Source organism: Bacillus sp. AMCV2, from assembly GCF_056033925.1.
This window is the reverse complement of the sequence record NZ_JBVYIB010000002.1, coordinates 3,472,760-3,530,430: the sequence shown is the minus strand read 5'-3', so window position 1 is coordinate 3,530,430 and position 57,671 is coordinate 3,472,760. Positions and strand designations below refer to the sequence as shown.

The 57,671-nt window shown below is 39.1% G+C and carries 54 protein-coding genes (2 of these 54 running past the window's edge); 45 read left to right on the top strand and 9 right to left on the bottom strand.

Annotation, left to right across the window (positions count from 1 at the left end; translation table 11 throughout):
• The 5 genes from AC0OMA_RS18240 to AC0OMA_RS18220 all read right to left on the bottom strand — a co-directional run.
• Window positions 1–1,147 carry the 5' portion of a CDP-glycerol glycerophosphotransferase family protein gene (locus AC0OMA_RS18240; RefSeq protein ID WP_181220216.1) on the bottom strand. Its footprint begins 23 nt before the window's first position, so the window shows 1,147 of its 1,170 coding nt (coding positions 1–1,147); the start codon lies at window positions 1,145–1,147; its stop codon lies beyond the left edge, outside the window.
• Window positions 1,148–1,150: 3 nt separating this feature from the next.
• Window positions 1,151–2,176 (bottom strand): ribitol-5-phosphate dehydrogenase, encoded by a 1,026-nt coding sequence (locus AC0OMA_RS18235; protein WP_003235523.1) that lies wholly within the window; start codon window positions 2,174–2,176, stop codon window positions 1,151–1,153.
• Entirely contained in the window at window positions 2,173–2,886 is a 714-nt protein-coding gene (locus tag AC0OMA_RS18230; protein WP_003235520.1) for an IspD/TarI family cytidylyltransferase, read from the bottom strand. Before AC0OMA_RS18230 ends, AC0OMA_RS18235 begins: the two co-directional genes overlap by 4 nt.
• 88 nt (window positions 2,887–2,974) lie before the next feature.
• Complete coding sequence (locus AC0OMA_RS18225; protein ID WP_047183289.1) at window positions 2,975–4,126, bottom strand: CDP-glycerol--glycerophosphate glycerophosphotransferase; 1,152 nt, start codon at window positions 4,124–4,126, stop codon at window positions 2,975–2,977.
• Between the two features lie 95 nt (window positions 4,127–4,221).
• Window positions 4,222–4,995 carry a WecB/TagA/CpsF family glycosyltransferase gene (locus tag AC0OMA_RS18220; RefSeq protein ID WP_063334764.1) on the bottom strand — a complete coding sequence of 258 codons (774 nt, stop codon included), beginning with the start codon at window positions 4,993–4,995 and terminating at the stop codon, window positions 4,222–4,224.
• Between the two features lie 507 nt (window positions 4,996–5,502).
• On the opposite strand from AC0OMA_RS18220, the gene tagD reads away from it, so the two are divergent.
• The 9 genes from tagD to tagH all read left to right on the top strand — a co-directional run bounded on the left by tagD (window position 5,503) and on the right by tagH (window position 16,526).
• Window positions 5,503–5,892 (top strand): glycerol-3-phosphate cytidylyltransferase, encoded by a 390-nt coding sequence (gene tagD / locus AC0OMA_RS18215; RefSeq protein WP_029318766.1) that lies wholly within the window; start codon window positions 5,503–5,505, stop codon window positions 5,890–5,892.
• A gap of 100 nt (window positions 5,893–5,992) precedes the next feature.
• Window positions 5,993–7,177: a CDP-glycerol glycerophosphotransferase family protein gene (locus tag AC0OMA_RS18210; protein WP_015384808.1), complete on the top strand. Its 1,185-nt coding sequence runs from the start codon at window positions 5,993–5,995 to the stop codon at window positions 7,175–7,177.
• Window positions 7,161–8,561: a glycosyltransferase family 2 protein gene (locus AC0OMA_RS18205; RefSeq protein ID WP_015384807.1), complete on the top strand. Its 1,401-nt coding sequence runs from the start codon at window positions 7,161–7,163 to the stop codon at window positions 8,559–8,561. Before AC0OMA_RS18210 ends, AC0OMA_RS18205 begins: the two co-directional genes overlap by 17 nt.
• A 1-nt stretch (window position 8,562) precedes the next feature.
• Window positions 8,563–8,910 carry a hypothetical protein gene (locus tag AC0OMA_RS18200; protein ID WP_474222322.1) on the top strand — a complete coding sequence of 116 codons (348 nt, stop codon included), beginning with the start codon at window positions 8,563–8,565 and terminating at the stop codon, window positions 8,908–8,910.
• Window positions 8,849–10,639 (top strand): DUF6270 domain-containing protein, encoded by a 1,791-nt coding sequence (locus AC0OMA_RS18195; RefSeq protein ID WP_474222451.1) that lies wholly within the window; start codon window positions 8,849–8,851, stop codon window positions 10,637–10,639. Before AC0OMA_RS18200 ends, AC0OMA_RS18195 begins: the two co-directional genes overlap by 62 nt.
• Before the next feature lie 31 nt (window positions 10,640–10,670).
• Window positions 10,671–11,834: a glycosyltransferase family 2 protein gene (locus tag AC0OMA_RS18190; RefSeq protein ID WP_181220212.1), complete on the top strand. Its 1,164-nt coding sequence runs from the start codon at window positions 10,671–10,673 to the stop codon at window positions 11,832–11,834.
• A complete protein-coding gene (locus AC0OMA_RS18185) occupies window positions 11,827–13,923 on the top strand; it encodes a CDP-glycerol glycerophosphotransferase family protein (RefSeq protein WP_181220211.1) in 2,097 nt (698 codons plus the stop codon). The genes AC0OMA_RS18190 and AC0OMA_RS18185 overlap by 8 nt, the downstream gene beginning before the upstream one ends.
• Window positions 13,924–14,095: 172 nt before the next feature.
• Window positions 14,096–14,923, top strand: coding sequence for a teichoic acids export ABC transporter permease subunit TagG (tagG, locus tag AC0OMA_RS18180; protein ID WP_029318771.1), 828 nt, complete (start codon window positions 14,096–14,098; stop codon window positions 14,921–14,923).
• 19 nt (window positions 14,924–14,942) lie between these two features.
• Window positions 14,943–16,526, top strand: coding sequence for a teichoic acids export ABC transporter ATP-binding subunit TagH (tagH, locus tag AC0OMA_RS18175; protein ID WP_474222321.1), 1,584 nt, complete (start codon window positions 14,943–14,945; stop codon window positions 16,524–16,526).
• A 38-nt stretch (window positions 16,527–16,564) separates the two neighbouring features.
• On the opposite strand, the gene galU is transcribed toward tagH, so the two are convergent.
• Window positions 16,565–17,443, bottom strand: coding sequence for a UTP--glucose-1-phosphate uridylyltransferase GalU (gene galU / locus AC0OMA_RS18170; protein WP_003227944.1), 879 nt, complete (start codon window positions 17,441–17,443; stop codon window positions 16,565–16,567).
• A 340-nt stretch (window positions 17,444–17,783) separates the two neighbouring features.
• Here galU and AC0OMA_RS18165 point away from each other — a divergent pair, with 340 nt between their 5' ends.
• The 5 genes from AC0OMA_RS18165 (at window position 17,784) to wecB (ending at window position 23,858) form a co-directional block, all read left to right on the top strand.
• Window positions 17,784–19,151 carry a hypothetical protein gene (locus tag AC0OMA_RS18165; protein WP_474222320.1) on the top strand — a complete coding sequence of 456 codons (1,368 nt, stop codon included), beginning with the start codon at window positions 17,784–17,786 and terminating at the stop codon, window positions 19,149–19,151.
• A 34-nt stretch (window positions 19,152–19,185) separates the two neighbouring features.
• Entirely contained in the window at window positions 19,186–20,706 is a 1,521-nt protein-coding gene (locus AC0OMA_RS18160; RefSeq protein ID WP_340034796.1) for a glycosyltransferase, read from the top strand.
• 75 nt (window positions 20,707–20,781) lie between these two features.
• On the top strand, window positions 20,782–21,042 hold the full coding sequence (locus tag AC0OMA_RS18155; RefSeq protein ID WP_474222319.1) for a glycosyltransferase family 2 protein: 261 nt from the start codon (window positions 20,782–20,784) through the stop codon (window positions 21,040–21,042).
• Complete coding sequence (locus tag AC0OMA_RS18150) at window positions 20,987–22,693, top strand: glycosyltransferase (RefSeq protein WP_474222450.1); 1,707 nt, start codon at window positions 20,987–20,989, stop codon at window positions 22,691–22,693. The genes AC0OMA_RS18155 and AC0OMA_RS18150 overlap by 56 nt, the downstream gene beginning before the upstream one ends.
• A 22-nt stretch (window positions 22,694–22,715) precedes the next feature.
• The gene (gene wecB / locus AC0OMA_RS18145) at window positions 22,716–23,858 is read left to right on the top strand and encodes a non-hydrolyzing UDP-N-acetylglucosamine 2-epimerase (protein ID WP_047183282.1); all 1,143 of its coding nucleotides are present in this window, start codon (window positions 22,716–22,718) and stop codon (window positions 23,856–23,858) included.
• A 39-nt stretch (window positions 23,859–23,897) separates the two neighbouring features.
• On the opposite strand, the gene tagU is transcribed toward wecB, so the two are convergent.
• The gene (gene tagU, locus AC0OMA_RS18140; protein ID WP_015251104.1) at window positions 23,898–24,818 is read right to left on the bottom strand and encodes a polyisoprenyl-teichoic acid--peptidoglycan teichoic acid transferase TagU; all 921 of its coding nucleotides are present in this window, start codon (window positions 24,816–24,818) and stop codon (window positions 23,898–23,900) included.
• A 212-nt stretch (window positions 24,819–25,030) separates the two neighbouring features.
• Between tagU and AC0OMA_RS18135 the strand changes: the two genes are divergently transcribed.
• The 13 genes from AC0OMA_RS18135 to AC0OMA_RS18075 all read left to right on the top strand — a co-directional run bounded on the left by AC0OMA_RS18135 (window position 25,031) and on the right by AC0OMA_RS18075 (window position 41,733).
• Window positions 25,031–25,354 (top strand): hypothetical protein, encoded by a 324-nt coding sequence (locus tag AC0OMA_RS18135; protein ID WP_015384797.1) that lies wholly within the window; start codon window positions 25,031–25,033, stop codon window positions 25,352–25,354.
• 27 nt (window positions 25,355–25,381) lie between these two features.
• Window positions 25,382–27,535, top strand: coding sequence for a SpoIID/LytB domain-containing protein (locus AC0OMA_RS18130; protein ID WP_015483774.1), 2,154 nt, complete (start codon window positions 25,382–25,384; stop codon window positions 27,533–27,535).
• 87 nt (window positions 27,536–27,622) lie between these two features.
• Window positions 27,623–29,110 carry an N-acetylmuramoyl-L-alanine amidase gene (locus tag AC0OMA_RS18125; protein WP_474222318.1) on the top strand — a complete coding sequence of 496 codons (1,488 nt, stop codon included), beginning with the start codon at window positions 27,623–27,625 and terminating at the stop codon, window positions 29,108–29,110.
• Between the two features lie 219 nt (window positions 29,111–29,329).
• Window positions 29,330–31,234, top strand: coding sequence for a (poly)ribitol-phosphate teichoic acid beta-D-glucosyltransferase TarQ (tarQ, locus tag AC0OMA_RS18120; RefSeq protein ID WP_015483772.1), 1,905 nt, complete (start codon window positions 29,330–29,332; stop codon window positions 31,232–31,234).
• A gap of 234 nt (window positions 31,235–31,468) precedes the next feature.
• Window positions 31,469–32,128 carry a sugar transferase gene (locus tag AC0OMA_RS18115; protein ID WP_003242561.1) on the top strand — a complete coding sequence of 220 codons (660 nt, stop codon included), beginning with the start codon at window positions 31,469–31,471 and terminating at the stop codon, window positions 32,126–32,128.
• A gap of 55 nt (window positions 32,129–32,183) precedes the next feature.
• The gene (gene tuaB, locus AC0OMA_RS18110; protein ID WP_474222449.1) at window positions 32,184–33,635 is read left to right on the top strand and encodes a teichuronic acid biosynthesis protein TuaB; all 1,452 of its coding nucleotides are present in this window, start codon (window positions 32,184–32,186) and stop codon (window positions 33,633–33,635) included.
• Window positions 33,632–34,801, top strand: a complete 1,170-nt coding sequence (gene tuaC, locus AC0OMA_RS18105) for a teichuronic acid biosynthesis protein TuaC (RefSeq protein WP_015483770.1) — start codon at window positions 33,632–33,634, stop codon at window positions 34,799–34,801. Before tuaB ends, tuaC begins: the two co-directional genes overlap by 4 nt.
• Window positions 34,802–34,862: 61 nt before the next feature.
• Complete coding sequence (gene tuaD, locus AC0OMA_RS18100; protein ID WP_014478137.1) at window positions 34,863–36,248, top strand: UDP-glucose 6-dehydrogenase TuaD; 1,386 nt, start codon at window positions 34,863–34,865, stop codon at window positions 36,246–36,248.
• 84 nt (window positions 36,249–36,332) lie between these two features.
• Window positions 36,333–37,799 (top strand): teichuronic acid biosynthesis protein TuaE, encoded by a 1,467-nt coding sequence (tuaE, locus tag AC0OMA_RS18095; protein ID WP_474222316.1) that lies wholly within the window; start codon window positions 36,333–36,335, stop codon window positions 37,797–37,799.
• A 28-nt stretch (window positions 37,800–37,827) separates the two neighbouring features.
• Entirely contained in the window at window positions 37,828–38,508 is a 681-nt protein-coding gene (tuaF, locus tag AC0OMA_RS18090; protein WP_181220203.1) for a teichuronic acid biosynthesis protein TuaF, read from the top strand.
• Between the two features lie 23 nt (window positions 38,509–38,531).
• Window positions 38,532–39,290 carry a teichuronic acid biosynthesis protein TuaG gene (tuaG, locus tag AC0OMA_RS18085; RefSeq protein ID WP_003242619.1) on the top strand — a complete coding sequence of 253 codons (759 nt, stop codon included), beginning with the start codon at window positions 38,532–38,534 and terminating at the stop codon, window positions 39,288–39,290.
• Between the two features lie 28 nt (window positions 39,291–39,318).
• Window positions 39,319–40,512 carry a teichuronic acid biosynthesis protein TuaH gene (gene tuaH / locus AC0OMA_RS18080; RefSeq protein WP_474222448.1) on the top strand — a complete coding sequence of 398 codons (1,194 nt, stop codon included), beginning with the start codon at window positions 39,319–39,321 and terminating at the stop codon, window positions 40,510–40,512.
• 144 nt (window positions 40,513–40,656) lie between these two features.
• On the top strand, window positions 40,657–41,733 hold the full coding sequence (locus AC0OMA_RS18075; protein WP_003227975.1) for an MraY family glycosyltransferase: 1,077 nt from the start codon (window positions 40,657–40,659) through the stop codon (window positions 41,731–41,733).
• A gap of 72 nt (window positions 41,734–41,805) precedes the next feature.
• On the opposite strand, the gene tagV is transcribed toward AC0OMA_RS18075, so the two are convergent.
• Together tagV and AC0OMA_RS18065 are read right to left on the bottom strand one after the other, a co-directional pair.
• The gene (gene tagV, locus AC0OMA_RS18070; protein WP_474222315.1) at window positions 41,806–42,981 is read right to left on the bottom strand and encodes a polyisoprenyl-teichoic acid--peptidoglycan teichoic acid transferase TagV; all 1,176 of its coding nucleotides are present in this window, start codon (window positions 42,979–42,981) and stop codon (window positions 41,806–41,808) included.
• Entirely contained in the window at window positions 42,981–43,634 is a 654-nt protein-coding gene (locus AC0OMA_RS18065) for a YigZ family protein (protein ID WP_003227979.1), read from the bottom strand. Before AC0OMA_RS18065 ends, tagV begins: the two co-directional genes overlap by 1 nt.
• 216 nt (window positions 43,635–43,850) lie before the next feature.
• Between AC0OMA_RS18065 and degS the strand changes: the two genes are divergently transcribed.
• The 18 genes from degS to fliS form a co-directional block, all read left to right on the top strand.
• Window positions 43,851–45,008, top strand: coding sequence for a two-component sensor histidine kinase DegS (degS, locus tag AC0OMA_RS18060; protein ID WP_003227983.1), 1,158 nt, complete (start codon window positions 43,851–43,853; stop codon window positions 45,006–45,008).
• 82 nt (window positions 45,009–45,090) lie between these two features.
• On the top strand, window positions 45,091–45,780 hold the full coding sequence (degU, locus tag AC0OMA_RS18055) for a two-component system response regulator DegU (RefSeq protein ID WP_003219701.1): 690 nt from the start codon (window positions 45,091–45,093) through the stop codon (window positions 45,778–45,780).
• 97 nt (window positions 45,781–45,877) lie between these two features.
• A complete protein-coding gene (locus tag AC0OMA_RS18050) occupies window positions 45,878–46,723 on the top strand; it encodes a DegV family protein (protein WP_003227986.1) in 846 nt (281 codons plus the stop codon).
• 105 nt (window positions 46,724–46,828) lie between these two features.
• Window positions 46,829–48,220, top strand: a complete 1,392-nt coding sequence (comFA, locus tag AC0OMA_RS18045; RefSeq protein WP_474222313.1) for an ATP-dependent helicase ComFA — start codon at window positions 46,829–46,831, stop codon at window positions 48,218–48,220.
• Window positions 48,221–48,279: 59 nt separating this feature from the next.
• Window positions 48,280–48,576 (top strand): late competence protein ComFB, encoded by a 297-nt coding sequence (comFB, locus tag AC0OMA_RS18040; RefSeq protein ID WP_015483764.1) that lies wholly within the window; start codon window positions 48,280–48,282, stop codon window positions 48,574–48,576.
• On the top strand, window positions 48,540–49,262 hold the full coding sequence (comFC, locus tag AC0OMA_RS18035) for a comF operon protein ComFC (protein ID WP_327830321.1): 723 nt from the start codon (window positions 48,540–48,542) through the stop codon (window positions 49,260–49,262). Before comFB ends, comFC begins: the two co-directional genes overlap by 37 nt.
• A gap of 73 nt (window positions 49,263–49,335) precedes the next feature.
• The gene (locus AC0OMA_RS18030; protein WP_268553282.1) at window positions 49,336–49,755 is read left to right on the top strand and encodes a TIGR03826 family flagellar region protein; all 420 of its coding nucleotides are present in this window, start codon (window positions 49,336–49,338) and stop codon (window positions 49,753–49,755) included.
• 80 nt (window positions 49,756–49,835) lie between these two features.
• A complete protein-coding gene (flgM, locus tag AC0OMA_RS18025) occupies window positions 49,836–50,102 on the top strand; it encodes a flagellar biosynthesis anti-sigma factor FlgM (protein WP_015384783.1) in 267 nt (88 codons plus the stop codon).
• A gap of 15 nt (window positions 50,103–50,117) precedes the next feature.
• The gene (flgN, locus tag AC0OMA_RS18020) at window positions 50,118–50,600 is read left to right on the top strand and encodes a flagellar protein FlgN (RefSeq protein WP_014481048.1); all 483 of its coding nucleotides are present in this window, start codon (window positions 50,118–50,120) and stop codon (window positions 50,598–50,600) included.
• 18 nt (window positions 50,601–50,618) lie between these two features.
• Window positions 50,619–52,142 (top strand): flagellar hook-associated protein FlgK, encoded by a 1,524-nt coding sequence (flgK, locus tag AC0OMA_RS18015; RefSeq protein WP_015384782.1) that lies wholly within the window; start codon window positions 50,619–50,621, stop codon window positions 52,140–52,142.
• 10 nt (window positions 52,143–52,152) lie between these two features.
• The gene (gene flgL / locus AC0OMA_RS18010; RefSeq protein ID WP_014478126.1) at window positions 52,153–53,049 is read left to right on the top strand and encodes a flagellar hook-associated protein FlgL; all 897 of its coding nucleotides are present in this window, start codon (window positions 52,153–52,155) and stop codon (window positions 53,047–53,049) included.
• A gap of 46 nt (window positions 53,050–53,095) precedes the next feature.
• The gene (locus AC0OMA_RS18005) at window positions 53,096–53,671 is read left to right on the top strand and encodes a DUF6470 family protein (RefSeq protein WP_015384781.1); all 576 of its coding nucleotides are present in this window, start codon (window positions 53,096–53,098) and stop codon (window positions 53,669–53,671) included.
• A 20-nt stretch (window positions 53,672–53,691) separates the two neighbouring features.
• A complete protein-coding gene (gene fliW / locus AC0OMA_RS18000) occupies window positions 53,692–54,123 on the top strand; it encodes a flagellar assembly protein FliW (RefSeq protein ID WP_003228007.1) in 432 nt (143 codons plus the stop codon).
• The gene (gene csrA, locus AC0OMA_RS17995) at window positions 54,117–54,341 is read left to right on the top strand and encodes a carbon storage regulator CsrA (RefSeq protein ID WP_003219727.1); all 225 of its coding nucleotides are present in this window, start codon (window positions 54,117–54,119) and stop codon (window positions 54,339–54,341) included. Before fliW ends, csrA begins: the two co-directional genes overlap by 7 nt.
• A gap of 144 nt (window positions 54,342–54,485) precedes the next feature.
• Window positions 54,486–55,307, top strand: coding sequence for a flagellin Hag (hag, locus tag AC0OMA_RS17990; protein WP_029725988.1), 822 nt, complete (start codon window positions 54,486–54,488; stop codon window positions 55,305–55,307).
• 238 nt (window positions 55,308–55,545) lie between these two features.
• A complete protein-coding gene (gene flaG / locus AC0OMA_RS17985) occupies window positions 55,546–55,875 on the top strand; it encodes a flagellar protein FlaG (RefSeq protein WP_009968250.1) in 330 nt (109 codons plus the stop codon).
• A gap of 17 nt (window positions 55,876–55,892) precedes the next feature.
• Entirely contained in the window at window positions 55,893–57,389 is a 1,497-nt protein-coding gene (locus AC0OMA_RS17980) for a flagellar hook-associated protein 2 (protein ID WP_015384779.1), read from the top strand.
• Between the two features lie 21 nt (window positions 57,390–57,410).
• Window positions 57,411–57,671 carry the 5' portion of a flagellar export chaperone FliS gene (fliS, locus tag AC0OMA_RS17975; protein ID WP_014481041.1) on the top strand. The gene runs 141 nt beyond the window's last position, so the window shows 261 of its 402 coding nt (coding positions 1–261); the start codon lies at window positions 57,411–57,413; its stop codon lies off the right edge, out of view.

Sequence of the window (57,671 nt, the reverse complement as noted above, 5' to 3'; positions counted from 1 at the left end):
ATGATGAAATAAAATCGGCCACCCGCTCTGAAGATTTGCCGTCCTGATGGGTGATAAATGCCTGTGAAAAATCTTCAATACGTTTCGTATCAGCCTCGTGATCACTCTCGATATCGTATACAAGTGATGCAACGTCTTTAGAAATCGGCCCGGGTACAAACGATTCAAACGGGTAGTAGAAATCACGTTCTTCCAAGTAGTCTTCTAAATCCGGGCAGTAAAAATACATCGGACGATTCAGCAGGCTGTACTCGAAAATAACTGAAGAATAATCGGTTATCAGCCCATCAGAGATTGCCATCAAATCGTACAAAGAGTACGAATCAGTTAAATCCAGCACAAAATCATCCTCTTCCGTGTGCGCATGTTTGCGCATATACGGATGAAGATGGAGGATCACGACATAATCTTTATGGTTTAGCGCCGATTTTAATTGTAGCAGATCAAGCGGTATAGCGTCACCCTCTTGATGATGTCCGCTGCCTCGAAAAGTAGGAGCATACAAAAGCTTTTTTTTATGCTTCAGTTCAGGATAAACCCGATGAAACTCATCCAGTACAGTGCGAATATGTTCCTTATGATAAAAATAATCCGTTCTTGGAATGCCGAGCGGCAAAATCTGCTTTTGCTCCATTTGAAAGGCTTCGGCGAAATGCGGAACGGCAGCGGGTGCACTGACAATGGCATAATCATAGTTTGAATGCACGGGAACAATCTTCAAATAATCAGAAGAAGGGCCGAACGGCTTGTTCACAATGCTGTAGCCAAATTTTTTAAACGCGCCGCAAGCATGCCAAAGCTGGATGGCAACAGTTTCCTTTCGTTTTGGCACAACATACAAAGGAAAATAATAATCATCCAACAAAAGCACGCGGCATGTTGCAAGGTGATATAACGAGCTGAAAAGATGAAGCAAATATGCAGCTCGTCCGATCAGCCCTTTATCCATCTTGCGGAACAGCAGGGTGATGCGAAGAGACGGATCTTGCTTCAGCTTTTCATAGACACCTTTAAAATTATCACTTAAATGATCCTCACGATAGGAAGCTATGACAATTTTGTTGTGCTGTACTGGTAATAAAGCGCTCAATAGTTTATAAGCAGTGCCGAATACTCCTTTTACAATTCGTGTAAGGAATGTTTTCACTGTTTAAATTTCCCATTCAATAACAGTTTTTCCCCAAGATGAAGTCAAATCTGCTTCAAACGCGTTTGTAATTTCCTCAATACTGCGTACCGGGAAGCGTCCGCCAACTAATGTTTCTAAATAATCAACGACTTCAGGGTATTGAGCTAAAAAGTCTACAGTACGGGCAAAATCCTCGCGTCCGCTGCGGCTGCTGCCGATCAGCGTAATCCCTTTTTCAAGCACCATTCTTGTTTCAATTTCAACAGGGTATTCAGACACGCCTAAGAGCGCTACACACGCTTCAGGATGGACATGGGCAATGATTTGCTCAATTGCGCTTTCACTGCCGCGTCCGCCCACGCATTCAAAGGCATGATCAATTCTGACATCTTCAGGAATGTCGTTAATTTGATAAGCTGCATCAACAAAAGAAAAATGATCAAGCTTGTAAGGTGTTTTTCCGAAAATAAACACCTTGCTGTCTGGATATTTTTTCTTCAGTAGAAGCGTCATGATAAATCCGAGATTTCCGTCCCCCCAGACACCGAATGTGTCACGCTTCTTATGCGCCATGCGCTCAAAGCGGGAAAGCGCGTGAACTGCAATTGTAATAAGCTCAGTGAAGGCTGCGACATGCGGATTAATGCTGTCTGGAAGCTCAACAAGCCGATCAGGCGCCATGAACATATAATCCTGCATAAATCCATCATAACCGCTTGAACGGAATCTGCTGGACCGCAGGTAATTCTCCGCGATGACTTCATGCTCTTCAACCGGTGTATTTGGCACCATAACAACCCGGGTTCCGACTTTAAATGTGCCTGTTGGATCAAACATGACTTTTCCGATCCCTTCATGGATCAGAGCCATCGGCAGTTTTTTGTCCATCGCTTCTTTGCCGCGTGAGCCAGTATAATAACGCTGGTCTGCAGCACAGATGGATAAATGGGTAGGACGGACGACGACCTTATCTGAATGGACAACTTTATCTTTATATGTCACTTCAAATTGTCGGGCAGAAACTAAACGATATGTTTGATTAATCATTGTGAAATTCGCTCCTGTAAAATGGCATTAGCCACTTTTAAGTCATATGGTGTCGTTACTTTAATGTTAAAGACTTCACCGCGGACCAGCTTCACTTTTTCACCCGCTAACGAGCAGATCTTGCAAGCGTCAGTAAGGACAGCTTTTTGCTCATCGGACAGTTTATTATAAAGCTCGACCAATTTGCTGATCCGGAAGCTTTGCGGTGTTTGCCCCTGATACATGTTATCGCGGACAGGGATATCAGAAATAAATTCCTGGTCTTCTGAAGCAATAATTGTATCAATGGCTGAGATAACAGTATCAACCGCGCCGTATTGAAGAACAGCATCAATGTTTTCATCGATAATGCGATGAGTGAGAAACGGACGCACAGAATCGTGAGTGATGATCACGTCATCATCCTGAATACCGAATTCTTTTTCAATATAGCGGATGCCGCTCATAATAGATTCATTACGGTCGCTGCCGCCTTCAACGACAATCAGGCGATCATCCTGCCCGATAAATTTCTTTAAAATGTCTTTTGTATGGTTAATCCACTCTTTAGGGGAGACGATTAAAATCTTATCGAAACGGTCATTTAATAAAAACTTTTCAACCGTATGAATGATAATTGGGCGTTTATTTAACGGCAAAAACTGTTTTGGCATATTGACGTTCCCCATGCGGGAACCTTTTCCACCGGCTAGAATCTCAGCATAAATCATAAAATGACTCCTTCCTTACTACAACTCATAATGTTTTATAAAAGGTTTTCATATTATTTGCAATACCGATCTCTATTATATATAAAGATCAGTTTGATTTCTCATTTACATAGCTTAAAAGCAGCTTGCTGGCATTCCCTCTCGAGTACAGATTCCATTCACGTGAAAAGCGCTCCACTTCAGTTTGAAGCCTGTTCATATCTTTCAGCTGGTCCAAGAGCATTCCTGAATCACGGCAAGGAACCCCGGGGATTACCTCTGTATAATGGCGGATTAAACCGCGGGTTCTGTTGTAAGCCTCCATATCATACGTATAAAACAAAATGGGTTTGTCCAGCAAAGCAAATTCAAAAGGGACAGAAGAATAATCTGATATTAACAGATCACTCATTTTTAAAAGGTCTGCAAGCGGGAGATCTGATACGTCTTTTATCCACGCACTATCCCCAGGTAATTCAGCAGATTGCTTCATAACAGGATGAAGTTTTACTGCAAGTAAATATTCTCCTTTTAAATCATGCTGCAGCTGTTTTTCTGAAAACGGCAGCGAAAAGCTTTCAAACTGATGATCCCTAAAGGTTGGCGCATACAGGATGATTTTTTTCTCTGCCGGCAGGTGATATTTGCTTTTAAGGTCATTGCTGTTTTCCTTCACCTCATAGTAAGCATCGGTTAAAGGCACGCCAAACCGAAGAAATTTATCACCTTTTATATCGAAAAATTCCTTGAATATGTCAGCCATATGTTCAGAACCGACGACAATCCGGTCAAATGAAGCATACACTTTGCGAAAGCGTCTCACGTCAGCCCGCGAACGATTCTGTGTGTTGATATCCTTTAACCCAAATCGTTTAAACGCTCCATTTGCATGCCAAACTTGGATACACTCGATATCAGGTCTGCAGGTCAAAACGGTTGTCAAAACAAAATAGTTATCAACAATCACAGCTTTACTGCTCAGCATAGAAAAGACCGCTTTATATATATGAAGCGGGTGTTTTTCGTTAATAACTGAAACAGTAAGCTCAGGAAATTCTGTTTCCAGCGATTTGGCATGCTGGGTCAGAAGAACATGAATGGGAAATGAGTAGTGTCCCATCTGATATTCCTTTAATATTGCCCGGGCATTATCAGGAAAGGAAACAAGAAGGGTCACTTGACTTCCCGGTTTGACCCAAAACAGCAATGCGCCGATGACTTTGATGAACAAATAGTAAAAAAACGCAAACCAGGATTTCAATCTGTCATCAGCTCAAAACGGCTGCCGCGGATTGTCGGCAGGCACAGCGAAAGGTTCATGCATTTCATTACATACCATAGCTCCTTTAAGGCCCATTACAGATGGCGTGATTGATCTTTGACCTGTCCTGTATATTGCGGCTTTGCTGAAGTTCGTTCATGTTTCAGCACGGCTGTAACATACTTAGGAATGCTAAGCATTCTTCTCCAGCGCGCAGGGTTTGTGATCAGCCTGTACATCCATTCAAGGTGAAAACGGATAAAAAATGAGGGCGCTCTTTTGACATTGCCGCTGAACACATCGAAGCTTCCGCCCAGCCCTACAGAAACAGCCTGAGGGAATAGATGTCGGTATTTATGGATAAAGAACTCCTGATTAGGATAACCTAAAGCAACAAATACCATGTCAGGATTTGAGGCTGCAATCTTGTCTGCCACCTCACGTTGATTCTTCACATAACCGTCAGAATATCCGGCAATTTCAATCCCAGGATAATCACGTTTGACTCGCTCGATTGTCTGAGCAATCACATGCTTAGCTGCACCGTAAAAGAAAACCCGTTTTTTCTTTTGATCAGCCTTCTCAAGCAAAGACGTAAACAAATCATAACCGGCGATTCTGGATTGAAGCGGCTTACCAATTAGCTTGGAAACCAACACTACACCAATGCCATCCGGCAAAATAAAATCAGCAGATGAAAGAACCGCTTCATAACGCGGATTTTGCATCGCTTCAAATCCGATTTCAGGATTCGCTGTTACGATGAACGCACCTTTATTCTGGTCCAAAAATGACGTTTCTAAATGTGATACAAATGAAGTCAGTTCACCGTCTACAAAATCTAATTGATTAATGGGTTTCGTTTGCATCGTTTCAACCCTCCTTTTCATCTATATGTCTATAAAAAACACGTGTCATTCGTATAGTTTGATTAAAGACTCTTTGTCTGAAAACATTTTACTCTATCTTACCACAAAAATCTTTAGGAACTTTTAACATTCACATTACAATTCCTTCACGTTTTGACGATGAATTAATATGAGGAGGGCGTACAAAATAAATGACGCAGCAGAAAGAAAATCGTTTCACTTAAAAACGCGACAAAAGATTCGATTTTTTCGAAAAAGAAAACTTGTTATAATGGGTATGGATGAGACATTAGACCTGTAAAAATTATACATCAATACAACGATGATACCAAAAAATGCTGGTGATTGACATTTTTAAAGAGCCTTAACTTTTATAGGAACTTATGCTATTATTGTTCAATATTAATGGTACGTAAAAAATGTGTCGAAATTATAAACAATCTGTTAAGGTTTTTGGTTTTTTTCTGGTACTCTCAGTTGAAAACGGTTGGAAGGTGATGTTATCTGATGAAGAAAGTGATAACGTACGGAACATTTGATTTATTTCATTATGGACACATGAAGCTGCTGCAAAGAGCAAAAAATCTGGGTGATTACTTAATCGTAGGATTATCTACAGATGAATTTAATCTTCAAAAACAAAAAAAATCGCATCATTCCTATGAACATCGAAAATTCATTTTAGAAACAATTGATTTTGTGGATGAAGTGATTCCCGAAAAAAACTGGGAACAAAAAATTTCAGATATTCAAAAGTACGATATAGATACATTTGTCATCGGTGATGATTGGAAAGGGAAATTTGACTTCTTAAAGGAATATTGTGAGGTCATTTACCTTCCGAGAACAGAAGGCATTTCAACTACCCAAATCAAAAAAGACATGGCTAGTTTATAGAAGCACTAACTTAAAGAGGCTTGAAGTAATTCAGTTGCTTCTTTTTTTTCTTGTTTGCTGAGATAAGTATTTAATTGTTCGAACATTTAAGGAGTCTAAAATGAAATCAAAGATTTTAATGAAATATAGAAGTCTATTGGTCAGAGTATACTCAATTGCTTTTAGAACAATTGGGCTTTTGCCCAGGAATGAAAAATTAATCATCTTCGAAAGCTATTCCGGCAAACAATTCAGCTGTAATCCACGAGCAATTTTTGAGTATCTTGAGGAAAATAAAGATAAATATGATTACCGATTAATCTGGAGTATAGATAAAAGAAACAAAGATTTATTTGATAATTTAGATGTGAAATATTTAAAAAGATTCTCTCTCAAATGGCTATGGTATATGGCTACAGCGAAATATTGGATAACAAACAGCCGCTTGCCGTTATGGATCCCAAAACCGAGAAAAACCACATATGTGCAGACTTGGCACGGAACTCCCCTAAAAAAACTTGCAAATGACATGGACGAAGTACATATGCCCGGCACGACGACTGAACAATATAAAAAAAACTTCCTGAAAGAAGCTAGTAAATGGGATTATCTCATTTCACCTAACGCTTACTCTACGGAGATTTTTAGAAGTGCTTTTCAGTTTAAAAAAGAAATTATTGAATCTGGTTATCCGAGAAACGATTTATTATATGCAGAAAATAGAGACGATATTAGTAAAAGGATTAAAAGAAAACTAAATATTGACGATAATAAAAAAATCATTTTGTATGCACCTACATGGAGAGACAATGAATTTTATGGTGTGGGAAAGTATAAATTTGACTTACAACTTGACTTAGAAGAATTACAAAAAGAATTTGAAGATTCTGCTGTTTTTTTATTAAGGATGCATTATTTAGTGCGAGAAAACTTTAATTTGCAAAAATATCATCATTTCATTAAAGATGTTTCTTTGTATCAGGATATCAGAGATTTGTACTTGATAAGTGACATATTAATTACTGATTATTCATCAGTTTTCTTTGATTTTGGCAATCTAAAAAAACCTATCATTTTTTATACCTATGATTTAGAACTGTATAGAGATAAATTAAGAGGCTTTTATTTCGATTTTGAGCAAAATGCCCCAGGTGAAATTGTAGTAAATAAAAAAGAACTTTATTTGAAATTGAAAAATATTATTCAAATGGGCTCTATACCAAATAAATACAATCAATTTTATAATGAATTTTGCTCTATTGAAGATGGTTTTGCTGCTAAAAGAGTAATTGAAAGGATTTTTTAGAGTCAGGAAGGAGGTTAGTATTATATTCTCATTAATTATTCCAGTTTATAATGCGGAAAAGTACTTATTAGAGACGATAAATAGTGTCATTAACCAAACGCTTGATTTTGAAAAATATGTTCAAGTCATTTTAATTGATGATGGTAGCACAGATGATAGTAAAAAAATTTGCGAAGAACTGCAAAAAAAGTACCCAAACAATATAAATTATAAAAGGATAAATAATACTGGCCCATCTGCAGCGAGAAATATGGGACTGAAACTAGTCAATGAAACATCTGAATATATTGGATTTCTTGACTCTGATGACAAAATATCTCTTGAGGCCCTCTATCAAGTAAAATCTTTTTTTGAGGCAATGGGAAGTAAGGTAAACATTGCAGTCTTACCGATACATTATTTTGGTTGTAGAGAAGGCGAACATAAATTGAATTATCGCTTTCTTAAAGGAAATAGGGTAGTTAACATTTTGAATGAATATGACGCTCCTCAATACTTTATAGGGGGAAGTTTTTTTAAAAAATCTCTTCTGCAAAAATATGGTTCAAAATTCAATGAAGATTTGGACTTTTGGGAAGACGCCCTTTTTATGAATAAATTGATATTAAACGAGTCTTGTTACGGGGTTGTAGCAAACGGAAAGTATTTTTACAGAAAAAGGTTCGAAAGCAATTCGTTAGTTGATACTTCTTGGTCATCAAAAAAACGTTATACAGATTTTTTGAAAAATTCTTATTCAGTTTTATTTGAATGGTCTAAAGAAATTTATGGTGAGATACTTCCTTATGTACAATATTTAACTGCTTATCATATTAAACTATATTTATACCCTAAAAATAGAGATCAACCTATAGATATTTTGAATACTAAGGAATTTAATCAATTTATTCTTGAGTTTAAATATATTTTAAGTGAAATAGAATCTAAATATATTCTGTGTCAAAACATGAATAGTTACTATAAAGAGCTAATGTTAGAGTTTAAGAATGAGAAATATTTATATGCTCACGGTGTTGAAAAGCTAAAAAAGAAAAATATCACTATAAATGATGTTAAATATAAAGGATACTTTTTAGTTTTAAAAGGCCATTTTATTAATGAACTTTATGAGATGAAAAAAGATGACAGAATTTATCTAAAATATTTTAATAAAAAAATATATGCCAAACAAATACAACTAGATGAAAAAATAATTATATGGGGCCATAAAGTTAGAGATTATAAATATGCAGGTTTTAGTTTAAAACTTCCCATTTGGATTTTAAAATTTTCAATCGGATTAGAGGGAGAAAATTTTTCAGTAGTACTCAATGAAGTTAATTTATTAAAAACTCTTCATAAAAAACTATTATGTATGAATAGTTTAATTGGAAAGGCGAAATGACATGAGTATATTAGATGTAAAATATGATGAGATAAAGGGAAGTTTGAAGATACTTTGCGAATTTAGTAAAGATGAAAATTTCCATGCTTTTTACTTAGAAAAAAAAGTAAATCATCGAGATACAGAGCTTCTTGAAAGAATAAGAATTGAATATGAAGAAATCAATAGTACCTCACTATGGTTAAACGTTGATCTTAACATAATTTTCACTTCCTGTAATATAAGCGAAAGTTTCTGGTCAGTATATATGATGACATCATCGGGGAAGAAATTATTAAAATTTGATCATGGCGAAAAAACTACTTTTTCCCTATTTTATACCTCATCAATATTCTATATACAAAGTTAGACCTTATATTGCAAAAGATTGTTCTTTAGCATTCTTTATAAGGCCCATTGATTTTATACCGGTTTTAAATGAATTTAAACAAAACGTAAATAATCAATTTCAATTAAATATTGAATGTGTGGGAGCTGACTACAAAAGCCTTTTGAATAGTCAATTTTCGTTATCTCTTTTAAGACGGGATCAACCTGATTTATATTTTTACTCAGATGAGATAAATATAGCAAAAGATGATAATTCATCGGAAAATTTATATTTCTGTATACCAAAAGATTTATTAATAAATAATGATTTGTATGATGTATTTTTAAAAGCAGAAGTGCCCTTAAATAATGATAATGAATTATTATCCAATCAAAAAGAAGTATATTTAAAAGTTAATATAGAGAAAACTATAATAGGAGTACTCCAAGAAAATAATTATCCTATAAATGAGTTTTACTCTTTAAAGGCAAGTGAAAATGCTTTAAATCAACTTTCTTTTCAAACAGTCAAAAAACTTTCTGCAAATATTAGTAAAGTTGATAACGATGAGGACGAGCAGAAATTTACATTGGAAATAAAAGGAGTAAAACTGTTTGTAGACACTCATTCCCAGCTGTTTTTTGTGCTGAAAAGAAGAAGAAAACTTGGAAAAGAAGTTGAATATTATGACGAGATTGCACTTCCATTAGAATTTAATGAGAGTCATTTTACAGCAAAAATATTAAAATCAACTACTTTTTCTGAGTCTATTCTTAAAGGAAATGAAGTCTGGGATGCTTTTATTCGCATAAATAAAGAAAATTACTTTATAGAAAGCGAAGTTAGCGTAAATAAAGAAACAACTTATTCATTTAATTACTTTAAAACAAACTCAAAGCATTTAATAAATTCAGATGCTAAATTTTTTATAAACGGAAAATCTAATCTATCTCTTTTTATTTCAGACCGACAAACAGTAGGAACTAAACCGATCAGAATTGCTGTAATGGGCACTTGCTTCAGTAGAAACCCTTTTAACTCCAGAGATTATTTCAATCCTGGATATAAGAAGATTTATGAGTGTGTTTATACTCAATTCCACTCTTCAATAGTGAGCTTGGTTTCTGAGCCAACCCCTTTTACTCGTGATGATTTTAAAGATATAAAAGAGCAAGATATCAACTTTGTTGAAACAGATTTCAAAAAAGATTTTTTTGAAAAACTTAAAAATTCACAGCCGGATTATCTCATTATTGACCTATACTCGGACGCTGCAAAATCACTTATTCAGTTTAGCGAACAACAATTTGTCAGTGCAAGTTTTATTATAGAACAAAGCCAGTTTTTTAAGAATTTAAGAAATGTAACTATTATTAACCATACTAATAACAAAAAATATTTTGAAATATACAAAAAATCCCTTGATAACTTTATCAACAAATTGACAGAGGTCATACCCGCATCAAAAATCATTTTAAACAAAGGTCGTTTTACGAGTAAATATAAAGATAGTAATGGGGAAATTAAACCTTTTGGAGATCAGGATTTAATTAATAGGAATAATTATTTTTGGGACAAAGTTGATAATTATTTTGAATATAAGCTACCTAGCGTTAAAATTATTGACTTGACAAATACACCATTTATTGGTGATGAGAGATATCCTTTCGGAAAATCATTCTCTCATTACGAATCAGCATATTATAAAAAATTTATGGATCGTTTAAATTCGATAGTACTTGAAGATATACAAACAGAACTAAGGTGATTATAAATCATTTTAATAAGGAGAAATTAAGTTGAAACATCCATTAATCAGTGTAGTCTTACCTGTTTATAATGTGGAAGCCTATGTAGAAGAATGTCTTCAATCTATAATTGGCCAAACATTGGGTTTTGAGAAAATTGAAGTTATTTTAGTCAATGATTGTTCAACGGATGGCACAGCGGCTATTCTAGATCGATATGCCGAGCAGTTTACAAATATAAGAGTAATACATTTGGAACAAAACTGCGGAGCACCTGGAAAACCAAGAAATATTGGAATTAATAAAGCTAAAGGTGAATATATTATATTTTTAGATCCTGATGATTACATTCCAAAAGATGCTTATGAAAAATTATATAAGGTCATGGAAAAAAACAAATCAGATTTCGTTATGGGCAAAATGCTAAGCTTTAATGATGAAACTGGAAATACACATGAACATATAACATTTAAAAATTATTTTATGCATAAGCATTATAATAATGTAAATATTGAAACTGTTCCATTTTTCCTTCAAGTAAAAACAGCTGTCTACTTAAAATTAGTAAAAACAAGTTTTTTAAAAAAGCATAGTATTTTATTTCCAGAGGGTATGAGAAATGGGGAAGATAAAATTTATGATATGGCTCTCTTCACAAAAGCCGAAAAGTTCAGTTATATACCTGAGTATATTTATTATTATAGGACAAGAAATGATGCAAACAATCTATCGTTGACACAGCAAAATATTAAAAATACCTTAAAAAATGATGTAACTGCTGCATTAAAAATAAAAGAATTTTTAAATGAAGAAGAATACTTTTATTTTCAAATAAATGCTTTTAGGTCTCTATTGTGGAAAATTTGTGATCCTGATTTCAACAATATGTCTGTAACTGAGAGGCTTGAGATATTTGAAATGATTAGACCTGTTGTACAAGGATTTAACCCTGATATTACCGGAAAATATTTTTCTATTGAGAAACCTTTACTTAGTTTGATTGAAAAAAATTTCTTACTAGAAGCTTTAGAATACAATTCTATGATCGTCTCAAGAAGATGGTGGTACAATACAGGAATAGAATTGCAAAAAATGTTTAAGCGGCAGCAAGCCATCAAAAACTCACTATCTTGGAGAATAACTAAAATCTTCAGAAGCAAAATAAAAGCAACTAAGTTGAAATATAAAATTAAGGAGAAATTGGTTAGTGATTGAAACTACATTATTGATTCCTGTTGGCACCCAAGATAACAACTTAATGCAAACATACATTGATTTTGTTAAAGGTCAAAGTATGAATTGGAATAGATTGGAGATATTTTTTGTTGTAGACGACAATGATATAGCTGATCAAAATCTAGATGAGAATGTACATTTAATTAGTAGTAAAAATTTTAATATTTCATTGAGTAAAGGAAAGTATGTATTCCTTTCAAATATTGAATATCGCTACGATTCAAATTTATTGAAAAGACTTTCTGAAAAGATGAATATAAATGGGGTATCTGTAATAAAAGCATATAGATTGTTAAATAACAATTTATATGAAAATATAATTGCTTCGAGGATAATGCCAAAACAATATTTGGTTGAGACCGGTTTCTTCTCAGAAAATACTTTTAATCGTGATAATTTAGTTCAATTCTTTTTTGAGCAAGATACAAAGAATATTGAAATGGATTATTTGGGAGAGTGTTTTGTAGATAATGAATTTATTGAATATAGTTATCAATGTCATATCCAATCTTTTAAAAAAATCGTCAGCTTAAATAATGAGCAATTTCTTACGGAATTTGGAGAACTGATATTGGAAACATTAATGTCTTATGTAGATACGAATGTTTTTTTGAATAATTTACTTGATAAAGATCATAGGGATGCGTACGATACAATAAAAAAGATAAGTGAAATTGTTAAGGTAGAGGAGATTTATAACTTTAATGAAGTAGGTTATGGAACCTTTGTTAAATTGATCCAGAAAAATTGTTATTATGAAGCAACAGAGTTTATGAAATTGTTAAAGAGTAAAAGACATTGGTTCAACCAATCAAGAACTTATAAATCTTATTTTGCGAGAGTTCCGTTGTTTGAAAAATCGTTATCTTGGAAATTAACGAAGCCTTTGAGAGACTTAAAGTATCAATTCGGCCATATCAAGCAGATGCTATATAAATATCTTCTTATTTCTTTTACATATATAGTGAAGCTGTTATATAGAAAAGATGTATGGTTAGTCGGAGAGAGATTTGATCAAGCTGAAGACAATGGATACGCCTTCTTTGAGTATTGTAGAACAAATCATCCAGATAAAAAAATCTTTTATATTATTGAAAAAGGTTCCCCGCATGCTGAAAAGGTAAAACGCTTAGGAAATATACTTTATCACTCCAGTTTTAAACATAAATTATATATGTTTTTAGCTAATGCATATATAAGTGCATGGACATTTCAAGAAGGTTTGTATCCATGGCCTTTAAAGGTGTATAACAAGTATTATAAAAAAGTTTTAAGCAACAAATATAATATCTGTCTGCAACATGGTTTAATTATGTATAACATTTCACCTTATTTGCATAAAGAGAAGTATAATCAAGATCTCGTTATTAGCAGTTCAGAAAAAGAAAAAGAGATTATACTTAATACCCTAGGTTACAATAGTGATGAAGTTGTCGTAACTGGTCTTTCGAGGTTCGATAGGCTGTCAAAAAATAAATCAAATAAAGACCAGATTTTAGTTATGCCGACCTGGAGAAGAAGTTTAGTTCAAATGAATAAGCATAACTTTTTAAAATCTAAGTACTTCCTCTCTTACCAGAATTTGCTTAAAAATGAGAAGTTCCTTAATATGATAGAGGATAAGGGAATTGAAGTCAAATTTTATATACATTATCAAATGCAGAAGTATATAAAAAATTTCAATGTTGATCATCCACAGATTGAAATTTTAACCAAAAGTAATGCAATAGTATCTGATTTGATTGGAGAAAGTTCTTTATTGGTTACAGATTATTCATCTGTTTCTGCTGATTTTTTGTTTATGAATAAACCAGTTGTTTTTTATCAATTTGATCCTTATGATAATCATTCCATCAGAGTAAAGGAGATTAAATCTGAAGACATTGGAATAGTTGCATCAGAAGAAGAAACTGTTGTAAATAACATAATTGAGATATGTCATAGAAACTTTGAAATAGATAAGCAATTTAAAGAGAATTCTAAGAAGATCTTTAAATTTAAAGATGATAAAAATAATGAACGTATCTATAATACGATCTTAAACACTGTAAAAAGAGCAAATAGATAAGAACATTGTAGAAAAAACCGATGGATTAAATCTGTCGGCTTTTTCTATACATTAAATTTAGACAGCTACAATGTGAAAAAAAACTTAATATCTGTTACAATATTCACCGGTGCTTTCAAATTTCTTTAACCGAAAGATCCAAAAAATCATTTAAGTCTAAGGAAGATAAACAATGAATGCATTAGTAAGAATCGTAAAAGAGCAAGTGACATCGTTTCCTTTAATTTTGCGCTTAGCTTCGTATGAGACAAAGTCTCAGTATCAGATGAATTATCTTGGCGTATTATGGCAGTTTCTCAATCCTCTCATTCAAATGCTGGCGTATTGGTTTGTATTTGGTATGGGGATTCGTAACAGCAAGCCAGTCATAACAGGTATTGGAGAAGTGCCTTTTATTGTTTGGATGCTGGCTGGTTTGATTCCGTGGTTTTTTATTAGCCCGACGATTCTGGATGGATCAAACAGTGTATTTAAACGGATCAATATGGTGGCGAAAATGAATTTTCCGATCAGTTCACTGCCTTCTGTTGTGATTGCTTCAAATTTATTTAGTTATTTTGTAATGATGGGTGTTTATGTCATTGTCCTTTTAGCAAGCGGTATTTATCCTAGCTTGCATTGGATACAATATATTTACTATTTAATCTGCATGATTGTGTTTATGTTTTCATTTAGCTTGTTTAACTCTACAATCAGTGTGCTTGTCAGAGATTATCAATTTCTGCTGCAGGCCGTAACCAGATTATTGTTTTTTTTACTTCCGATTTTTTGGAATATCTCAGAGCAGCTCGGGAAAAACCACCCGAATCTTCTGCCTGTGCTTAAGCTGAATCCAATTTATTATTTGATAGATGGATTTAGGAACAGCTTCTTAGACGGAAAATGGTTTTTCCAAGACATGAAGTACACGCTGTATTTCTGGCTGTTCACATTCCTTTTATTGTTAGTGGGTTCTATTCTGCATATGAAATTCAGAGACAAGTTTGTTGACTTTCTTTAATACGTAAGGAGATTGTACGATGAAACTAAAAGTTTCGTTTCGAAATGTTTCAAAGCAATATCATTTGTATAAAAAACAATCGGACAAGATAAAAGGATTGTTTTTTCCGGCTAAGGATAATGGTTTTTTTGCTGTGCGGAATGTCTCCTTTGACGTGTATGAGGGAGAGACAATCGGCTTTGTAGGGATAAATGGATCAGGGAAATCAACCATGTCTAACCTGCTGGCTAAAATTATTCCGCCGACCAGTGGTGAAATTGAAATGAACGGCCAGCCGTCGCTGATTGCGATTGCTGCCGGTTTAAATAACCAATTAACGGGCCGGGACAATGTCCGGCTCAAGTGTTTGATGATGGGGTTAACCAATAAAGAAATTGATGATATGTATGACAGCATCGTTGAATTTGCCGAGATTGGCGATTTTATTAATCAGCCGGTTAAAAACTATTCCAGCGGGATGAAATCGCGTCTCGGTTTTGCGATTTCCGTGCATATTGACCCTGACATTTTAATTATTGACGAAGCGCTTTCTGTAGGGGACCAAACGTTTTATCAGAAGTGTGTAGACAGAATAAATGAGTTTAAAAAGCAAGGAAAAACGATTTTCTTTGTCAGCCACTCAATCGGTCAGATTGAAAAGATGTGTGACCGTGTTGCTTGGATGCACTATGGCGAGCTTCGTATGTTTGATGAAACAAAAACGGTTGTCAAAGAGTATAAAGCGTTTATTGACTGGTTTAATAAGCTGTCTAAAAAAGAAAAAGAGACATATAAAAAAGAGCAGACGGAAGAGAGGAAGAAAGAAGATCCTGAAGCGTTTGCCCGTTTCCGCCAAAAGAAGAAAAAGCCGAAATCATTGGCTAATGCGGTTCAAATTGCTATTTTGTCTATCCTGACTGTATTCATGGCAGGAACGATGTTCTTTAATGCTCCGCTTCGTACAATTGCTTCGTTTGGTGCTATCCCGCAAAATGAAGTGAAGAATCATCATGGTAATGCAAAGGGCAAGTCAGAGGAACGCTTAACCGCAGTCAATAAGCAAGGGTTTATAGCAAATGAAAAAGCGGCTGCTTATAAGGATCAGGGTTTGAAACAGAAGGCTGACGTTACACTGCCATTCGGTACAGAGGTGTCGGTAGCTGCAAAAGGCAAACAGGCATCGAAAATAAAGTTTAACGGACAGTCTTATTTTGTGAAAAAGAGCGCTGTTGCAGTTAACATGAAACATGCTGAATTGCATGCCGCTGCATTTACGTCTTATGTATCGCAAACCGCAGCATCTTCCTATGAATACTTTCTGAAATTCCTGGGAGACAGCAGAACCAGCATTCAATCCAAATTGAATGGATACACTGAAGGGGATACGGCTGACGGCAGAAAAACGTTAGATTTTGATTATGAAAAAATCAGCTATGTGCTGGAGAATGATAAAGCAACAGAGCTTATTTTTCATAACATTTCTCCTATCAACCCGGCGTCACTATCCTTAAGTGATAGCGATGTATTGTATGACAGCAGCAAGAAGCGTTTTCTTGTGAATACAGATGATCAGGTTTTTGCAGTTGATAATGAAGAGCATACACTGACTTTGATGTTGAAATAAAAAAAGGCTATTGGATGAATGTCCAATAGCCTTTTTGTTTAGATTTCTTCTTTGTTTAGTAATCCTTCCATAAATGGAACGAGCTGATCGCGAAGCTCTTTATCCTGCATCGCAAATTCTAGAGTTGTTGTGATAAAGCCGAGCTTTTCACCAACATCATAACGCTTGCCTTCAAAGTCGTAAGCAAACACTCTTTGAATTTCATTCAGTTTTTGAATGGCGTCTGTGAGCTGAATTTCTCCGCCGGCGCCAACCTGCTGCTCTTCTAAATACATGAAGATCTCAGGCGTGAATACGTAACGGCCTAAGATGGCAAGATTAGAAGGTGCTGTGCCTTTAGGCGGTTTTTCAACGAAGTTTTTCACCTGATAACGGCGGCCTTCACTTGTCAGCGGGTCAATAATGCCGTAGCGGTGTGTTTCTTCTTCAGGCACCTGCTGAACACCGATAATAGAAGAAAGCGTTTTTTCATATTCATCCATTAATTGGCGCAACCCTGGTGTTTCAGCCTGAACAATATCGTCTCCAAGCAGTACCGCAAACGGCTCATCGCCGATAAAGTTGCGCGCGCACCAGACAGCATGTCCGAGACCTTTAGGTTCTTTTTGGCGGATATAGTGAATGTCAGCCAGGTTAGAAGCCTTTTTCACTTTTTCAAGCAGCTCAGTTTTTCCTTTTTCTTCTAAGTTTCTTTCAAGCTCAGGAGAGTAATCAAAATGATCCTCAATCGCACGCTTGCTTTTTCCTGTTACGATAATAATATCTTCAATACCGGCTTCAACAGCTTCTTCAATTATGTATTGAATGGTAGGTTTATCAACGATAGGAAGCATTTCTTTCGGCATTGCTTTCGTAGCCGGCAAGAATCTCGTTCCGAGACCTGCGGCAGGGATTATGGCTTTACGTACTTTTTTCAATTTCAAAGCACCTTCCTTAAGAACAGATTTAGGGTCACTCTTTTGAATGCAGAGTATTTAAAATGTTTGAGTTTCTTTTCTCATCAATACCCTATTTTCATTCTGTTAAACACATTTAATCATATAAGAAAAACCAATATTAAACAAGAGTCAATTCAGTGACTTTGGGGTTGAGGAAATACAAAAAAATATCATTAATTGATAGATAAAACAGTTTCACCTGATCCGGTATTTCAAGAAATATAACAGCTTCTTCATCTCTAGAGCCTGCTCAGCAAAAGTGATATAATGTAGTTCTGAAAATGTGACTGTACGAATTTATTCGAAAGGTAATAAATAGATGATGACGATTAAGGTTTCTACTCCAAAATTAGCATTTGTTTGTCAAGAGCTGAATGCTGCAAAAAAGTTTAGTATCAATACGATCGATTGGAATTATCCAATGGAAATTGTCACTTTACATCATGAGCCCAATGGGCCTTCTTCTTTTAAAGATACTGCTGTTATTAATATGTACAGCTACTTTAAAGGTTCTGAACCTCAGAAAGATAAAATCAAGCATCCGATTGAACAAGACGGTTTAACATATATTCAAGAACCAAATAAGCCAATTTATCGTTATTACAATAATGGACGTTATATCAAATATCAAAGGTTTACAGCATCAGGAGAACTTGCTGTCATTGATTACTTTAATGAAAGCAGGCAAAGATTTAAAAGGGAAGAATATGATTTGTCTGGATATGTACACAGCTTAATGTACATGGATCTGGACACTAACAAACCGAAGCAGCATCTTTATTTAAGGGCAGATGGCACTTGTTATATGACAAAATGGTATAAGAATGATGGAACAACTGAAAAAATTGTCATTTTTGACGAAAAAGAGAATATAGTCAGTGTATTGTATTCAGAAAATGAACTTTCCCGTTATTTTCTGAGCCGCTTGATAAAGGAAGCGGATTATTTATTTATGACTTCTGAAATTGAGTTATATACTACATTAAAAACTCTTTCAGTTGAATATTCCTCCATGTATCTAGGTTTTATAGAGACGAATGAGATGTTGGAAAACCCTGAAAAGGAAATAGGCCACCTTGATGCTTTCGTGGTTCCTTCCTTGAAGAGATATCATGACATAATTAAAAATACGGGGCCTCGCACAAATATTTATTACGTTTCTGAAGAGCCGTTTACCCGCAAGCGTTTTGTGGACAAACTAATAGATCAGGTGCCATTTAATAATCAATTGAAGGATATGAATGTTGAGCTGTTAATGGCAGATTGGCAATCAAAATCCGATTTATATTTGTCATCCAAGGTTGAATTTAAAGGCTGCATTCCTCCCCATTCTGTGGGCCGCCATAAAATGTATTGGAAGTTAAAAAATAAAAAGAGCGGCACTGAAAGCACGTTTAACGCAAAAGTAAACAGCGAGGAAGAACTAATATTTACCGTAAGCGGTACACTTCGTATTCACTCTGTATTAGATCAGTTGTCCACCATTGAATTGTATCTCTGTTCCGAGTGGGATAATAGCTTCTTTGCATCAGGTGTGCGAATAACCGATTCAAAGGAAATTCCATTATCAGAACAAAGTATTTCAGGCTGGCAAGTTACTTTAGAAAAAGAAAATAATTATTTGAGTGTTCAGACTGCCGAGGGATTTCGGAGAAAATTAATGAAACGGCTGTTTGTGAAAAAATAGCAGACAAGGTTTTACCAGAAGAAGGAGCTTGAAGATGAGAAGGATCTTTTCACTAATATATGAAATAGACATTGAAAAAGGCGGCATTACAAGCTCTATGATGTCAAGATCTTTTACATTTGCGGAGCGCGGCCATAAAATCGATTTGGTTACACTTGATTATAAAGACAATTATGATCAGATTGAGCAAGTGCTGAAGAGCGCTGGAAGGCTGCATGCTGATGTGAATATCCTCAATATTTATGATGACTATAAAAATCAGCATAAGCATATGAAAGTTGGGGAAGTGCAACAAAGTTACTATGATCAAAATCGTAATCGCTTTGAAGAACCATACGCTGCGTATCATAATAAGGAAAAATTAGAAACGGAATACTTCAAGAATGGCTTATATATAAAAAAGAAAAAATGGGATGAGTCGGATAATCTTTTATATGTAGATCATTTCAATGAAAATATGCAAATGACAAAGCGAGAATTCTTTCATGGCGGTTATGTAAATAAAACTGTGATTTTCGATACAAGAAGCGGAAAAATCAATCAAATTCACTACACAGCACCCGACGGTTTCTGTTATTTAACAGAATGGTACCATTTTAAAACAGGAGCCAGTCAAGGAGTTATGCTGTTTGGCCGTGGTGAAAAGGAAGCTGTATTTTTCAAAAACAAGCACCAGTTTCATACACATTGGCTTGAAACGTTATGTGAGAAAGAAAAGGACCCTATTATCATCTGTGATGGAGTCGGAAGTGCTTCAAAAGTAAATGAAATGCGTGCAGGATTGGCAAAACGATTTTACTGTGTTCACTCAAATCATTTAGATTATCCTTATACGTTAGGCAGCAAAGTTCGAAACAATCATCAATATGCGATGGAGCATATTAAGGATTATGACGGGCTGATCGTATTAACGAATGAACAAAAAGAAGATATCATGAAGGATTTTGAGTCGAACAATAATATTTTTGTTATTCCTCATGCACCAAGAAGGCTTGAAAAATTACAAACGTATGAAAAAAAGAAAAACGAGTTTGTCATGGTGGCCAGATATCATGAGGAAAAAGGGATCGATAAGGTCATAAAAGCAATGGGAATCGTAAAAAAATCCCGGCCGGATATTGTCCTGAATATATATGGCAGCGGTCCCGGCTATGAGGAATACCAGCAATTGATCGATGATCTTAAGTTAGATAATGTACATTTAAAAGGGTATGTCGCAAATCCCGCTCCATTTTATCAGCAGGCGCTTGCCACATTATTAACATCAAAATTTGAGGGGTTTAGTCTCGCGATTTGTGAATCGTTTTCGTGCGCAACCCCTGTTATCAGTTTTGATGTGAAATACAGCCCGAGGGAGCTCATAAAAGAACACGAAACGGGAATGCTTGTAGAACCTGATCATATTGACCTGCTTGCTGAAAGTATCATTTATTTGTACGACAACCCTGAGAGAGCCATTCAATACGGAAAAAATGCAAAGAACTTAATGGATACTGAATATAGTGAAGCCCGATTATTTGAAAGATGGGAAGAAGTATTTGAAATAACGAAATAGTACGTTTTTGCACCATTTTTGTTCATTATATGAGCTTTATGTGAAGAAATAGAAGCGGATAAGGATAGAGGTGTCATGGTGAAAATCACTGCAGCAGTACCCACATACAACTCAGAACATTTTATCTCCCGCTGCCTGGATAGTCTGGTTCAACAAACCATGCCGAATAATGAGTACGAAATTATTTGTGTAGATGATTGTTCACAGGATGGCACGGTTTCAATATTAAAAAAGTACAGTGAACAGTATTCTAATATAACGGTTATAGAACGAGAAAAAAATTCGGGAGGGCCGGGGAGAGCCGCGAAACCAAGCGATACGTGCTGCGAACGGTGAATACATTTTTTTTATTGATTCCGATGATTATGTAGGAATCGAAGCGTTCGAGAGAATGTATCAATTTGCAAAACAGCATGATTCAGATATTGTGCTTGGGAAAATGGTCGGTGTAAACGGCAGATCGGTCCCGCAAGCTATTTTTAAGGAAACGAAACCTGAGGCGGATCTTGTAAAATCTCCGCTTGTTTACTCAATAGGACCGACAAAACTTTTTAAAGTTTCACTGCTTAGAATGCATGACATATATTTCCCCTCTAATATACAGGCTACAGAGGATCAGGTATTTGTCATGCAAGCTTATTTAGAAGCGGACAAAATTTCTGTCCTGGCCGATTATGATTATTACTATGCTGTACAGCATGACGGCGAGCATATGACGTTTGCATACGTTGCGCCTCAAAGCTACTATGGCGCAATGAAGGTAATCATAGATATGATTCGTAATAGCCGTCTTTCACATAATCGCAAAATGAAGTTTATGGCGAAGTTTTTGAATCGTCATTTTGATTTTTCCAGAACAACGGACTTTACCGTAACAATCGAGGACGAACGGGAGCAGCAAAAATGGATGACAGAGCTACATCATTTTGTTGAACAAAATATACCACGGGAAATTGATAAACTTGTTCATTCTCATACGCGGTTAAAATTACACTTTGTACGCCATAATGACCTAAAGGGCTTAAAGCAGTTTGAAGCTGATAAAGAAAATATGGCACAATATACGTCAGTTAAAAATGGTCATATCATAGCAAACTATCCCAGCCTTATCTCATATCATTTGGCAGAGAATGAACGGATTGTTGATGACAGAAACAAAATCAGTCATTACGTGAGCGAATTTCAAATGAAGGACAACACTTTCACATTAAGAGGGTCGGTTACCCACACGGCTTTACAACCAGAGCATCAAGCTATGCAAACTTTATACGGCATTTGGGTGCACCGTGATAGAAAAACTGAAAAAATCATTTCCCCAGTGTATTCTAAGGACGGAGAATTTGAATTTCTCACGAAGTTTACTGATTTGGCTATTCATGAAGAAGATATTGGTGTTTGGGATTTCTTTATTGAATCGGGGATAGACGGCTATAAAAAACGCGTCCGAATTGGCAGCAGCAGAGAACCGTATCCTTATTCAAAACATGCTAAATATATTGGGAATAACGGGGAATATGCTTTCAGCGCACGGCCGTACTTTACTAAAACCTATGATAATTTGTCGGTGGATATCAGAAAGCAGGAAGTTCTGAAAGTCGAATTCAGAGATAATGATTCGGACCAGCATTTAACGTTCGTATTTCCTGGAAGCCAATTGTTTTTTCCGAAGCAATCTTTATTATTGCTCGAATGCAATAACCAAGAGTTTTTAATACCAATAAAAAATCAAATCAGTTCAGCTGATGGGACAGTGATACAGGTTGATCGGAATCTCGTTCAGCAAAAGTTTGCTCCGGCTTATTTACAAAACACCAATATTGTTTTATCCATTAATTCTTATAAAACCACATTGGTTCCGAAAAAGGATGTCAGTGTGTACTTTTGCAGTAAAAATATTGAAAAAAAGCTATGGTGCTTTAAAATAAAGAAGAAAGTAGATCTATTTATACAATCGGACCAATCGAAATTCTATCTAACAGCCCGTTAAACAAAGAAACCAGGTGACAAATATGAAAAAACTAAAAGTTATGACCGTTTTCGGGACCAGGCCTGAAGCGATCAAGATGGCACCGCTTGTGCTTGAATTGAAAAAATATCCTGAAATAGATTCCTATGTAACGGTCACTGCACAGCACAGACAGATGCTCGATCAGGTGTTAGACGCGTTTCACATCAAGCCTGACTTCGATTTGAACATTATGAAGGAGCGCCAGACACTGGCAGAGATTACGTCCAACGCACTTGTGAAATTGGATGAGCTGTTTAAAGATATCAAACCTGATATTGTGCTTGTCCATGGTGATACGACGACGACGTTTGCCGGAAGCCTAGCCGCTTTTTACCATCAAATTGCTGTCGGTCATGTGGAGGCGGGGCTCCGTACAGGGAATAAGTATTCCCCGTTTCCGGAAGAGCTCAATCGACAGATGACAGGGGCGATTGCTGATTTGCATTTTGCTCCGACAGGCCAGGCGAAAGACAATTTATTAAAAGAAAACAAAAAGGCCGCCTCTATTTTTGTAACGGGCAATACAGCGATTGACGCACTCAACACAACGGTTAGGGATGGTTACTCACATCCTGTTCTCGATCAGGTGGGTAAGGATAAAATGATTCTCTTGACCGCTCACCGCCGGGAAAATTTGGGTGAGCCAATGGAAAATATGTTCAAGGCCATCCGCAGAATTGTAGGGGAATTTGAAGATGTACAAGTCGTTTACCCTGTGCACCTGAATCCTGTTGTCCGGGAAGCGGCTCAGAAGCATTTTGGTGATTCTGACAGAGTGCATCTGATTGAACCTTTAGAGGTGATTGATTTCCATAACTTTGCAGCGAAATCGCATTTTATATTGACAGATTCGGGCGGCGTGCAGGAGGAAGCCCCATCTCTCGGGAAACCGGTGCTTGTTCTGCGTGATACGACGGAACGGCCTGAAGGAGTGGAAGCGGGAACGCTGAAACTTGCAGGGACGGATGAGGAAAACATTTATCAGCTGGCAAAACAGCTGTTAACTGATCATGATGAGTACAAGAAAATGTCCCAGGCTTCTAATCCGTATGGAGATGGAGAGGCTTCCCGCCGGATTGTGGAAGAATTGCTGTTTCATTACGGGTATCGGAAAGAACAACCGGATTCATTTACAGGCAAATAAAAAAGAAGCTTTGCACATTGTGCGAAGCTTCTTTTTGTTTTACTTTTCGAGGCTTTCCTTCAGCTCTTTTGTAATATCGGAAAGGGCGCTTTCATCAGCTTGGTAGTAGTAAATTCCATTGATTTTCGTGCCTGTACCTTTTAGTTCGTGCTGTTTAATATGTTTCCGGGCACCTTTGTAATCGGACTGGATATCCCACATGTTATCGAAGGTCAAGTTCGTTTTCACATTATCTTCAACAACTTTAAACATATCTCCGAATTTCGTGATAGAAGAAATATTAGCGCCTTTATTAATAATACCTTGGATGACTTGGCGCTGGCGGTCCTGGCGTCCGAAGTCGCCTCTCGGATCTTCTTTTCTCATCCGGGTATAAGCGAGTGCTTCTTTTCCATTCAGCGTGATTTCTCCTTTGCCGAACGAATAACCGTCATAACTAAACGCGAATGTGCTGTTAACTGTAATGCCGCCAAGTGTATCAACAACGTCTCTAAAGCTTTCCATGTTCACTTTTACAAAATAATCAACCGGGACATCGAGGAAGTTCTCAACAGTGTCTACCGTCATCTGCGTGCCGCCGAAAGCGTATGAATGGTTGATTTTATCCATTGTGCCTTTTCCGATAATTTTTGTATACGTGTCACGCGGAATGCTGACCATGTCGGTTGTATTCGTTTTTGGGTTAACGGTCATATAAATGAGCGTATCGGCACGGCCCTTATCGCCGTCGCGTTCATCCACACCCATGATTAAGACGGAAAAAGGATCTTTTTTATTGATACTGACTTCTTTATCCCTCTTTTTCGATTTATCAATGCTTTCATGAATACTTGCCACGGTTGAAGCTGCTTTATGCCATAAGTAGTATGCATAGCCGCCTGTTCCGAGTACAAATACGGCCACAATGGCTAAAATGACAAGTAACGCCTTTCTTTTTTTCTTTCTTTTTTCAGCTCTCATAATAAAGTCCTCGCTTTTTTGTAATCTAGTACGATTATAAGTTTCTTAATATTTGAAAACAACTAAAATTTGTCTGATTCTTTACAATAGACGGCTCCTTGTAACAAATGTTTCGGTATTTTAAGAAAATCCGCAAAAATTTTTCGTTGTTTTGAAAGAAATCTTAAAATAAGCTTAAAATTGTCGATAAAAAGTGGAGAGGTGATATAGGAATGAAAAAAATTGCTATTTTAATGTTCTCAATGCTGCTTCTTTTGTCTGCGTGCGGCACAGCTCAGAACTCATCAGGAGCAGAAACAAATTCAGACAGCCAGGATGCGGCTGCAGAAGAGACAGTAACGAAGGAAGGCACTTTTGCCGGTTTGGCGGACAGCCATACAATTGCAGTCACTATTGATGATAAAGAGACGTCGATTCAGGTTGGTTCAGACCTTCAGGACAAAATGAACAGCATTTCAGAAGGGCAAAAAGTTGTTGTCAAATATACAAAAGATTCAAATGGCGCTTTAATGCTTAAGGATCTTGAGACAAAGTAATAAAAAACTCTTAGGGGGTTCCATGTTTTGAAAAAAATGAAGCTCTTGCTTCTATCGTCAGTCACTGCGGCGGCTGTAGCATGTCCGGCGTTTATGCAGACTGCGAAAGCCGCTGATAAAACCATTTCGGTTAAGCTGAGTAATTATGTAGGCAGCAAATCAAGTTTGGATGTCGATATCATAGGCGGATATGAAATTCCCGGCTCAAGAATTGCGGATACGGAGCGATATGGAGGAGCAACCCGTTTTGATGTTGCCAATAATGTCGCCTCTGCCGGATGGACAAATCCAACGACTGTGGTCATTGTGAATCGGGACGCTTTTGCCGATGCGCTCTCAGCAACCCCGCTTGCCAAAAAGTACGATGCACCGATTTTATTAACAGATGCAGATTCGCTAACACCAAAAACAGAAAGCGAAATTGCAAAATTAAATCCTGACAATATTCTCATCATTGGCGGGACAATCAGTGTTTCTAAAAATGTAGAAAATACATTAAAAAAATATGGTTCTATCGATCGGATTGGAGGAGCAACCCGTTACGAGGTTTCTAAAAACATAGCCGATCGGATGGGGAATTACAGCCAGGCAGTAGTGGCCACAGGCATGGTCTTTACGGATGCCCTGTCAATCGCGCCATATGCTGCAATGAACGGTTATCCGATTTTACTTGCGGGAGACAATAACATCCGCAGTGATTACAAAATTCCAAGCAAGGTTACAATTGTCGGCGGTCCGTTGAGTGTCAGCACTGGTGTGGAAGCTGCATTAAAAAAGAAGGCAACTGTGAAACGGATTGGCGGCGTTTCCCGATATGAGGTATCTGCCAATATCGTTAAAGAATTAAATATGAAAGCAACAAAGGTATTTATGTCAAACGGCCAAACATTCGCGGATGCATTAACGGGATCTGTGCTTGCAGCAAAGCAGGGAAGCCCTTTACTGCTGGTTGAATCAGGCAGCCTGCCGTCACCAGTCGCTGATGTAGTAGCGTCAAAAGGAACTCAGTCATTTGCGCTGCTTGGAGGAAGCATTTCCATCAGTGATACGCTAAAGAACAAACTGGCAGATACTTTTGCAGGAACTGGATATACAGTCAAGTTAACCGGCGGAAACCTAGTGCTTTATAAAAACAGTACTGCAATCAAGACGCTTGGAACGTCTTTTACAGCACAGCCTAAAAAATATGCAACTGCAAATTCTATCAGTCTGAACGGAACGCCATATCTCGGAAACATGAAATTTACAATAGAGTCAGGCAAATATGTTCGGCCAATCAATGTGAATATCCCCTTTGAAGATTATTTAAAGGGTGTTGTTCCTCATGAAATGCCGGCCAGCTGGCAGAAAGAAGCGCTTAAAGCCCAAGCTGTCGCAGCGAGAACTTATTCCATCAGTTCGGCCGGAAAAGAAGTACAAGACACCACCGCTTTTCAGGTATATGGCGGATATGACTGGAATTCAAAAACTTCAGAAGTGGTCGAAGCTACAAAAGGAAAAGTTTTGAAATACAATGGGAATTTGATTTCAGCTACGTATTCCTCAAGCAACGGCGGCTACACAGAAGCGAGCGGTGAGGTGTGGAGCAGCCAGCTTCCTTATTTAATCGCCAAAAAAGATACGTACGACCCGCAAATCAGCTGGTCTCTGTCTTTAAATAAAACCCAGCTTGATAAGAGCAGTCTGAATCTGAAAAGCCCGGGTTCTTGGTGGAGCTCTAAAAATGAAACAAACTCATCATATTTGAGCGGTTTGAAAAGCTGGTTTATTAAAAATAAATACAGCAATGCCGAGTCTATCAAAATCACGAAAATATCCAGTGTGAAATTCAGCACGGAGAAAACTGCCGGTCAGCGGCCGGAAACAGCAAGCGTCACATTCTCATATTTCGTGAAAGAAAAATCAAATGGCTATATTCTGTCAAATGGAAGCCTCAGTGAAAAAACAGCAACAATTACTGTACCTGCAGCAGAGCTGAGAACGATGCTTGGCGCTTCCAATATGAAGAGTACATATGCTTCTGTCTCAAGCAATACAAACGCCTTTCTCATTAGCGGTAAAGGATACGGACACGGCATAGGCATGAGTCAGTACGGAGCCAATGCCAGAGCAGCTGCCGGACAATCTTATACAACAATTTTAAGTTTTTACTATCCGGGAACAACTCTATCAAGCTATTAAAAGATTGTTAGAGTCAAAGGAGGCGAGATGCCTCCTTTGTTCGTTATTTGATTTATGAATCATTATGAATCTTTGGAGGGACTATCTTTGCGGATCTTTCTTAAAAGCATACCTATGCTGATACTAGGAGTCGTGTTATTTGTACCAAATGCGTTTGCGGCCAACTCTGTTACAAGGCTGGATGGAGCAAGCAGATATGAGGTTGCAGTAAATGTATCAAAACAAGGCTGGAGCAGTGCAGGCACGGTTGTTATAGCAAACGGAACAGCATATGCCGATGTATTAACTGCTGCACCTTTGGCTTACAAATACAATGCCCCGATTCTATTGACGGAATCATCTAAACTGACTGCACCGACGAAAGACAGAATCAGCCAGCTTAAACCGAGCAAGGTCATCGTCATTGGCGGAACGATCAGTGTTTCTAACAACGTTGTAAGCGACATTAAAAAATTGGGTATTTCCAATGTGGAACGGATCGGCGGAAGAAGCCGCTATGAAGTTGCTCAAAATATTTCTAAAAAATTGTCTTCAAATTCAAATACAGTAATCGCAAATGGAACGGCATATGCTGACAGTCTGGCAATCGGTTCTTATGCTGCCCGTAATGGTATTCCAATTCTTCTGACGACTGAAAGCTCTATTCCCGAACCAACGAAAAATGCGATGAACAGCAAAGGAACAACATCGACTATTGTGGTCGGGGGAGAAATCAGTGTCTCAAAAAGCGTTTACAGCCAGTTGCCATCACCAACAAGGATCGGCGGGAACAGCCGTTTTGAAGTGGCTGCCAACATAGCGAAAAAGTATTATTCTTCATCAAAAGCTGCATTTGTCAGCAATGGCTATCAATATGCAGATGCTTTAGCGGGTTCTGTGCTGGCGGCGAAGCAAAATCGCCCAATGCTATTTACTGACGCCGGTTCATTGCCGACTGCGACAAGAACAGTCATCGGATCAAATAGCAAGAACACTTTCACAGTTCTTGGGGGAACCATTTCAGTTACCACAAATGTTGTGAATCAGCTGAAAAATGTGATTGTTGGCAAAAAGGTATTTGTGGATGCAGGACATGGTGGTTATGACAGCGGCGCGGTAGGTAATGGTTTAAAGGAGAAAGATGTTAACCTTGCCGTTGCTAAGCTTGTAAACAGCAAACTTTCCAATGGTGGAGCCATTCCGATTATGGCCAGATCTACAGATGTTTTCTTGGAGCTTTCAGAGCGGGTTGCAAAAGCAAAAAGCAATAATGCAAACCTGTTTGTGAGTATTCACGCCAATTCAGCGAGCCCAGCAGCAACCGGTACTGAAACCTACTATTATACAAAATATGAGTCAGAAAACAGCAAACGGCTTGCGACAGAAATACAAAACAGACTCTATAAAGCACTCAATACTCAAAACCGCGGCGTGAAAATCGGGAATTTCCATGTCATCAGAGAATCAACGATGCCGAGTAGTTTAGTGGAGCTGGCGTTCATTTCAAATGCGAACGACGCAAGTAAGTTAAAGAGTGCTTTGTATCAAGAAAAAGCAGCTCAAGCAATATATGAAGGAATCATTGGATATTATTAGGGGATTAAATTAGTAGACATCAATAGCGGCTTGCCGGCAGAACCTATCAGGAATTGCCGGCAAGCTTTTTTATACGATAAAATGAGAAAAATTTTAAACCACATATGCTATGTAAAAGTTTAACAAAATTTAAGGTTAGGCCTATTCTTATTGACAGATGTTTTTGATATAATTATCAGGCAAAAATATAACCGATCCATTAGGGTAGTGAGGTAATCGATGAAAATAAGCATTGTTATCCCTGTATATAATTCAGAAGATCTTATTTCCGAATGTCTTGATAGCTTAGTTAACCAAACGATGCCAAAAGAGGATTATGAGATTATATGTGTCGATGATAAATCTACGGATTCATCTTTAGACATTTTGAATCGATATAAAAAGAAATATGACAATATTGTTGTTGTTGAAAGAACCGTAAATTCAGGCGGTCCAGGTGCGCCGCGGAATGATGCAATAAAAATTGCCAAAGGTGAATACATCCTGTTTGTTGATTCCGATGACTATCTAGGCAATGAAGCATTGTTAAGATGGTACAATTTCTCAAAAGAGAATGATTCAGATATTACTTTAGGTAAGTTAAAAGGGATAAACGGCCGAGGTGTTCCCAAATCAATGTTTAAGGAAACAAACCCAGATGTTGATTTGGTTGATTCCAAAATTGTTTTCACATTGGGACCCCAAAAACTGTTTAAAGCCTCACTTTTAAAAGAAAATCAAATCATCTTCCCTACTCACATAAAAGCAGCGGAAGATCAAGTCTTCACAATGAACGCTTATTTAAAGGCAAAGAAGATTTCTGTTTCAGCTGACTATGATTATTACTATCTGGTCAAAAGAGACGGTGAACATATGAGTGTTGCTTATGTTCCCCCAGAGAACTTTTATGGAGCAATGGAAGATATTATTTCTGCTATCAAGGCTAGTGACCTGGAAGAAGGAAGAAAAATTAAACTGATGGCAGTATTTTTAAACAGGCATTTCGATTTTTCGCGGACAAAAAATGTCACAATAAAAATGAAGACCGATGAAGAAAGAGCTGAATGGTTTAAATATTTGTCTTCATTTATTCATGCAGTACCTGAAGAGGCTGATCAATTTGTGCTTCCGCATATCAAATTGCGTCTGCTGTTTATTCGGAATAATGATTTGCAGGGGTTAACCCAGTATGAGCGTGAGGAACAAGACATTAAAAAGTTCTGTGTTGTATATAACGGGGATTTAATTGCACGTTATCCGAGCTTAGAGCGATATCCAATTTCTGAAGAACTATTAAAAGTGAATTATAAAAATAAGCTTGAGCATTATCTGCAAAATATTGAATTTAACGATCGCAGCCTCAGCATTCAAGGAACCATTAAACACAAATTGGTTGATGATGAAATGAATCAAAATCAATCTCTGACAGGAGTATTTGTTCATCGCGATACAAAGGCGGAAAAATACATTTCGCCGGCTAAGTATGAAAATTCAACATTTACATTTGAGTGCAAGTTTGATGAACTGGCATCTGCAGAAGAAGATTTAGGCGTTTGGGATTTCTTTATTGAATCGTCGATAGACGGCTACAAATTAAGGGCGAGAATCGGAAACAAGCGTGCTGCGTATAAGTATTCTACAAAAACGATGTATTTAGGGCATAATGCTTTGTTTGTCTTCAGTGCAAGACCATATTTCACAATGAACTACGATAATCTTTCGATTGATATAAAGAAACATGCCTATACAGAAGCAGAACTTTCATATGAAACAGAATCAAAAGATTTATCATTTATTTTTAAAGATAAGCAAATCTGTTTGCCAAATCATTCAAAAATCATTGTGAATACCGGACAGTCTGAAATCTCATTACCGGTAAAACGTATAGAGTTAGAGCCTAATTGTACAAAATTGACGGTAAACGTGCAGAGTTTGCTTGAACAGCTAGTTCATGTAAAGAAAGAGCGATTAATTGAATTTGCGATAAATACTTCCCAAAATAAAATCAGTGCAAAAGTGGATAACCAAACAATTGTCCTGGACACACGGAACGTGGAACGAAAATCCATGTTATTCTTTAGTAAAATGGTTGAGGTTCAATACAAGCTGTTAACCTCTAAATCAAAGTTTTATTTTCAATATTAAATGCTTCTCAACGAAAAGAGACAAATCAGTAAAATGATTTGTCTCTTTTTTTAAACAATATGCTTAATTTTTAAAAAAAGTGTCTAAAACAATAAAAAGTTTACGGATAAATGTCAGAAAAAATAACAAATTCACACTTCTTAACATACCATTTACATCCAATTAACATCCGTCTGCTAAACTGACTGGCATAGGTCATCATAACATCCCAAACAAATCGTGAGGTGTGTGTCAGTGAGTGCAGAGAAAAGCATGAATGTGAGTCGTGAATTCTCAGTTCAGCAAATACATTCTTTTACATTATCTGAAAAGACGGCTCGTTATTTGGCAATAAAGCGCGTAATGGATATTTGGTTTGCGCTCATTGGGTTGGCGATTGCGCTGCCAATGATTGCGGTATTTTCAATATTGATTTGTTTGGAGACGCCGGGGCCTGCCATTTATACGCAGGAACGCGTAGGGAAAGGCGGGAAACCATTTAAGCTTTATAAGCTTCGTTCCATGAAAATAGATGCCGAGAAGTCTGGGGCGGTTTGGGCACAGAAGCAAGATCCGCGGGTGACAAGGATCGGAGCTTTTATCAGAAGAACGAGAATTGACGAACTTCCTCAGCTGTTTAATGTGCTGAAAGGCGATATGAGTATGATTGGCCCTCGTCCGGAACGGCCTGTATTTACGGAAAAATTCCAGAATGAGATTCCAGGCTTTACACAGCGTCTGGCTGTTAAACCGGGATTGAGCGGCTGGGCTCAAGTGAACGGCGGTTACGATATGACGCCGAAGGAAAAGCTGATATTTGATTTATATTACATTCGCAATCTGACTTTCACTTTAGAATTAAAAATTATGTTAAAAACTTGTAAAGTAGTTTGGACGGGTGATGGTGCAAGATAAAACAGAATGCCATTATTCACCATCAATCTGAGCTTAAAAAGAAGTAGGGAATATGATGCCAAGTATTACAAAACAAATCATGAGCGGTGCAAAGTGGACAAGTATTTCAACTATGTGTATTACAATCATACAAATTGTTCAGTTTGCCCTGCTTGGAAATATGATGACCTTAACAGAATTTGGGCTTGTCGGCATGATCACAACGGTTACAGTTTTCGCCCAGATTGTGCTCGATATGGGTTTTGGCGCAGCATTAATTCAGAGAGACGACGCGACGGAGCGCCAGCTGTCAACATTGTATTGGCTTAACATTATGACGGGCGTTTTGCTGTTTGTTCTTTTATATGTGAGCAGTCCTGTCATTGCGGGATTTTATCAAAGAGAAGAGCTGGTGTTTCTGGTTCGGATTCTGGCGATTATGTTTTTGATCGCGCCAATTGGACAGCAATATCAGTATATGCTGCAAAAGCAGCTGCATTTTAATACGTTAAGCAAAATAGAGATTTTTTCAAATGTATTGTCATTCGGATATTTAGCGATAGCGGTTTTTATGATGGATGCGATTTTGGCGTACGTGATTTCTCAAGTCCTGCTGCAGTCCAGTAAAGGGATTTTATATTGGGCTGTATACCGAAAAAAGTGGCATCCTGCTTTTGTTTTTGATTTGAGAGGCATGAAGGATTTCTTTTCTTTTGGAGCCTTTCAGCTTTCATCCCGTCTTGTGAACAGACTGGGAGCAAATATCGACATGATTTTGATCGGCCGGTTTATTGGTGCTGAAGCATTGGGGATTTATAACCTCGCTTATCAGATTGTCACCATTCCGGTTTTGAAGATCAATCCGATTGTCACACGGGTGGCATTCCCTGTTTTCGCAAAAAACAAATATGAAAACAGCGTGATCAGAGAAGGCTTTCTGAATATGACAAAAATGCTGGCGCTTGTTTCGTTTCCGCTGTTAATCGGGCTCGTGTCTGTGTCAGACGCCTTTATCACAGCGGTTTTCGGAGAAAAGTGGCTTGCTGCTGTTCCGATCCTGAATGTTCTGGCCATTGTCGGGATACTAAGAGTGCTCATGAATCCAAATGGATCTGTACTGCTGGCAAAAGGAAGAGCTGACTTAGCGTTTTATTGGGATTCCGGCGTACTGCTGCTGTACGTATTATCACTGTTTGCAGCTGTACAGACGGGAAGTCTGCTGACAGTCGCATGGGTGTATGCCATTATCAGCGTTGTTAATTTCCTGATCGGGCGCTGGCTCCTGGCATATGTCATCAAGCTTAACCTTTCAGCTTATTTCCAGTCGATTATGAAGCCATTTCTGATTACTGCGGCGATGGGCATCATCGCGTTTGGTGTAAGCCTCAGTACCGAACACTTCAGTATGCAGGCAGAAATGCGGCTGGCCATTTCAGTTGCGGCCGGGGCGCTGTGCTATCTCTTTCTTTTGGTAAAAGCGTACCCTCAAACGAAAAACAAACTACTAAGAAAAGGGCGTTTGTCATGAAGATTTTGTGGATCACAAGCGTATATCCGAGCAGTATGAAACCCGGAGAGGGTGTGTTTCATGAGACACAGGTGCAAGAGCTGCAAAAACTCGGGCTTGATATCACTGTGATATGCCCACGGCCTTTTCATTCAGCACCTGTCCGCATGCTGAAAAAGACATATCGAAAAAAGGATGCCAGACCGGAGTATGAGATTAGAAAAGGGATACCGGTTTACCGGCCTTTCTATCGGGCAGTTCCCGGCCAGCTGAAGTGGGCGCAGCCTCATCGGAGAATCGCATCAGCCGTTTTAAAAACAATGAAACAGCGCGACCTATATCCGGATCTGATCCATGCTCATTTTGCCATGCCATCGGGCGGGGCTGCGGCAGTCGTGTCAGAGTCAGCGCAAATTCCTTATATCCTGACCTTGCATGGCAGTGATGTGAATGTCTATCCGCATTATAGCAAAGGAGCGTTTAAAGCCTTCAAGCGTGCCGTAGGTTCTGCGTCAGTTGTTTTAGCAGTCAGCCACAAGCTTCAGGAAGAAGCCAAAAAGCTTTCGGGCTTTGACAGCTCGGTTTTGCCAATTGGCATACAGCTCAGCCGTTTTCAGGAGAATGAGGAGACGAAAGAGGAAATCAGAGAAAGACTCGGACTCCCGCTTGATCAGCGTCTGGCTGTCTATGTCGGCCGGCTGGTCAGAGAGAAAGGCATTTTTGAACTGTCTGAAGCGATCGAATCGCTGCAGGACCCACCTCAGGCAGTCTTTGTCGGGGATGGTCCCGCAAAATCGACGCTGACGCAGAAGGGGCATATCGTCACAGGCCAAGTGCCGAATCATCATGTAAGAGACTATTTACTTGCGGCAGATCTATTCGTGCTTCCTTCTTACAGTGAGGGGATGCCGACTGTTGTGATTGAGGCGCTGGCGCTAAGGGTTCCTGTTATCTGTACGGATGTTGGCGGAGTGTCGTCTTTATTCGGAAAGCACCAACATCTGCTGATTAAACCGAAATCCGCTCAAGCCTTGGCGGAAGCGATCACTCGGTACGAACATGAGCAAATATGGAAGCCGGAAGTAGCAGATGACTTGTATGAAACCGTGCAGGCTCAATTTGACGCAGGAAAAAACGCCAAGGCTTTGCATCATCAGTATCAGACGGTCACGAAAACGTCCGTTTAATCGTAAGAAACTGCGACCAATATAAATAGGAAGATCATTTTACAGGAGAGGGATGAGCGCTGTGAAAAAAATAGCTGTCATTGGAACAGGTTATGTAGGACTCGTATCAGGCACTTGCTTTGCGGAGATCGGCAATAAAGTTGTTTGCTGTGATATCGATGAATCAAAAATCAGAAGTCTGAAAAATGGGGTAATCCCAATCTATGAACCAGGGCTTGCAGACTTAGTTGAAAAAAATGTGCTGGATCAGCGCTTGACCTTTACGAACGATATCCCGTCTGCCATTCGGGCCTCAGATATTATTTATATTGCAGTCGGAACGCCTATGTCCAAAACAGGTGAAGCTGATTTAACGTACGTCAAAGCGGCGGCGAAAACAATCGGTGAGCATCTTAACGGCTACAAAGTGATCGTAAATAAAAGCACAGTCCCGGTTGGAACAGGGAAACTGGTGCAATCTATCGTTCAAAAAGCCTCAAAGGGGAGATACTCATTTGATGTTGTATCTAACCCTGAATTCCTTCGGGAAGGGTCAGCGATTCATGACACGATGAATATGGAGCGTGCCGTAATTGGTTCAACAAGTCATAAAGCCGCTGCCATCATTGAGGAACTTCATCAGCCATTCCATGCTCCTGTCATTAAAACAAACCTAGAAAGTGCAGAAATGATTAAATACGCCGCGAATGCATTTCTGGCGACAAAGATTTCCTTTATCAACGATATCGCAAACATTTGTGAGCGAGTCGGCGCAGACGTTTCAAAAGTTGCTGATGGTGTTGGTCTTGACAGCCGTATCGGCAGAAAGTTCCTTAAAGCGGGTATAGGATTCGGCGGTTCATGTTTTCCAAAGGATACAACCGCGTTGCTTCAAATCGCAAAATCGGCAGGCTATCCATTCAAGCTCATCGAAGCTGTCATTGAAACGAACGAAAAGCAGCGTGTTCATATTGTAGATAAACTTTTGACTGTTATGGGAAGCGTCAAAGGGAGAACTATTTCAGTCCTGGGATTAGCCTTCAAACCGAATACGAACGATGTGAGATCAGCTCCAGCGCTTGATATTATCCCAATGCTGCAGCAGCTGGGCGCCCATGTAAAAGCATACGATCCGATTGCTATTCCTGAAGCTTCAGCGATCCTTGGCGAACAGGTCGAGTATTACACAGATGTGTATGCTGCGATTGAGGACACTGATGCATGCCTGATTTTAACGGATTGGCCGGAAGTGAAAGAAATGGAACTTGTAAAAGTGAAAACCCTCTTAAAACAGCCAGTCATCATCGACGGCAGAAATTTATTTTCACTTGAAGAGATGCAGGCAGCCGGATACATTTATCACTCTATCGGCCGTCCCGCTGTTCGGGGAACGGAACCCTCTGACAAGTATTTTCCGGGCTTGCCGCTTGAAGAATTGGCTAAAGACTTGGGAAGCGTCAATTTATAAAAAGAAAAAGTGTTACTTGGTTGAAGCTGCCGGCTGCTAGGCTCGGCCGCCGGCTCCTGAAACATCAGGAAAGGGGTTAAACATGTGAGTATCAAACGATCAGCGGTCCATACGCTAGCGTTACTGGCCGCTGCTATATTTGGAGTCGTCCTATTGCTGGGAGCCATCCATAAAGATATAGGTTTCATGCAGATGGCTGCTGTGCTTGCGGTGTTGGCAATTGGCCTGTTTTTACTGACGCTTGCAACCGCATTTACAACAAAAGAACGGCTCTTTATGGCTGTAATCTATATTTTGATCGCCTGCACTTTTTTAAATAATGCATTTTTCGCTATACATCTTGGATTTTTCAGTTTGTTCCTTTACCGGCTTCTGCTCATTGCAGCGGGTTGCCTTCATATTTTCGGCATGGTTCGGAATCGAACCCATATTGAAAGATGGCATGGGCTGCAAGTAAAAGGGATATTGCTCTTTTTCGCCTTTTGGTTTATATATGGCCTTGTTTCTCTGCTGTGGGCCAAGTCGGTAACAGTTGGCCTCAAGTATTTAGCCTTATTGGCAATGGGAATTTTCTTCATTTATCTTATTGTCATGTACGTGCAAAAAATGGAGCGGCTGATGATTGTTTATGCCATTTGGCTGGTGATGACGGTATTTCTGATGATCATTGGTTTTTACAATCATATCACCCACCATCATCTTGCGAGTTCCACATTGTACAGCGGACCGGAGTATAAGCAGCATTTTCCGACATCGGTCTTTTTTAATCAAAATGACTTTGCGACCTTTTTATCCATCAGCTTCTTTTTTTACATCACGATGATGAAAAACATTAAGAATGGATACATCAAGGCAATTGGCCTTGTGCTCTCGCTCTGTGCGTTGTATTTAATTTTTGCCACTGGTTCAAGAGCCAGCCTTCTGGGGATTTTTGCAGGTATTGCTGTCTACATCTTCATTGTATTGCCGCCTGTTTTAAAGAAAATGGCTATATGGCTGTCGGCGGCAGGAATTGCTCTTTTCGCAGTTCTTTTCGCCAGCAAAATCTATTCAAAGTTTTGGGAGCTGTTTCTGGCCCCGCAGACGCTGCATTCATTTCATGACAGGCTTCCATCAAATGTGGCTCGGGCAAATCTGCTGAAAAACGCTTGGCATTTTTTCCTTGATTCATACGGATTCGGAGTCGGGGCAGGAAATGTATCCTATTATCTTGAGCATTATGCTGTATATGATACTGACAATGTGGCAGAGGTTCATAACTGGCTTGTTGAAATTCTTGCTAATTTTGGCTTGTTCATCATGCTGGGATATCTGTCCGTTTATGCCTACCTCATATGGGTGCTTTACAAGTTTTATGAAAGAAAATTAGAAAATCAGTCAAAACTGATCACAGAAGGACTTATTACCGCTATGGTCAGTTTCCTGGTATCAAGTATCAGCCCAAGCTCTGTTTCAAATTTATTTTTCCATTGGGTGTTTATGGCGCTCGTCATCGCCGCCGTGAATGTGTTAAGGCGGTCCAGACAAATGCCTGAGCCGATGTACAGATAAACAGACTACAAAAAGCAGGGAGACTTATATGAACGATATATTGATAAGAATAGCCCGTCGCATAAAAAAAAATATCATTTGGATCATAGCGGTGCCAATTATATTAGGTGCGGCGGGGTATATCCTGCCGTCACAGATCGCTGATCAAAAGAGCTATACAGCTGAAGATACTTTGGCTGTGGGGAGCTATGATCATCCGATTTATAACAGCACAGAAGAGATTCCGCTTCTGCTAAAGAGCGACTCTTTTTTGAAGGAGGCGCTTCCTGATGAAAAGGATGAAGATGTAGCAGAAATCAAAGAGAAGCTTACCATCAAAACGGAATCCAAATCGTTACTGACTTTAAGCTATAGCGACGAGGATAAGGATAGAACGGAATCTGTCTTAAACGCCATATCCTCCACCTTTCTCAAAAACGATCAAAAGCTGTATGCAGAAAGAGAAGCCGTCATCCGCAGCAGCATAGACGCGCTTGAAGGCGAGTCTGTGAGCGAGGATTCCAAAGTGGATAAAGAGAGATTTTTGTATGAGCTCAAAAACACACAGCTTAACCTGAAAGCGGCAAGTGTTACTGATTCCGAAACCGTAAGTGAGACAGCAGGCGGCGGAATGTCTCCGAAAAAGAAAGCAGTTCTCGGCGTTATGATTGGCCTTACGATTGCCTTTATGTTCGTTGTCATTCCTGAATTTTTCAGAGAATCCTTTTAAAATCATACGATGGAGATGTGATCATGACCAATTGGAAACCTCTCGTATCTGTCATTACACCTTCCTATAATGCGCGTGACTATATTGAAGACACGGTTCATTCGGTATTAGATCAGAGCCATCCTCATTGGGAAATGATTATCGTGGATGATTGCTCAACGGATGGGACCCGCGACATTTTACAGCAGTATGAAAAAATAGACGAAAGAATTCATGTGGTGTATTTGGAAGAGAACTCCGGAGCTGCGGTTGCTCGCAACAAAGCGTTGGAACGCGCTCAAGGGCGCTACGTAGCATTTTTGGACAGTGATGACAAATGGAAAAAAGACAAACTGGAAAAGCAGCTTGAGTTTATGATGGAGCGCTCCTGTGCGTTTTCTTTCACGGGCTACAGCTTAATGGCGCAGGACGGGACCCCACTCGATAAATTTATTCATGCGCCGGAAAGCCTGACGTACGATGACGCCCTGAAAAATACAATTATCGGCTGCTTGACGGTGATGATTGACAGGGAGCAAACGGGACAGATCCAAATGCCGAATATCAGAACGAGACAGGACTTAGCCACATGGCTGTCTCTTTTAAAAAAAGGATTTACTGCCTATGGAATGAATGAATGCCTGGCTGAATATCGGCTTGTCAATAACTCAATTTCCAGCAACAAATGGAAGGCTGCGAAAAAAACGTGGTTTGTCTACAGGGAGATCGAACGGCTTCATTTTATGAAAGCAACATGGTGTTTTGTTCAATATGCAAAAAACGCGGTAAAAAAAAGATTATAGCCGCAAACAGAGAGAATAGGTGATGAAGGTGGAAACAAAAGAAGCAATCATTCATGTCATCGTTGCCACTGCTGAATGGGGAAAAGACCAATTGAGATACAGAAGGCACCGGCTGGCAGAATTTTTAGCTGCTCAGGAGGAAACGAAGGAAGTTATTTGGGTATGTCCGGCTTCGCGTGCCCAAGGGAAAGAGTTTCAGGAAGTCCATTCTGGCATCAGGCAATTCGCTGTCAAAGACCTGCTGCAGAAAAAAATGTTTCGTTTCGGACGATATACAGATGTCTTTTACAGACATAAGCTCTCCCCATTACTCGATGAGCTTACATTAGCTTCTGCAAACGGTGAACGCTGCTGTTTATGGTACACGTTTCCCGGATTCCCGCTGCTGTCTTCGCTGTATCCTTGGGATCAGGTCATTTATGACTGCAGTGACTTATGGGCGGCGCCGATTAGCGGCCGATCAAATCTGCTGTCTGAATTCCGGCGAAAAGTCATTAAATCGGCAGAGCTGAGAATTATACAACGAGCAGATTCAATAACCTGTTCATCAGATTATCTTCACAAGGAAGTAGACAAAAAACTGACTGCAGGACGAGAGAAGGTTCATACTGTGGAAAACGGAGTGGAGTATGAGCTGTTTTCTGCAAATAAACAAGCTCCCGATCGCAGTATACTGCAGGGGAGAGAAGGAACAGTGTTAGGTTTTATCGGCGGAATTAAACCGAAGCTCGATTTTAAAATGATTGAAGAAGCCGCCCTGCAAAAGCCTGATTGGACATTTTTATGGGTTGGCCCGGATGCCACCAATGGTGACGTTTCGTTTCAAGAGCTGCTGAGGCTTCCAAATGTCATATGGACCGGCCCGACAGATCCGAAAGAAGTTCCGCATTTTATGGAGCTTATCGACATTGGCATCATGCCTTATAAAAAATCATCGTATAATCAAGCTGTATTTCCGCTGAAACTATTTGAATTTTTAGCGGCAGGAAAACCTGTCGTCGGCTCTAATCTTCCGTCAACCTCAAAAATGCAAAAGCCGTATGTATACGAATATGTAGAAGGTGATCATCCAATTGATTTTATAGCAGCTTGTGAAAAAGTTCTCGAACAAAACGGAGACGAAACCTATAAAGAAATGCGCCGAAACATCGCTCGCACACAAGATTGGAATTGCTTATTTAGACAAATTATGAAATATACAGGGATTCAAAAACATGCGTAGTCCTATAAATTGGGATGCGCGTTTTTTGATTATACGTGTTTCTTTTTGATGAAGCTTGTTATAATAACTAAGGAGAAGGTATAATGGAAGGAACGGTTCTCTATATAAATAAAGACTTCATTTAATTCCAAAGGAGACTTCTTTATGCTTGACGAACGCATGATTCGCATTGTTGTTGCGTTTATTGTCTCGCTGCTGACAGTTTTAATCATAACCCCAATCGTAAAAAGGATTGCGATTAAAATAGGTGCAGTTGACCAGCCCAGTAATCGAAAAGTACATGACAAAATCATGCCCCGCATGGGCGGGCTGGCCATATTTATCGGGGTGGTTGCAGGCGTGCTTGCATCCGGTATTTACACAGAAACAAGGATGACGGCAATTACAGTCGGAGCATTCATCATTATTGTGTTAGGTATTCTTGACGATAAATATCAATTAAGTGCAAAAGTTAAGTTTTTGATTCAATTAGGTGTAGCCATTATGATTGTAAGCACTGGCTTAAAAATGGATTTTTTCTCAGTACCTTTTTTAACAGAACGGTTTGAGTTAGGGTGGATGGCTTATCCGCTGACGGTATTATGGATTGTCGGCATCACGAACGCAATTAACCTGATTGATGGATTGGATGGCCTTGCTGCCGGTCTTTCTGTTATCGGCCTGTCCACGATCGCTGTCATGGCGCTATCCGGCGGAAAAGTGCTCATTCTGTCACTCTCATTAGTCGTTATTGCCAGCACGCTGGGGTTTTTGTTTTACAACTTCCACCCGGCAAAAATCTTTATGGGAGATACGGGATCACTTTTTTTAGGGTATAGTATTTCGATTCTTTCATTATTAGGCCTGTATAAAAGTGTCACATTGTTCAGTATCGTTATCCCGATTATTATATTAGGCGTACCGATTTTTGATACAACATTTGCTATCATCAGGAGAATATTAAACAAACAGCCGATTTCAGCGCCTGATAAGTCGCATATTCACCATAGACTGATGGCCTTTGGCCTTTCACATCGGATGTCGGTCTTAGTTATTTATTTGATTGGATTTATTTTCAGTATCAGTGCGATTGTACTTAAAAGTGCCACAATTTGGCTTTCTTTGTTTATTATCTTCATTTTAATTATTTTTATGCAAATCATAGCAGAAGTGACAGGACTCGTGAATGAAAAATTTAAGCCGTTTACAAAGTTTTATAAACGGCTGGTGAAAAGGAATTAAAAATTCCGGCTTATGTGCCGGAGTTTTTTTCTGCGCAAAAATGCCCGATCCTCTAAAAGGACCGGGCATTTTTTAATAGGATGAATCAGTTGTTGAATTCGTTGTACTGTTGTTTGAGCTTGTGCTGCTGTCATTCGAATAGCTGCTTCCGCTCGTCGTCCCATCAGTTGTTGTGCCAGTGCTGTCAGAACTGCTTGAGCTGTCAGTCCCGTCTGTTGCATTTCCGGTACCGGAAATGCCAGTGCTTGTATCAGGAGTATAATCTAAATGCTCTTGAAGCGTTTTTCTGACTTTCTCGAGATTTGTAGCATCAGGTTCAAAGTAATATGTGTTGTTAGGCCCTAAATACAAATCAGAACCTGTAATACTCAATGTGTCGATTTTTTTGCTGGTAAAGCCGCTGTAAATCTGCTGAAGCGCTAAACCTTCAGTAATGCGAATATTGGTTTCAACGTTTTCGCTGGCTTTTTCTGCGATTTTATCAATTTTAGCAATGTTGCTTGCACTTGACATTCGGTCAATCAGCGCGTTTAAGATTTGTTTTTGTCTGTCATTACGGCCAAAGTCTCCGCGTTTATCCTGTTTTCTCATCCGGGCATATGCCAAGGCTTCTTCGCCGTTTAAATGCATCTCGCCTTTTTTGAAGTAAATCCGTTTGCTTTCGTCTACATCACTTTTTTCATCGAAATCGAAAGGCACGTCTACATCAATACCGCCGACTTCATTAATCACATCTTTAAATCCGTCAAAATCAACTGTGACATATTTATCAATCGGGATTTGCAGGAAGTTTTCAACAGTTTCAACTGTTTCATCTTTACCGCCTTTGCTGTAAGCGGCATTGATCTTCGTCTTGCTTCCCGTTGTGTCACCAGCTAATTGCACACGTGTGTCACGCGGAATGCTCAGCATTTTCATGGTTTTATTTTTGGGATCCAGGGTAACAACAATAAGAGAGTCTGATCTCCCTTTTTGTCCTTTAGTCGCGTAATCCTCTATTCCCATAAATAAAATAGAAAACGGTTTTTTCTTCATGTCTACAACTTCGTTGCGAAGATTTGATTTATTCCCGCGGGATAGGGCATCGTACGATTCATCCGCAGCGTTAATGGTTTTATAAAGTTTATACCCGCCAAGCCCTACAACTACCAATAGTGCAAGGGCGAACAATAACATAATTCTTTTTAAAATTTTCCTGCGTTTGCTCTTTTTCTTTTTTCGCACACGCACTCTAACGCGTTCAGCCATTATTCAGTCTCCTTTATGTGATTGACGGCTTTTTCAAGATACGTCAACTCTCCCTCTTTAATATCACTCTTTCCATTTGTCAGTTCTGTCATCCATTCAGAAAAAGCGTTTGTTTCTTTTTCTTCGACGTATGTTTCGAATTCAACATTTTCTGAATAATGGATTTCCTTTAACAGAAATTGTGACTCCCTTAATTCATTTTCAATCTTGCCAAGCCATGTGTAATCTGCAGAAGTATGCATGATTCGCATAAGCTTCCGTTCTACAACACCTATATGATTTAATCCTTCAGACACTGATTTCCCATAAGCGCGAATTAATCCGCCAGCACCAAGCTTAATGCCTCCGAAGTAGCGTGTAACGACGGCGCAAGTATCTTTCAGCCTGCGTTTTTTTAAAACCTCAAGCATCGGCACTCCCGCTGTACCGCTTGGTTCCCCGTCATCATTGGCTTTTTGGATATGATCATTCTCGCCAATAACATAAGCCGAGCAATTATGAGTCGCATTCCAGTGCTGTTTCTTTATTTTCTGTATAAATTCCTGTGCCTCTTGTTCGGTAGAAACACGGCTTAAATGACAGATAAAACGCGATTTTTCTATAACAATCTCGTGTTCTCCTGCTTCTTTCACAGTAAAATAGCTGTGCAGCATGCTAGCTGACCCTCCTGCTAAGCATAAAAGACTGCCTATACAAATTCGTACAGTCTTTAGAATTTTTGTGCGTATTTTGGTATCATAAAGAGTAGATAGTATATAAAAATGTTTTTTTCTAGAATATACGCATTCTTTCATTATAATTCGACATAATTTGCAGATCAATTACATTTATAATAAAAATATATGACAACGCCGTGACGGAGGGAAATTATGAATAAAACAAAGATGGATTCCAAAGTGCTGGATTCTATTTTGATGAAGATGCTGAAAACCGTTGACGGGAGCAAGGACGAGGTTTTTCAAATTGGGGAGCAGTCACGCCAGCAGTATGAACAGCTGGTCGAAGAACTGAAACAAATTAAACAGCAGGTGTATGAAGTGATCGAGCTTGGCGATAAACTTGAAGTGCAAACCCGCCATGCGAGAAACCGTTTATCCGAGGTCAGCCGTAATTTTCATAGATTCAGTGAAGAGGAGATCCGCAATGCTTATGAAAAAGCCCATAAGCTGCAGGTAGAATTGACGATGATCCAGCAGCGTGAGAAGCAATTGCGCGAACGGCGGGACGATTTGGAGCGCAGATTGCTAGGGCTTCAGGAAATCATTGAGCGGTCAGAATCATTAGTAAGCCAAATTACAGTTGTGCTCAACTACTTGAATCAGGATTTGCGCGAAGTTGGACTGCTTCTTGCTGATGCTCAGGCAAAACAGGATTTCGGCTTAAGAATTATTGAGGCGCAGGAAGAAGAGCGAAAAAGAGTCTCAAGAGAAATCCATGACGGACCCGCTCAAATGCTGGCGAATGTTATGATGAGATCGGAATTAATCGAGCGGATTTTCCGTGACCGGGGCGCAGAGGACGGATTCCAAGAAATTAAAAATCTACGCCAAAATGTTCGGAATGCCCTTTACGAAGTGAGAAGGATTATATATGATTTAAGACCGATGGCCCTTGATGACCTAGGCCTGATTCCAACTTTAAGAAAATATCTATATACAACCGAGGAATATAACGGGAAGGTCAAAATACATTTTCAGTGCATTGGAGAAACAGAGGATCAGAGGCTAGCGCCTCAGTTTGAGGTTGCGCTCTTCAGGCTCGCACAGGAAGCTGTGTCTAATGCGCTAAAGCATTCTGAATCTGAAGAAATTACAGTCAAAGTTGAGATCACAAAGGATTTTGTGATTTTAATGATAAAAGATAACGGTAAAGGGTTCGACCTGAAGGAAGCGAAAGAGAAGAAAAACAAATCATTCGGCTTGCTGGGCATGAAAGAAAGAGTAGATTTATTGGAAGGAACGATGACAATAGATTCGAAAATAGGTCTTGGGACATTTATTATGATTAAGGTTCCGTTATCTCTTTGACTATGATTTGTAAAATAGAGCCAAAAGGCATATTGACCGAATGCTAGAGTATATAGAACAATAATACAAGGAGGCGTGGCTTGTGACTAAAGTAAACATTGTTATTATCGACGACCATCAGTTATTTCGTGAAGGTGTTAAACGGATATTGGATTTTGAACCTACCTTTGAAGTGGTAGCCGAAGGTGATGACGGAGACGAAGCGGCTCGTATTGTTGAGCACTATCATCCTGATGTTGTGATCATGGATATCAATATGCCAAACGTAAATGGTGTGGAAGCTACAAAACAGCTTGTAGAGCTGTATCCTGAATCTAAAGTAATTATTCTTTCAATTCACGATGACGAAAATTATGTAACACATGCCCTGAAAACAGGTGCAAGAGGTTATCTGCTGAAAGAGATGGATGCTGATACATTAATTGAAGCGGTTAAAGTAGTGGCTGAGGGCGGATCTTACCTCCATCCGAAGGTTACTCACAACCTCGTTAACGAATTCCGCCGCCTTGCAACAAGCGGAGTTTCTGCACACCCTCAACATGAGGTTTACCCTGAAATCCGCAGACCATTACATATTTTAACTAGGCGGGAATGTGAAGTGCTGCAGATGCTTGCAGACGGAAAAAGCAACCGCGGAATTGGCGAATCATTGTTTATCAGTGAGAAAACCGTTAAAAACCATGTCAGCAATATTTTACAAAAAATGAATGTAAACGACCGGACGCAAGCCGTTGTGGTCGCCATTAAAAATGGTTGGGTAGAAATGAGATAGTATAATAGGAGACTTGCCTTTTTCTAGGCAGGTCTTTTTTTAGGCTGCCGTTTCCCTTACAATAGAGTTATAAAGCAATAAGGCAGGTATCGAAGCTATGAATATTGCAGTCGTAACAGACAGCACGGCATATATTCCGAAAGAAATGCGTGAACAACATCAGATACATATGATCCCTCTCCAGGTTGTTTTTGGGGAGGAGACTTACCGTGAAGAAATTGAGTTGGACTGGAAAAGCTTTTACGAAGAAGTGAAAAAACATAATGAGCTCCCGACGACTTCTCAGCCGCCAATCGGCGAGCTGGTTGCGTTGTATGAAGAGCTTGGCAAGTCTTATGATGCGGTTATCAGTATCCATCTTTCCAGCGGGATCAGCGGAACATTCAGCAGTGCAGCAGCGGCTGATTCGATGGTCGACAATATTGATGTGTATCCATTTGACTCAGAGATCAGCTGCTTGGCTCAAGGCTTTTATGCCCTTAAAGCTGCTGAATTAATCAAAAACGGAGCATCATCGCCGGAAGATATTATAAAAGAACTGGAAGAAATGAAAAAAACAGTTCGAGCTTATTTTATGGTAGATGACTTAGCTCATCTTCAGCGCGGCGGGCGATTAAGCAGCGCCCAAGCCTTCATTGGTAGTCTTCTAAAGGTAAAGCCTATCCTTCATTTTGACAATAAGGTAATTGTGCCTTTTGAGAAGATTCGCACACGTAAAAAAGCAATTTCGCGTATTTATGAGCTTTTAGACGAAGATGCGAGTAAAGGGTTGCCTATGCGAGCTGCTGTTATCCACGCTAATCGAGAGGAAGAAGCAGCGAAAATCATTGAAGAGCTTTCTGCAAAATATCCTCATGTTGAATTTTATAACAGCTATTTTGGCGCGGTAATCGGCACTCATTTGGGTGAAGGTGCGTTAGGAATTTGCTGGTGTTTTAAATAATGTAAAATCTCCGTTTTTTAGAGCGGAGATTTTTTATATTCTTATTTTAATAGTTGGACAGAAAATATTCATTCAGGCATACTGTCTCGAAAGGAGGCGTGCTATGTGAATGTGCCAGTTGAAAAAAACAGTTCCTTTTCAAAAGAATTGCAGCAGACGCTTCGGAGCCGTCATTTGCTCAGGACTGAACTCTCATTTTCCGATGAGATGATTGAATGGCATATCAAGAATGGATATATCACTGCTGAAAATTCTATATCCATAAATAAACGGGGATATAGATGTAATAGGTGCGGCCAAACTGATCAGCGGTATTTTTCTTTTTATCACTCATCTGGAAAGAATAAGCTGTATTGCCGTTCCTGTGTCATGATGGGCAGAGTGAGTGAGGAGGTTCCTTTATATTCATGGGAAGAGGAAAATGAACCAAACTGGAAGTCAATTAAACTGACATGGGATGGCAAGCTTTCAAGCGGACAACAAAAAGCCGCCAATGTATTAATTGAAGCAATATCAAAAAAAGAAGAGCTCCTCATCTGGGCGGTTTGCGGCGCTGGCAAAACAGAAATGCTGTTTCCTGGTATTGAATCAGCGTTAAATCAAGGACTGCGTGTATGTATTGCAACACCTCGCACCGATGTTGTATTAGAGCTTGCTCCAAGACTCAAGGCTGCCTTTCAGGGTGCTGACATTTCAGCGCTTTACGGAGGAAGCGATGACAAAGGGCGGCTATCTCCGCTTATGATTTCCACTACGCATCAGCTTTTGCGATATAAAGATGCAATCGATGTTATGATCATTGATGAAGTTGACGCTTTTCCATATTCTGCTGATCAAACCCTTCAATTCGCTGTTCAAAAAGCAAGAAAGAAAAACAGCACCCTCGTTTATTTAAGTGCAACACCTCCTAAAGAATTAAAAAGAAAAGCACTGAACGGACAGTTACATTCAGTTCGCATCCCCGCAAGACACCACCGGAAACCTTTACCCGAACCGCGCTTTGTATGGTGTGGAAACTGGAAGAAGAAATTAAACCGAAATAAAATTCCGCCAGCGGTGAAAAGATGGATAGAGTTTCATGTAAAAGAAGGGAGGTCTGTTTTTTTATTCGTTCCTTCCGTTTCTATTCTGGAAAAGGCTGCTGCGTGCTTTAAAGGTGTTCATTGCCGAACCGCATCTGTGCACGCGGAAGACAAGCATAGAAAGGAGAAAGTGCAGCAATTCAGAGATGGTCAGCTCGATCTATTAATCACTACAACAATACTGGAAAGAGGCGTCACAGTCCCCAAGGTGCAAACGGGTGTACTAGGAGCGGAATCGCCTATCTTTACGGAAAGCGCACTTGTTCAAATTGCAGGAAGAACCGGCCGGCATAAAGAATATGCGGACGGCGATGTCATTTTCTTTCACTTCGGCAAAACAAAGAGTATGCTCGATGCAAGAAAGCATATAAAAGAAATGAATGAATTGGCAGCAAAAGTTGAATGTACAGACTAGCCATTATTTGAAAACGTGGTACAGTATACTCATATAACCGATGATGAGGAGCTGTAAAAATGCTTGTCAATTCAAAAGAAATCGTAATGAAAGAACTGCTCGACCGATATATGGACCAGCTTCATATGGCCTGTACTTGCCAAGTATGCCAAAACGATGTATTGGCACTTTCTTTAAACAAAGTGAGTCCATCCTACGTTACTGATCTTAAAAAGATCGCATATACGAAAGCTGAGCTGGTAGATAAACAAAAAAACACAGCAATGCTTGTCATTTTGGCTGAATCTGCTGCTGTAGTTTCAGAGAGTCCAAGCGATTTATGTCAAACGAAGCAGGAGGAGGCATTCATAAACTGATCTGTTTATTATGTGATTCGCAATTTTCTCAAGATGTTACATGGAGAGCCCTTTTTTTATTAAAGCCTGATGAAAAGGTTTGTTATTCTTGCAGAAGCAAATTAAAGAAAATCACAGGACATATCTGCCCCCTGTGCGGCAGACCTCAATCTGTTCATGCCGTATGCAGGGATTGCGAGGTGTGGAGAACAAGGATCAGAGACAGTTTGCTATTGCGTCAAAACCGTTCAGTTTACACATATAATGATATGATGAAAGAAACGCTCTCCCGTTTTAAATTTAGAGGAGATGCAGAAATCATAAATGCATTTAAAAGTGATTTTTCTTCAACCTTTTCTAAGGTTTACCCCGATAAGCATTTTGTTCTTGTACCTATTCCGCTGAGCAAGGAACGGGAAAAAGAGCGCGGATTTAACCAGGCACAGCTCTTGGCAGAATGTTTAGACCGGCCTTCCCACCATCCCCTCATTCGCCTGAATAATGAGAAACAGTCAAAGAAAAAGAAAACAGAACGCCTGCTGTCAGAGCGCATTTTTGATACAAAAAATAATTCAGCAGAAGGTATGAATATCATTTTAATAGACGATCTTTATACAACAGGCGCCACCTTGCACTTCGCAGCCCGCTGCTTATTAGAAAAAGGAAACGCCGCTTCAGTGTCATCTTTTACCTTGATCAGAAGCTAAATGATTCTGTTTTTATGCCGATATAATCACTAGAAATTGACACAGGCATATTATCTAATAAGGAGAAAAAAAGATGGGAGAACTGGCGAATTGTCCGAAATGCAATGCTTTATTTTTAAAAACAAAGCTGCAAACCGTATGTCAGGCGTGTATTAAGGAAGAAGAAAAATCATTTGAGACTGTCTATAAATTTTTAAGAAAACAGGAAAACCGGCAATCAACTTTGAGCCGGATAACTGAGGAAACAGGTGTGGAAGAAGAGCTGATATTGAAATTCATCAGGCAGAAGCGAATTCAGATCACTCATCTTCCTAATTTGGCATACCCTTGTGAAAGGTGCGGGACATCGATTAGAGAAGGCAAGTTCTGCAAGGCTTGCCAGTCCGATATTAAGGATCAAATGGATCATTTGAACCACGAGGATACTTTGAAAATCGAGAAAGAAAATAGTAAAAAAGACACATACTATGCCTATAATACCAAAAACAGCTGATTCCCTAAACTAACTGAAAACGCAGTCGATAAAAGGGTTAAGATTGTTTAAAGACTGCAACGGAAAGCGAGAGGAATCCTATGAAAATCAATCAATTTGGAACACAATCCGTTAATCCATATCAAAAAAATTATGATAAGCAAGCGGTTCAAAAAACTGCTGCACAGCCTCAAGATAAAATTGAAATTTCATCACAGGCTAAAGAAATGCAACATGCATCCGACGCAGTCGCTGGTTCACGACAGGAAAAAATTGCGCAGCTTAAAGCGCAAATTGAAAACGGGTCATACAAAGTAGACGCAAATCATATCGCGAAAAATATGATTAATTTTTATAAAAAGCAATAAAAAAGGAGAAAGCCCATGTCAGCGAAGGCAATTATTGAACAATTGAAGCGACTTTGCGTTCTGCATGAGCACCTGCTCACGCTGTCTGAAGAAAAGACGGAAGCGCTCAAAGCCGGCAAAACAAAAGAGCTTTCTAACATTTTGACAAAAGAGCAAAAATATATTCAAGCGATCACGCAGACAGAAGATGACCGGATCAAAACAACTTCGGCCTTTCTCGGATATAGCGAAAATAATACTATTTCCGCATGTATCGCCAAAACCTCAGGCAGTGAAAAGGAAGAGCTGGAACAACTATACGAATCTCTTTCTCAAGTTCTCGGACGTCTGAAAAAAGTAAATGAGATGAATAGGCAGCTGACAAGAGACGCGCTGCAATTCATCTCTATTTCGTACGATATGCTGGTTCCTAAGGAAAATAACTTCAATTACAGTAAATCAATTAAAGCTGAGCTGCCGAAAAGCAGCCAAATGAAACTGTTTGATTCAAAAGCTTAGCAGAAAGGAATTCAGAAAATGACATCTACCTTTATGGGGCTTGAAACTGCAAGGCGGGCGTTAAGCGCTCAGCAGGCAGCGTTAAGCACTACTGCAAATAACGTGGCAAATGCCAATACTGATGGTTATACAAGACAGCGGGTCTCATTGGAGGCAACTGACTATTTCCCTGCTGTATCTAAAAACGCAGAAAAAACAGCGGGACAAATGGGTACGGGCGTTCAAGGAAAATCAGTTGAGAGAATAAGAGATATCTTTCTTGACTACCAATACCGTCTTCAAAACAACAGTGCCGGATACTATGACACGAAGGCCAAAGCTCTGTCCCAAATGGAAGGCGTTTTAAATGAAGCGGATGACAGCGGCTTGAACAGTGTGCTCAATTCGTTTTGGAATTCTCTGCAGGAATTATCGAATAATACAAATGAAGAAAGTGCACGTTCTGTTGTTGCTCGAAAAGGACAAGCTGTAGCTGAAACGTTTAATTATATTTCTGAATCACTTACAAATGTCCAATCGAATTTAAAAGCAGAGCTAAATACAACTGTGTTGGATGTCAATTCTCTGCTTTCTCAATTAAACAGTTTAAATAAGCAAATTGCACAAGTAGAGCCGGTCGGGCTTCTTCCGAATGGTTTATATGACCAGCGAGATTTGCTGATCGATAAATTATCCTCAATGGTTGATATCAAAGTCAGCTACAACAAATCAGGCGGGAATGCACTTGCATCTGCTGAAGGAACTGTATCAATTGAAATCCTTGATAAGAATAAACAGTCGCTAGGAACTGTTTTGGACGGTAAAAATTACGAGGTTTCAGAACTTGCAGCCAACTATGATAATGAAACTGGGTTAGTATCAAGTATTTCAATCGGAGATACAGCTGTGCAGGCGGAGTCCTTCAGCAGCAAGGGATCCCTTTTAGGATTTATAGAGTCTTACGGGTATATAACAGCAGATGGCCAAGAAAAGGGCGTATACCCGGAAATGCTTTCTGATCTTGACAATATGGCGCTTGAATTCGCGAAAGCTTTCAATGAAGTGCACAGAAATGGTGTGACCAAGAGCGGTGAACAAGGCGGAGACTTTTTTGATTTTACTGGCGGTGAAACTGAACCTGCCAAGGGCGCGGCGGGCAAGATCAAAGTGGCTGACAGCATAATAGATTCAAAAGGCGCAAACATTGCTTTCTCACTGACTGGTGCAGCCAACGATAACGCAAATGCTACAAAATTAGCAAATGTTTTAACCGGTAAAATAACCATTAACGGTAAAGAAACTAGTGTTTTAGATTATTATGCGGGTCTGATTGGCGAGCTAGGGATCGAAGCTCAAGAGGCTAATCGACTGGCGTCTAATACAGAAACACAGCTAAATGATGCTGACATAAACCGTCAGCAAATGAGCGCAGTTTCTTTAGACGAAGAAATGACGAATATGATTCAATTCCAACACGCATACAATGCAGCTGCAAGAATGGTGACTTTACAAGACGAATTACTTGATAAAGTGATCAACGGCATGGGTGTTGGAGGAAGGTAGGTAGAGTCACATGAGAGTAACACAAGGCATGATACAGCAAAACTCACTGAGATATATCGGTTCGAGCTACTCGAAGCTGGATAAACTCCAGTCGCAGATTTCTTCAGGGAAAAAAATCTCAAAAGCTTCCGACGATCCTGTAGTAGCAATGAAAAGCTTAAAGTATAATACGCAACTGTCTCAAGTGCAGCAGTACAAAAGCAATGCTTCTCAAGCCTTTACCTGGCTCGAAAACACAGAAACAAACATTACAGAAGGAATTGACATCTTGTCAAAGGTCAGAGAATTAGCGGTTGAAGCTCAAAATGATACAAACGGCGAGTCGGAACGGCAAGCGATTGGCGTAGAGGTAAAGCAGTTAAAGGAACAGCTTTTAAATATTGCGAATACACAAGTGAACGGCAGATATATCTTTAATGGCACAAATTCAGATAAGCCTCCGGTTACAGATAACGGAGACGGAACTTATACAATTTCTGATACAGCTGATGTCGTAGTCAATATATCAAATAATATGTCATTGAAAGTGAATTCAGATCCAAAGTCAGCTTTTGGAGGCACTTCTGAAAGCGGGCAAAATGTATTTGAAATGCTTGATTCTTTTGAGAAAGCACTAAATTCTGGTTCGCTAGATGGCATGGACAATGTTTTAGATGATATTGATCATTTTTCTGACGGCATGAGTGCTGAACGATCTGATCTTGGAGCGAGATATAATCGTCTTGAACTGGTTAATACAAGACTGTCAGCTCAAGAAGAAACAGCTACAAAAGTGTTATCAGATAATGAAGATGTAGAACTGGAAGAAGTAATAACTGAATTTATTGCGCAGCAAAGCGTTCACAGGGCTACTCTGGCTGTTAATGCGCAAATTGTTCAGCCTACATTGATTGACTTTTTAAAGTAAGCGGCTCTTAGGAGTTCGCTTTTTTTATAGTTCAGGAGGTAGAGTGATGCAGATTCCCAGATTGATTATGCATAGTGTTCAAGGAAAAATTGGTTTAACAACGACGCCTGCCAGCTTAAAAATGGAGCAGCCTCAAGCTGATCTAGAGATCGAACAGCCGAGTGCGGAAATGGAAATATCGGTGACACCTGGAAAACTCACGATTGACCAGACACAAGCATGGGAAGAACTAGACAGAAAGCATGTTTTCAAGAGAATTGAAGAAGCCGCCCAACAAGGGCATGAGGATGTAATGGAGGGAATAGCACGCACTGCAGAAGAAGGCGACGAGCTTATGAGGATTGAAAATAAGGGGAACCCAATCGCTTCACAAGCAAGGAGGAACTCTGAAATGCACCAAATTCAATTAGGCGAAAATTATGCTCCTTCTCTATCTAGGGTGAAAATACAATATACTCCGTCACAGCTTGATGTTCAGATTACGCCGCGAAAGCCTGTTATTCAGGCTGAGCCGCATAAGCCAATTGTTGAATATACGCCAGGAAATGTTAAGGTTGACATGCTCCAATACCCTGATTTAAATATAGATGTAGAATACCCGAAAGAATCACCCGAAAAGTAAAAAGAAAAGGATCGTGAACAATGATCATTCATACGAAGTACCATGGCCAAATGAACATAAAAGAAGAGCAAATCATTCTTTTTGAAAGCGGGATTCCAGGCTTTTTAGAAGAAAAACAATTTGTCATACTTCCGCTTTCAGAAGACTCTCCATTCGTGGCACTGCAGTCCGTCACTTCAGAAAATCTTGCATTCATCGTCGTAAGTCCGTTTATCTTTTTTAAGAATTATGAATTTGACCTTGATGAATCAACTGCTGAACTTTTGGATATCGATAATATTCAAGACGTAGAAGTCATGACGATATTGACTATGGCAGAGCCATTTGAAAAGTCTACTGCGAATTTATTGGCTCCCATTATTGTGAATCGCAAGAACATGATGGCTAAGCAAGTCGTTTTACACGACTCCTCATATACGACAAAGCATCCGATTGGAGGAGAATCATGCTAGTTTTATCGCGGAAAATAAACGAAGCGATTCAAATAGGTGCTGATATTGAAGTAAAAGTGATTGCGGTTGAGGGGGATCAAGTGAAGCTTGGAATTGACGCCCCAAAGCATATTGATATTCACAGGAAAGAAATTTACTTGACCATTCAGGAAGAAAATAACCGTGCAGCAGCGTTATCCAGCGATGTGATCTCCGCATTATCCTCACAAAAAAAGTGAGGATTTTTTTATTTTTGTATTAACAAAATCAGAGACAATCCGATATTAATGATGTAGCCGGAAGGAGGCGCAAATGACTCCGCCAGTTACAAAAATAAGGCACAAGGACGTGCCTAAACAACATATTCAGGGAGGAACAAAACAATGAGAATTAACCACAATATCGCAGCACTTAACACACTGAACCGTTTGTCTTCAAACAATGGTGCAGCACAAAAGAACATGGAGAAACTTTCTTCAGGTCTACGTATCAACCGTGCGGGAGATGACGCAGCGGGTCTAGCGATCTCTGAAAAAATGAGAGGACAAATCAGAGGTCTTGATATGGCTTCTAAAAACTCTCAAGACGGAATCTCTCTTATCCAAACAGCTGAGGGTGCATTGACTGAAACTCATGCGATTCTTCAACGTATGCGTGAACTTACTGTTCAAGCTGGTAACACTGGCACACAGCAACCTGAAGATTTAACTGCAATTAAAGATGAAATGGATGCTTTAACTGAAGAGATCGATGGTATTTCTCAACGTACTGAATTTAACGGAAAAAAACTTCTAGACGGTAGTGTAACAGCAGGTTTTACATTCCAAATCGGTGCAAATGCTACCCAAAATATTAATGTTACAATTGGCAACATGGATGCGACAACTTTAGGAGTAAAAGGTATTGATGTGTCATCAGCTACTTTTAGTTTTGACACTGAGATCGCTAAAATCGATACTGCAATTACAAGTGTTTCAAGCCAACGTTCAAAACTTGGTGCGGTACAAAACCGCCTAGAGCACACTATTAACAACCTTAGTGCTTCTTCTGAAAACTTAACTGCTGCTGAGTCTCGTATCCGTGACGTTGACATGGCGAAAGAAATGAGCGAGTTCACAAAGAACAACATTCTTTCTCAGGCTTCTCAAGCGATGCTTGCTCAAGCAAACCAACAGCCGCAAAACGTACTTCAATTGTTACGTTAATTTTAAAAAAGACCTTGGCGTTGCCAGGGTCTTTTAATTTATATTTCTATCTCTATCTCCGAATCATTCCTCATCCTGTCACTAACTCATGATATAATAACCGGATTCTCCACTAACTTTTTATAAATGTATTTCAAAACAAGAAATCTAAAACAGAAGATTTTTTTCCAAAAATATGTGTAATCTTATCTCCATTTAGTCGATATAAACGATAGATTGGGGCATAGGGGATGATCAATTGAACATTGAAAGGCTCACTACGTTACAACCTGTTTGGGATCGTTATGATACTCAAATACATAATCAGAAAGATAATGATAACGAGGTTCCTGTTCATCAAGTTTCATATACCAATCTTGCTGAAATGGTGGGGGAAATGAACAAGCTGTTGGAACCTTCGCAAGTTCATCTGAAGTTCGAGCTTCATGACAAGTTAAATGAATACTATGTAAAGGTAATAGAGGACTCTACAAATGAAGTGATCCGCGAAATTCCACCAAAACGGTGGCTTGATTTTTATGCGGCTATGACTGAATTTCTTGGGTTATTTGTAGATGAAAAAAAGTAGAATAGGAGTGGTTTGAGATGGTCACAAGAATAACAGGTCTGGCGTCAGGAATGGATATAGATGATATTGTATCAAAGCTGATGCAGACAGAAAGAGCGCCGCTTGATAAGCTGACACAAAAAAAGCAGACTCTTGAATGGCAGCGTGACAGCTATCGTGAAGTAAACTCAAAAATAAAAGAATTACAAGATTATATGTCTAATAATAAGCTGACATATCCGAGTACGTTTCAGAGTAAAACTGTAACAAGTTCAAACGAATCTGTTTTAACTGCTACAGGAACTGCAAGTGCAGCAAACTCTTCTTCTACTGTTGAAGTGGCGAGCTTGGCAACCGCAGCAACGTATAAGGCAAACAATTATACGGGATACACTCAAGGCGATTACAATTTGGCATTTAACGTTGTTGCGCCTGGCGAAACAACGGCAAAAACAGTGAACATTAGTGTGACGAGCGCCGATACGATTGATAATGTGATTTCTAAACTTAACAGCTCAGATCTAGGAGTATCAGCTTTTAAAGATAAAATTTGGAATGGTACAGAGTACGTAGAAACAATTGCGTTTTCTTCTAAAGCAACAGGTGCAGGAGGCAGTATACAGGCAGCAGACTCTGCTACAGCTGACTTTATGTCCGGTCAGCTTGGTTTTTCTTTGGATGCTGATAATAAGCTCACTGCTTACAAAGAAGGCACAAATGCCAAAGTCACAATTAACGGCTTTGAAATGGAGAAGCTGACAAACAACTTTACAGTTAATGGTGTTACCTACACAATTAAAAATACAACTGCAGCAACAGGCCCTGTTACCACATCTGTATCTACTGATGTTGACGGGATTTATAACCAAATCAAAGAGTTTGTAGATAAATACAATGAACTGGTTGACAGCCTGAATGGAAAGCTGAAAGAAGAAAAATACCGAGACTATGCGCCGCTGACGAGTGAACAAAAAGAAGCAATGACCGATAAAGAGGTAGAACTCTGGGAGGAAAAGGCAAAAAGCGGTTTGCTGAAAAATGATACTAGTATCAGCACTGGTACGAACCAAATGCGGACTGATTTTTATTCTCAAGTTAATGCGGATGGAAAAACCTATCAATTAACTGAATTTGGCATCACAACGTCAGGTGCTTACCAAATGCGAGGACATCTAGAGATTAATGAAGACAAACTGAAAGCTAAGATACAAGAAGATCCGCAAAGTGTCGCCGCTTTATTTACAAGTGGGTCGAACAGCAGCGCCTATAGTGATAAAGGGATTATGAAACGCATCGGTGACACCCTGAAAAGTACGGTGAAAAGCATTGAAGCAAAAGCCGGTAACTCGACAATGGGAACCAATGATTATTCAATCGGTAAAAATTTAAACACGATCAGCACTAATATTACCAAAATGCAGGACCGGTTGACCACAATAGAAAACCGCTATTATTCAAAATTCAGTGCAATGGATTCTGCGATTCAAAAAATGAACGAACAAGCGTCCTATTTATCACAGCTTCTTGTACAATAAATGTAATTTGGAGGATGACACATGGCGATCCAAAATCCATATACAGCCTATCAGCAAAATTCAGTGAATACGGCTACACCCGGGGAGCTGACGCTTATGCTGTATAATGGCTGTTTAAAATTTATAAGACTTGCCTCTCAGGCCATTGAGAATGATGATATGGAACGTAAAAATGAGAATCTGATTAAAGCGCAAAATATTATTCAGGAATTAAATTTTACACTTAACCGTAACATAGAGCTTTCCGCTTCCATGGGTGCGATGTACGATTATATGTATCGA

Excerpts from the sequence above, each read along its gene's own strand:
- flgN (WP_014481048.1), top strand. The coding sequence starts at position 50,118 with ATGTCAGCGAAGGCAATTATTGAACAATTGAAGCGACTTTGCGTTCTG.
- AC0OMA_RS18200 (WP_474222322.1), top strand. The coding sequence starts at position 8,563 with ATGAGTATATTAGATGTAAAATATGATGAGATAAAGGGAAGTTTGAAG.
- AC0OMA_RS18135 (WP_015384797.1), top strand. The coding sequence starts at position 25,031 with ATGAAAAAAATTGCTATTTTAATGTTCTCAATGCTGCTTCTTTTGTCT.
- flgK (WP_015384782.1), top strand. The coding sequence starts at position 50,619 with ATGACATCTACCTTTATGGGGCTTGAAACTGCAAGGCGGGCGTTAAGC.
- AC0OMA_RS17980 (WP_015384779.1), top strand. The coding sequence starts at position 55,893 with ATGGTCACAAGAATAACAGGTCTGGCGTCAGGAATGGATATAGATGAT.
- AC0OMA_RS18220 (WP_063334764.1), bottom strand. The coding sequence starts at position 4,995 with ATGCAAACGAAACCCATTAATCAATTAGATTTTGTAGACGGTGAACTG.
- csrA (WP_003219727.1), top strand. The coding sequence starts at position 54,117 with ATGCTAGTTTTATCGCGGAAAATAAACGAAGCGATTCAAATAGGTGCT.
- comFC (WP_327830321.1), top strand. The coding sequence starts at position 48,540 with ATGTCAAACGAAGCAGGAGGAGGCATTCATAAACTGATCTGTTTATTA.
- wecB (WP_047183282.1), top strand. The coding sequence starts at position 22,716 with ATGAAAAAACTAAAAGTTATGACCGTTTTCGGGACCAGGCCTGAAGCG.
- tagU (WP_015251104.1), bottom strand. The coding sequence starts at position 24,818 with ATGAGAGCTGAAAAAAGAAAGAAAAAAAGAAAGGCGTTACTTGTCATT.
- AC0OMA_RS18210 (WP_015384808.1), top strand. The coding sequence starts at position 5,993 with ATGAAATCAAAGATTTTAATGAAATATAGAAGTCTATTGGTCAGAGTA.
- tagD (WP_029318766.1), top strand. The coding sequence starts at position 5,503 with ATGAAGAAAGTGATAACGTACGGAACATTTGATTTATTTCATTATGGA.
- tuaG (WP_003242619.1), top strand. The coding sequence starts at position 38,532 with ATGACCAATTGGAAACCTCTCGTATCTGTCATTACACCTTCCTATAAT.
- tarQ (WP_015483772.1), top strand. The coding sequence starts at position 29,330 with ATGAAAATAAGCATTGTTATCCCTGTATATAATTCAGAAGATCTTATT.
- tuaF (WP_181220203.1), top strand. The coding sequence starts at position 37,828 with ATGAACGATATATTGATAAGAATAGCCCGTCGCATAAAAAAAAATATC.
- tagG (WP_029318771.1), top strand. The coding sequence starts at position 14,096 with ATGAATGCATTAGTAAGAATCGTAAAAGAGCAAGTGACATCGTTTCCT.
- tagH (WP_474222321.1), top strand. The coding sequence starts at position 14,943 with ATGAAACTAAAAGTTTCGTTTCGAAATGTTTCAAAGCAATATCATTTG.
- degS (WP_003227983.1), top strand. The coding sequence starts at position 43,851 with ATGAATAAAACAAAGATGGATTCCAAAGTGCTGGATTCTATTTTGATG.
- AC0OMA_RS18065 (WP_003227979.1), bottom strand. The coding sequence starts at position 43,634 with ATGCTGCACAGCTATTTTACTGTGAAAGAAGCAGGAGAACACGAGATT.
- comFB (WP_015483764.1), top strand. The coding sequence starts at position 48,280 with ATGCTTGTCAATTCAAAAGAAATCGTAATGAAAGAACTGCTCGACCGA.
- AC0OMA_RS18165 (WP_474222320.1), top strand. The coding sequence starts at position 17,784 with ATGATGACGATTAAGGTTTCTACTCCAAAATTAGCATTTGTTTGTCAA.
- AC0OMA_RS18230 (WP_003235520.1), bottom strand. The coding sequence starts at position 2,886 with ATGATTTATGCTGAGATTCTAGCCGGTGGAAAAGGTTCCCGCATGGGG.
- tagV (WP_474222315.1), bottom strand. The coding sequence starts at position 42,981 with ATGGCTGAACGCGTTAGAGTGCGTGTGCGAAAAAAGAAAAAGAGCAAA.
- AC0OMA_RS18005 (WP_015384781.1), top strand. The coding sequence starts at position 53,096 with ATGCAGATTCCCAGATTGATTATGCATAGTGTTCAAGGAAAAATTGGT.
- AC0OMA_RS18235 (WP_003235523.1), bottom strand. The coding sequence starts at position 2,176 with ATGATTAATCAAACATATCGTTTAGTTTCTGCCCGACAATTTGAAGTG.
- hag (WP_029725988.1), top strand. The coding sequence starts at position 54,486 with ATGAGAATTAACCACAATATCGCAGCACTTAACACACTGAACCGTTTG.
- AC0OMA_RS18075 (WP_003227975.1), top strand. The coding sequence starts at position 40,657 with ATGCTTGACGAACGCATGATTCGCATTGTTGTTGCGTTTATTGTCTCG.
- AC0OMA_RS18030 (WP_268553282.1), top strand. The coding sequence starts at position 49,336 with ATGGGAGAACTGGCGAATTGTCCGAAATGCAATGCTTTATTTTTAAAA.
- AC0OMA_RS18050 (WP_003227986.1), top strand. The coding sequence starts at position 45,878 with ATGAATATTGCAGTCGTAACAGACAGCACGGCATATATTCCGAAAGAA.
- fliW (WP_003228007.1), top strand. The coding sequence starts at position 53,692 with ATGATCATTCATACGAAGTACCATGGCCAAATGAACATAAAAGAAGAG.
- tuaB (WP_474222449.1), top strand. The coding sequence starts at position 32,184 with ATGCCAAGTATTACAAAACAAATCATGAGCGGTGCAAAGTGGACAAGT.
- AC0OMA_RS18160 (WP_340034796.1), top strand. The coding sequence starts at position 19,186 with ATGAGAAGGATCTTTTCACTAATATATGAAATAGACATTGAAAAAGGC.
- AC0OMA_RS18195 (WP_474222451.1), top strand. The coding sequence starts at position 8,849 with ATGGCGAAAAAACTACTTTTTCCCTATTTTATACCTCATCAATATTCT.
- flgL (WP_014478126.1), top strand. The coding sequence starts at position 52,153 with ATGAGAGTAACACAAGGCATGATACAGCAAAACTCACTGAGATATATC.
- AC0OMA_RS18155 (WP_474222319.1), top strand. The coding sequence starts at position 20,782 with ATGGTGAAAATCACTGCAGCAGTACCCACATACAACTCAGAACATTTT.
- tuaC (WP_015483770.1), top strand. The coding sequence starts at position 33,632 with ATGAAGATTTTGTGGATCACAAGCGTATATCCGAGCAGTATGAAACCC.
- flgM (WP_015384783.1), top strand. The coding sequence starts at position 49,836 with ATGAAAATCAATCAATTTGGAACACAATCCGTTAATCCATATCAAAAA.